Raw genomic sequence first — 55232 nt, 5'->3', positions numbered from 1 at the left:
CGTTCGTCGGCCTGGAGCCAGTTCGCGCACCGGATGCTGGAGGAGCAGCACCACGCCGCCTCTGTCCACCGGGCCAGCGCCACCAGCGACATGCTGGTTCCACTGCCATGAAGGCGCTCACCGTCTTGCCCTGTTCGCCGTTCCTGGCGTTGCCGGGCCTGGGCGCAGGGGTGCCGCTGACCGTCGCATCGAACTCCCAGGCTCGGGCCAACGCGGCGCTGTGCCGCTTCCTGATCGAGGCGGGCGCGGTGCGCGAAGGGGACTTGCCGGAGAGTGAGTCCGACCCGCTCAAGGCGTGCGAGCGCGCCATCGATGCCTGGGTCAAGCGGCAGGTCGGGCCGCTACAGTGCCTGGAGCCGCGTTTCGCGGTCGGTGTGCTGGATGAGCATGGCCACCGCCCGGCGATGCGCGGCGAGCGGCAGACCGCCTACGCCCAACTCGACGTGTACTGGTGCGAATACCGCGAGGCGGAGTGGGCCGTGGGCGAGGGCCTGGAGGCGCTCAATGCCGCCATGCCGCACCTGGGGGCCACGGTTCTGCAAGTGCTGCGCGACCAGAGTCGCCATGTGTACCCGCTGTTCACCCCCGACATCGCCTGCGACGTGGCGTCCTACGTGTACTGGCAGGGCGAAATGGACGAGGAAGCCGCCCTGGACATGATGTGCGAGGACTGCGACGAAGCCGAACGCGACGCCATGCGCGAGGAAATGGTCACGCGCGGTAAGCTGGATGCTTCCTACCCCGAGTGGGCGCGGAGCTGGCTCTCACTGCCCGGCAAGGGCGAGCGGCGGTTCAAGGGCAAGAAGGCGTGGAAACCGTGCAACCTGCGGCATGCGGCCAAGACGCTCACCGACCCGCGGATGCGCCAGATCGCCGCCGATGCGCTAGTACAACATCCCTGAAATACATTTATGTATTTCAGGATTCAAGATAGGACGCCAGGAGAGTGGCGACGAGCTCGGCGGTCTGCTTCAGGTCGGCAGCGGGGGCCGGCAAAGGCTCCCAGCGGCCGGTGTGGCTGCGAAACGCTGCCGTGTACTTGTTGCGAGCGACCTCGCTCAAGCGTGCCACGGTATCGACGTCGTCGTCGCGGTGCATCTGGATCAGCAGGTGCTTGCCATAGGGACGCACATGGGCCGCGGTGCGGCCGGTGAATTCGGCGAGATGGCGCTGCAGCTCAGCGGCGCTTGCTTGGGCGAGGGGTGTGGGCATGGCGGGTGAACCTCCTGGGTTCGCCAGTTTGCAGCTCGAAGCCGGCGAACGTCCACTTGAACGGCTTGGGCGAGACGTTGCGCTGTGCGATGAAGGCCTCGGTGCGCTGGCGCAGATGCTGGGTGGAGGTATGGCTGGCGTGGCGCAGGACGCGGCGCGAGTAGATGCCGAACAGCAGTTCGATCTGGTTGACCCAACTGGCATGCAGCGGCGTGAAGTGAAAGACGAAGCGCTCACCGTGCCGGCTGTTGAAATCAGCCCACACCGCCTGCGCGCGGTGCGTGTTCAGGTTGTCCCAGATGACGTGCACGGTGCCCTGGGGATAGGCGCATGCCACCTCCTCCATGAAGGCCACCAGATCGTCCTGGGTGCGTCTGTCGGTGCAGCGGCCCAGCACCCGGCCGGAATGCACGTCCAGCGCGGCCGTCAGCGCCTGCGTGCCATGCCGGATGTACTCGAATTCGCGGCGGCGTGCGCGCCCAGGCTGCGGGGCGCGGTCGGCATGCTTGCGCTCGATCGCCTGGATGCCGGTCTTCTCGTCGATGCTCAGCACCACCGAACCCAAGGGCTGCTGGCGGTACAACTCACAGATGGCGTTGACCTTCTCGCGAAACTGCGGGTCAGGACTGTGCAGCCACTGCCGCACGCGGTGCGGGCGCACATCGCCGGCTTGCAAGATGCGCTGCAGGTGACTGCGGCTGATGTGCGGCACGACCCCGCGCTGCACGGCGCGCTCGCACAACTCATTCAGCGTCGGCGTGGCCCGGCCAAGACCTTCGGCCGGCTCGCACGCCAGGGCCAGCAGTTGCAGCCGCTGCGCGTCAGCGATGCGCCGCGGTCGCCCGGGACGCTGGACCTCACGCAGCCCCGCCATGCCTTGGCTCGCCACGCGGCTGCGCCACTTCGACACGCTGGGCAGCGACAGGCCCAGCGACGCAGCGATCGCCGCCGTCGTCAGACCCTCGTCGGCCATCAGCGCGATCTTGGCTCGCACGACGTCGCGCTGGGCTGCCGTGCTCTGGCGCACCAACGCTTCGAGCGCCTCGCGCTCCTTCTTTGACAGCTTGACAACTTGTGCTCGACGGCCTCGCCTCATGAGGCGTCGAGCTTACATCAAAAACCCCTTATAGAAAACATATTTACGGGATGTTGTACTAGTGCTGTCGCGCCTGACGATCACCGACGAGTTCCGGCCCGACATGGACGGCGAGTACATCGGCTTCGGCGCGGTGCTGTCCTGGGACGAGGGCGATGTGACCACGCGCATCTACGACGACCTGCTCCAGATGGAGCATCAGGCTGAGTTCTGCGACCGCATGGGCGAGGCGCAGATTCCGATGAACGACCCCGGTGCGCTCGGGGCGTGGTTCCACCGCATGGGCCAGCGCTTCAAGGCGATCGGACTGATCGACCGCTTGATCCACGCGCTATCCGCTGGACACTGACAGCAGGTGGTCATCGAAGATGAGCGAAGCGGAGTTTTCTATCCACACACCCACGGACGACGTGCTGACGCTGGATCAGGCCGTGCTGCTGTACCACGGACGCTCGGGTGGCGCGCTTGCCACCGTGCATGAGGTTCTGACCGTGGACGGTGCGCCGGTCATCGGCGCGGGACGGGCCATGACCGCCCAGGCGGCGCGGGAACTGGCCTCGGCCTTGCTCCAGCGGGCCGCGCACGGCGGCTTTCTGCCGGAGACGGTGCTTTACGTGCATGGCGACGTGCTGGTGTGGTGGGCACCACCGGCGCGCAGGCATATCGCGTTCCGCGTGGGCACCGACCATGCTGAATCCTTCGGCGGTGGCGAGCGCGGTGAGGCGGTGCCGCTGCCGGGGTTGGTTTTCGGGGCCTCCAGCCGAGCGTGGCGGGTGTGGGCGGTCAAGGGCAGCCGCCGCCCGACGCTGGGCACGCCGCTGTTCCAGGCTCCGTTCTTCAACGTCAATGTCCACGGCCACATCTGCCAGGGCAACGTGCCGGTGCCCGAGGGAACGACCGTGGAGAAGATCGGTGCCTGGAACGATGCGTTCTTCCACTCCTACTTCACGCACCCCAACGTGGCGGGCAAGCTGCTGAACTACCGGGGCGGTTCCTATGCATTCTGGCGCGACATGCTGAACCAGCGCTTCAACCGCTTTCCCGAACGGGTGCTGGTCGATACCAAGACCACGCTGGGCCAACTGCTCGGCGAACCGGAGGCCCCATGATGCACACGATGGACCCCAGGGACCAGGCCCTGCTCGCCGCCTGTCCCGTGGTGGCTGCTCCGCGCTTCGGCGCGCTGCCGGACATGGCCAACGGCCAGCGCATCGTGGTCGCCCGCAATGGCTGGTTCGTGCAGACCCGGCTGGACTGGCTCGACAGCATCACCGCCTTGGGGCTGGAGCCCCCTGCGATGCGCCTGCCCTACGGGGAGGTGGAAGAGCGCTTGCGGTTCAGCTTCGGGCAATTGCCGATCAGGATGATCGAGGAATTCGTGGCCCATGCGCGGGAGCACCTGCCCGATGAGGTCGCCGGGGCGCTGATCTACTCGCGCAGCACCGGGCGGCTGCGCTTGGCGATCTGCGAGGCCGAACGTGCCTCGCCTGTGCGCATCGACTACCGCAGGCCGCCGATGGCCAGTGACGAGACGGTAGCGGTGGACTTGCACACGCATGGCCGCGGCCCGGCCTTCTGGTCGGCCGACGATGACCGGGACGACCAGGGCATCAAGGTGGCCGGGGTGTTCGGGCTGCTGGACCAGCCCGCGCCGGTGGCGTGCTTCCGGCTGGTGATCAACGGCCTCTACAAATCACTGCCGCACCATCCGTGGCAGGGGCCGCAGGCGCTGGCATCCATGTCGGATGAAGGGGAGCCCGGTGCAGGCCGCGATGGCTGGGCGCTGCGCTTGGTGCGACGCTGGCACCGCGCTTGAAAGCCATCCTCCCCGCGAGAAACTGACGGCAGGACATGGAACTGGAGACGCTGGTGGAACACCTGATTCATCCGAAGTTGCTGGAAAGCCGCGTTGCGGTGCATCTGGTCGGCGTGGGCGGCAACGGCGCGCAGATGGCGGCGTGCCTCGCGCGCCTGGACATTGCGATGCGCGCCCTGGGCCATCCCTACGGCCTGCACGTTACCGCCTTCGACGCCGACCGCGTCAGCGAAGCGAATGTCGGGCGGCAACTCTACAGCGCCGCCGACATCGGCAGGCACAAGGCGTTGGTCACCATCCACCGCCTGAATCAGTTCTACGGCCTGGACTGGGACGCCCTCCCGATGCGCTACGAGGAGCATGTGAATGGCCAGCGCTACTGGGCGGGCACGGACATGCTGATCAGTTGCGTGGACAGCCGCTCGGCGCGGGGTGCGCTGCACCGCATTGCTTGGAGGGACACCAGCCGCTACCGCTACTGGCTGGACCTGGGCAACACGGAAGCCACGGCGCAGGTGGTGCTCGGCCAGCCCGAAGGCGGGATGGCATTGGACCCGCGGGCAACGGGGCCGCGGCTGCCGTGCGTGACTGAACTGTTTCCAGAACTGCTTGACGACACGGCACCCGAGGACAACCAGCCGTCCTGCTCGGTTCGCATGTCGCTGGCATCCCAGGGGCTGTTCGTCAACGACGTGGCGGTGCGCTTCGCGGCGCAACTGCTCTACGAACTGTTTTCCAGGGGGCGGCTCGCGCAGCACGGGGTGGTGGTCAATCTCGACTCCAAGCGCGCAGGCCCATCGAAGTTGATCCGCGCACCTGGGCGCGCTTCGGGTTCTGCCATGAGGGCAGTGAATCTAACCAGTCCGAATCCAGGACTATCACGGAGGCAGAAGCCGAATGAGCATGCAGCAATGGAATGTGCGCGTTGTGCGCGACGGAGAGGCCGTCCATATCGGAAAGGTGGGCGAGTCCACCGAAGCACTGGCGCGCTGCGCAGCGTTGTCGCGCTTCGGCCTGTCCGAGGACGAAGTGGAAGCGGGCGGAATACGCCCGCGCGGCGCGGCGATCTATCCCGACGAGGACTTCGACGTATCGCCGTCACTGTGATTGACTGGCCGGATGGACTCCCAAACCGAGCCGGATGCATACTTCTATAGACTCGCAGTGCGGTTGGGTCACCATGCCTTGCCCCGCATGACCGCGCAATTCCGCGCACTCAATATCCAGAGACTGCTATGGTTCGCAAACGGACGGCTCTAGAAATCGACGCAGAGATTGCCAAGCTGCAAAGGGAGCGGGAGGAAACCCGCGTTGCAGAGAAGGCAGGGGTGGTTGCCCGCATGAAAGAGGCTATCGCCTATTACGGCATCACGGCCGCCGACTTGGGATTGGGCGGTGCCTCGCGCAAGGCGTCCGGTAGTGCCAAGAAGCCCAGTCCCGAAGCTGGTCGCGTCAAGTTCAAGGACGATGCGGGCCACACATGGTCAGGCTTCGGCCCCAAGCCCCGATGGTTCGCCGAGGCGCTGGCTAGCGGCAAGACCGAGGCCGATCTGCGCGTCGCCTGACACGGGTTTTTCAAAGGAGGGCAGTTGGGCCTCGGCTGCCCATGGGTTGCTTCGGCAGTACCGCCCCTATATAGGCCCCGGAAGCCCTGGCCCTTGAATGGCCGGCCCGCTCGGACACGGCCAGCCGTGCCGCACGGTCCACATGGACGGCCACGGTTCCGCCCCCGCGCACGGGCGACGGCACGCCTGCAATGCTTTCGTACAGATCGTTCACATTGCCATGGCGCAGTCCATGCCCCGTGGTGCCCGCCAGACGTTTCGTGATTCCGAATTTCTCCAGAGCGTAGTCGAGTCGGCGCAGATTGCGCTTCAGGTCGAGCGCTGGGTGGCCCAGGTGGGCGTCGCGGCTGGTGACCAGCGCGCGCGCCAGTGCCACCGATGCCCGCTGCTGCTCCGTTTCCAGCGCAATCCACCGCACGCGCCCACCCTTGCCCTTGATCCATACGTACTCATCCGCCTTGCGGCGCTCGGCAGGCAGGCCCGTGTCCTCGAAGGGCGCGACGTGCTCGAAGGGGCGGAACATCACCGATTCCTTGCGCCGCAGCGCCAGCGTGTGCATCAGCCGCATCGAGGCCGCGATCCGTGCGTCGTACTGCGTGACCTGGGCGAGGATGGCTTCCACATCGATGCCGTGCGCGCTCCAGCTTTTGTCGTGCTGGGCGTACTCATGGCGCTGGTATTCCTCCAGGCACAAGCCATAGCGCACCGGAAGTAGCACGAGGCCGGGCTTGTTCATCCAGGATGCCAATCCGCGCAGGAAAGACAGGTAGGTCTGAATTGTCGCGGGTGCCAGATGCTCGCGCTGCCACACCTGCACCATCGCGTGCAGATGCTTCTGCCCCAGGTTGCGCGGATCCGGCATGGTGTGGAAGCCAGCTTTCAGCTTGAGGTCGAGGAAGAAACGCCGCAGGAAGCGGGCGCGCTCGGCGCGGGTCTTGTGCGAGACGGTTTTCTCGCGCGCCGTGTGCCGGGTGTTGAACAGCTCGATCAGTGTCTCCAGCACGCGCATGGGATCGGCATGGCCGGGCCGCAGTCGGGCGAGGATTTCCTGGGGTGTTTTGTCTATCCAGGCTTGCCGGCGCGGCCGATCTGTGCCGGGTATGCGCCTCGCGCTGATGGGATTGGTTGACTGAGTGGAAGGGTTCGTCATGGTGCTTTCCAAATCAAAGGGGACAACACGCCGCCCGAACGGCGCACTGGCAGGAATCCGGGAAGGTCGGCACCAGCGACGGATTCCGTCAGCCGCTGGTGCGGGAGGTCGATTCATCACGGCGGCGCACGCGACCACGGCATGCGCCACCGACCCAGGGGTTGCGCCAGCCACATGCGCGTGCAGGGCCAGCTCGGTCGGTCTTAAAAATGAAAACGTGTGATCCGGCTCCGCATATGCATTTCTGCAACGGCGGAGGCTGGTGACGCACTGCTGCCTCGAGGGCAAACAGTCGCATCGGCGCCGAGATCAGGTCTCGCGCTATCTGGTGGATCAATCCTGGAATTCGCAGCGCCATCCGCGCGCATGGGTCCGCCCCTGAGCGAAAGTCCAGGGCGGTGTCGAGCGTTTGAGCGGGGACAAGCGGGGAGCCCCTTCGGGGGCAAGCACAACCGCTTGCGGCGTGAAACACGCGTGCTCAGTAATGGCGGGATCGGGAGCCGGCATCGGGTGCCAAGTCGGGAGATCGATGGCCTTGACGCGCTTCTGGGAGCGCCCAGCCACAGGGCTGGCGAAGGTCATAGGCAGATGCACTACGAAAGAGAACCTCGGGGCGGTCGCCTCGGGGGCGACGGCCACCCCGGTTCAGGACCGGGGCTTGAAGGGCAGGTAACGACTGCGACGCCTTCTGCTCCTTGATGGAGCGGGCCAAGGTTGGCCCTCGGGAACCTGTAGTGGATGACGAAAGGGGCTTGCAGGTCAATGCAGGCGTGGCAATGCGACGGCATGAAACCTGGGTTGCCGGTGGCGCTTGCGCCGACGCGACGGCCTGATAGGGGCCATTTAGTGTCCCGCAGGGCGGCAGAGCGAGGCTGCATGCGGGCTTGACAGGCGAACCGCCTGCCTCTGGTCCAACACGGGGCGCTCAAGGCGGGTGTGGGACAAGCACCGCTGAATGGGGCAGTGGCTTGCGTTCGGGGTTGACGAGTGCCAAAGCAGTGAGACCGTGGTGACACACGGGCAAGTCTTGAAGGAAGAGGCCAGCGACAGGTGTCAGTGCATCGTCGCTGTCGTTCCACCCGGATGACGGCACAGAGAGCCTGATGCCGAAATGCGGGGCATTCCGAGCGGATTGCGCGTGGCGTGGAGGCATCGGCGTGCCGATGCTGATCGACATGGTTCTTTACTTGGAGCACTCACATGGAATTGATCGTCCGAGCGGTGGATGTCGGGTCCGGCAACACCAAATTCGTCACTGGCGTCGTGGGAAACGAAATCCGCTGCGCCAGCTTTCCGTCCGTCGCCTATCCGTCTAGCGGAGAGACGCCTCACTGGCCAGCCAGCGAACGGCGCAAAACCGTCTGCATTCCGGTCGGGCCGCTGTTCTACGAGGTCGGACCCGACGTCGGCCTGGCGGCCGACACCTTCCGTGCCAAACAGCTGCACGACGAGTACACCGAGTCACCGGAATACATGGCCCTGCTGCGCGGCGCGCTCAGCATGATGAAGGTGTCCCACATCGATCTGCTGATCGTCGGGTTACCGGTGGCGCTCTTCTCGCTGAAGAAATCGGCGCTGGAAAAGACCATGGCTGGAGAACATCAGATAGGCGGCGGGAAGACCGTCACCGTCGCTAAGGCGATGGCCGTTGCCCAACCGCAGGGTGCCTTGGTCCACTACGCGGCCGAGCACAAGAAGATGGCAACCATCGGAACCGAGCAGAGCCTGGTGATCGACCCTGGCTCTCGCACCTTCGATTGGTTGGTCACGCGTGGCATGCGCCTAGTGCAGAAGCAGTCGCATTCGATCAACCGTGGCATGTCGGACGTGCTGCGGCTGCTGGCAGCCGAGATCTCCAAGGATGTCGGCTCACCGTACCGCGACTACGACGCCATCGACCTGGCCTTGCGCTCCGGCAAGTCGCCTGTGATCTTCCAGAAACCCTACGACATGGGTCGGCACTTGCCTCTGGCCGAGAGCGTTGCGCAGCAAGCGGTGTCGACGATGCGCCAGTGGATCGAGACGCCGGAGAGCCTGCAGAACATCATTCTGGTGGGCGGTGGTGCCTTCTTGTTCAAGAAGGCGGTGAAGGCGGCATTCCCGAAGCACCGGATCCACGAGGTCAAGGAGCCGATGTTCGCCAATGTCCGCGGATTCCAGCTCGCCGGGCAGAACTATGCCGCCAGCGCGATAGCTCCCGGCCGCGACCGCGGGGCAGGGGAGATCGCATGAACGGGAACACACAACAGGATTCCAAGCCGGTTCGGCTGGTGTTCGAGCTGGCGCGTGCGGACAACCCGCGGCTGTATGACGAGCTGGTGCGATTTCCGAAAGGTGGCAAGCGGGTCAACCGGCTGCGCGTGCTGGCCTACGACGGCTTGCTGGTGCAGTACGGAATCTTTGCCGTCGATGGTGCTCGCCCTGTGCTGGCATCGGCGGGCCGCGAGGTGCTGGCTTCCGCAGGCGTGACCAACGATGTGTTCGGGCCGAGCCTGGCTGAGTGAGGTGCAAATGCCAAGACAAGGAATGGGGCGTCATGGCGAGGTGGCCGCGAAGGATTTGGCCGAGATGGGCTTCTGCGAGAAGCGAGTGCAGCTGGCCCATCTCCATGGGGAGCGGGCTACCCCGAAGCAGCGAAAGGCCATGGCCCGAGGGCAGGTGGCTCACCAGCGGTACTGGGAAGAGGGCGTGGCAGCGACGGCGGATCGCCGGTGTTTCGTGGCGACCTTCGTGTTTGGCCCGGATGCATCGGAGACGCAGGTGCTTCGCGCGTACCGCGATGCGGTGCTCTTGCGCCAGTGCTGGGGGAGAGCCCTGGTTGCGGCGTACTACCGGGTTGCACCAATGGGCTGCCGCATCATGGCGCGATCGCCTGGGATAGTGATCGGGGTGCGATGCGTACTGCGCATCGTGGTTGCCTGGTGTGCGAAGGCGATGGGCGACAGGGGGCTGCCATGACATGGTGTGCCATGTATGTGCTCGCCGGTTTCGTTGCGTTCGTCCTGTGGCTGGCGCGGCTATGGATGGGACGCCATAGGTCTGGCGAACGGGCCTCCCGACCGCGAGGGCTGGTCGGTGCCGAGCTGGCCTATATGGAGAGGCTCTTTCGCATGCGGCACCCCTTGCGGCTCGTTGCCAGGGTCGATCGTGTGTACCGTCGTGCCAATGGCATGTTGGTACTGGTCGAACTCAAGACGCGTCTGGCAGCTCGTGTTCATGAAACTGACCGAATCCAACTGTCGGTGCAGAAATTGGTGATCGAGGCACAGACCGGGGAGGTCGTCGAGCCACAAGCCTTCGTGAGCTTCGCAAGCCCGACGGGCAGGCACGCACGCAGTTCGCAGAGTGTGAAATTGCTGGGGGTCGAGGAAATTGTCGCCCTTGTGCGTCGCCGCGAAGCGATCCTGGAGGGACGTATTGAGCCGACTTATGCGCGTTCGCCAAATGCATGCAGTGGATGTGCCTTTCGGTCGGAGTGCGACCGGCTTTCTGTTCGCCGATAAGGCCTGATCGCGAAATGCTCGAAATTCGGGCAGGATTTTTCGTGGACTGGTGTGGGCATTGCCGGGGATATTGCTCTGGTCATCATCCACGCTGGCGCGAGCCATCCCGATCCATGAACCATGAGAGCATCAGCCAGATCTCCTTCGACGAGGTCTATGTCGTTCCGTCCCATCAAACCGCCCGCTCGTTGTTCACGCAGTTGCCGCATGGGCGTGGTTACGCTGAGACGCTCATTGAGTGCATCGCTACGGGGTATCTCGTGGCCGTCGTCGAATCTATCTGCATCAAGGAAATGCAGCGGCACGTTGACCACGAACGAGAGGTTGTCGTGGGCCGCAGCATTCACTTGGAACACCGTGGACCTATACCTCCTGGCGCAGAGATTCGTCTGTCGGGATGGGTTGAGCGATTGGGACCCCGAAGCGTGACATTCAATGTGCGCGCCCATGATTCTCATGAACTGGTGTGCGAGGGTCATGTGACGTTTGTGGCTGCCGATCGCAGCGCACTCGAGTCGAAGATCGCGCACAAGGTAAACGTTTCCGCCCGGTAATCCAATTCGCTTCAATCCAGAGCTCGTGCCGCTAGTCATCGGACAGATCCGGGTGCGCCAGCGCGATTTTGACCAAGCTGTCGTGAGTGGCATCCAGGAGAAAGAGCATGGTGAACTGGACGGGCATAAAGGCGGTTGGCGATGGAAAGGCGGCGGTATTGTGTCCTAGATCGCCTGCCGCTGGCGTTGCCTCGCCTGCGATGAGACGAAGCCGACCACGGCCCGCTGACCGCAGTGCAACTGCGCCAGTTCAGGAAGCCCTACAGTACCGAGCGGTTTTCCGTGGTCCAGGCTGGGTGTGCTGCATCCGTAGCTCATGCATGCTGCCCAGGCTGTTTTCAAGGCTGCCACCGGATGACTGCTGACGCCTGGCCCCCGTTCTGCGGGCCAGCCGGACGTGGATGAAGACAAAGAAACATACAGCAACCATGACCAGATATACCCCGGACTCTTCGTTGAACGATCAATCCTCATCTGTTCCTTCCACAGAAGGAACGCAGAAACCGACAGAAGAGGCTCCATTGAAGACTCCAGGCGGCTCATCCTCGCAAGAGGGCCGTCAATATCAAGCATCTGCCCAACTCTCGGGCAAACAGCTGGAGACCGCCACCAAGCCTGCTGAGGTCTGGTGGTTGGCGCGCCTGAAAGAGCATCCTTTCAAGGCTTTCAGCCTCGCGGTATCGGTCTATGGAGGACTGATCCTGCTGGCATTTTTCACGCATCTGGGTTCGATGCCCGACCTGGACTTGGCGGGAGCGACCGCCACAGTAGCAGCAGTTGCAGTGATAGGGTTGCTGGTGATTTTCACGCTGGGGGGCTCTACGATCGCCGCAGGGGTTGTAACGCGGTCTCTGGCATCGTATGTACCTCATTTGGCGAGCCTCCGGAGCCTAATGTTCCTGGCTGCGCCGGGCGGCATTTTTATTGCCGCGGTGGTGGTTTCTGTCATCTCTGAGAAAACTCTGTCGACCACCTGTTGGATTTGGTTCACGCTGGCTCTCTCTTTTTTCGTCCCCGCGTTGGGGTGCTGGTATCAGCAGCAGAACAAAAGTGTCTTTGAGGCAGAACCAGGAGTCGAAAGCGGAGCGCAATGCAAATCACCGTCAGAAGGCGGTGCGAAATCGATATTGGAGAATGGCAATGCTGCGGCGCGGCGCAAGGAGCCCGAGACCTGGGAAGAGTACGTCGCCTACCTTGCGAGCGGATTCATATGGCTTGTTTCGGCCATGATGGCATTTGTGACCTATGAAGCACTGACCCGGCAGAGTAACGTCGACAGCTTGAAGTTCGCCGCCGGGCTGGGTGGTTGGGGTGTCATCAGCATTCTCTTGAACATGGTGGTTGTGAGGATTCCCCAGAAAGCTCAAATCCCAGCATTTATCGCCTCGGGCGCCGCCGCGGTTTTGATTCTGACGATGCTGACTTCAGCATGGATGGCCATTCCCGTGGCAGTTGTGCGTACTCTGGGACTTGGGGAAATACCCGTTGGTGTGGTGTTGACGCCCGAAGGATGCGAGACCTTCAACAAGAGCGCACGTGGACAGCAGATATGTCAATTGGATGCTGACAAGAAGCTGGGTTGGGCATGCCCAGTCATTCTGAAGTCCCGTATTGGCGCTCCCATGGTGTTTGAGTTGGCATCATTTGGGGACGATGGGAGGTGGCCGATCTGGCCTGCCGAGATCGAGAAGGGCCGACTTGGCGGCAGTGTGGGCCATCTGCGCTACCAGCGCATCCAGGTGGCTAAATCCGAAGTCAGATCTTGGCCGTCCGTCACCCCATTTGTGCCGAGTGAGCCGAAAGAATCCGGTCAACAGCCTGCCCAGGATGCTGGTCCGGCCGAGGGAGGGGGAACCAGGGGAGAAGCGGGTGGTGATGTTGTCAGCAAGCAGGCAAACCTCAGTCCGCTTGTCAGCTATCTGAACCTGAAAGATGCAGGATTGAGCGATGCGCAAAGACAATGGCTTGCGAGGCAATGCGGGCCCGCTTTAAATTCGGAGGCTGCCACCCCACCGAAGGCTATACCGAATCGGACAGCGCCCATTGCGCGCAAAGCGAATACCGGCAAAGAACCTTGACTTTGCAGGCTGGGCTTTTGCTAGTCAAAATAGTGTCTGCACCCTTGAGCGCGGGCTGTGAGAAACGACTGCGCGCTGGAAGCAGCGTTGGCACCATATCTCCAGTTTGACGCGGATCCGCGCAAAAAACCTCCGCAAGCATACGCCGATGCCGCCGCTGACGAGGTATTGGACGATGATGGCGCGGAGGGCGAAAACTGAGCGTTGCGTCGTGTTGCGTTGCGTTGCGTTGCGGGCATGCGTAGACTGAAGCGCGCACAGTTCATTTATAAACTCGCTGCGTATTCCACCTATCCTGAACAGAGTCCTGGGATGTGAACACCTGAACGGCACGCCCACTCAACTGGCTTCAATCGGCCAACTGTCGCCATCCACGCGATGCGGGCCGACGTCTGGTTCAGGCTGGTTGCGGTCAGTCGGGTGCGCTGCTTGAGTGGCTGCTCTTGCCGGAACCGGTCGTTGAACCCTCGATCAGCATCGTGTTGCTTCGGAGTACGAGTCAGAAATCGTGTCGCCGTTAGCGGGGGCACTCAAGCTACGCAGCTTCTCGATCAGTTTTATGGCACGCCGTACTCGGGTCAGGTTCGCCATGGCGGTCTCCCGTTGGTTGGGTAGCTCAAGTGCAACTTTGCATTACTCGATTTCGAAGAAATGCCAGAAAATCGGACCACCTTTTGAAGCCCCAACCTGTAAAACGAATCCCCCTGAGAGGAGACTGGCATGCCGACTAGGAAACGCCTGTTCGTCAGCTTTGACTACGACAACGACGAGACCCTTAAGACATTCCTGATCGGGCAGTCGAAGCACGAGGACACGCCGTTCGAGGTAACGGATGCCTCGGTCAAGGAGCACCTGACCGGCGACTGGCAGGACAAGGTCAAGGGAAGGATCAGCCGCGCTGACGTGGTCTGTGTGCTGTGCGGCACCAAGACTCACACCGCAAAGGGTGTATCGATAGAGTATTTGATCGCCAAGCAGCTCGGCAAACCGCTGTTCCTGTTGAAAGGCTATAGGGATGCTGAGTGCACACGCCCGAGAGGCGCTGAGAACGAGAAAATGTATAACTGGACTTGGGAGAATCTCAAGACCTTGATCCATGGCGGTCGCTAATGCCACAGATTGATCTAGAAACGCTATGGAACGAAATCCCGATTAAGGATGGCGCCGAGTACCCGCACAACGAGAAATGGTACAGCCACCTGCTCGATCAGTACAAACTGTATGTGGAAATGGCTGATCGCATCAGCCAGCGAAGAACGACGGCGAATCAGTATTTCCTGGCAGTGAACACAGCAATCCTTGGTTTCGTCGGGTACCTCACAGTCAAGGACACGAATGAGCATCATTGGCTCATAGCGCTCGCAGGGGTCGCACTGACATACCTCTGGTACGTGATCATTACGTCGTACCGGAACCTGAACACCGCCAAATGGGCCGTGGTGCATGAGATTGAGAAGCGGCTGCCGATTCGCCCGTATGACGCCGAATGGAAGTATGTTGATCGTGGAACGAACCCGATACTCTATCGGCCGTTATCTCACGTCGAGTCACTGGTGCCTTGGATTTTCATGGTCCTGCACGCCATCGTGTTCTTGAAGTCGGTAAATTGGCCCGCAGTGCGAGCGGCCTTGTGCACGTGAGCATATGAAGCAGACGATATTCGTCAGCAGCACGTTCATCGATCTTGAGGTGCACCGGCGTCTTGTGCGCGATGCCATTGCCCGATTGGAGCTTACCTTCAAGGCGATGGAGTTCTTCGGGGCACTTCCTGACACGCCCAAGGCCGAGTGCCTCCGACTGGTCCGCGCCTCGAACATCTTCGTCGGCATCATTGGCATGCGGTACGGTTTCGTCGACCCTAACGATGGGAAGTCGATGACTCAGCTCGAATACGAGGAAGCGCAAGCCATTCGGCTGCCAACGCTGATGTACCTGATCGACGAGGAGCACCACCCTGTGCTTCCAAAATTTGTTGACACTGGCGCCGGCGCAGAGAAGTTACTCGCGTTCAAGGGGCAGCTCAAGACAGCACACGTGGTGAATTCTTTCTCGTCGCCAGAGGACCTCGCGGCGAAGGTCACTCAAGACGTTGTGCGATTTGTTGGTGCGATGGAGAAGGCGCCCGGAGCCCAAGTGCTGCCTCAACTTGCCACGACCGCGACGCGAATGCATCGGCTGACACCACCACGGTTCACGTTCCTGAAAGGCAAGGTCGCAGGGACCTGTGAACAGCCCCGGATTTCGAGGAGGCACCAACTCTTGAGAAGATGGAGCCATGAACAAGTCACCGAAGTTCTCCCCGGAAGTCCGCGAGCGCGCCGTTCGCATGGTGCAGGAGCACCGAGCCGACTACCCGTCGCTGTGGGCAGCCATTGAATCGATTGCGCCCAAGATTGGCTGCGTGCCGCAGACCTTGAATGACTGGGTCAAGAAGGCCGAGGTCGACAGCGGCCAGCGCCCCGGCACCACCACGGCAGACGCCCAGCGCATCAAGGAACTGGAGCGTGAGGTCAAAGAGCTGCGCCGGGCCAACGACATCCTGAAGACGGCCAGCGCGTTTTTCGCGCAGGCGGAGCTCGACCGCCGATTGAAGTCTTGAAGAACTACATCGACCGCCACCGTGATGACTACGGGGTCGAGCCCATCTGCCGGGTGCTGCAGATGGCCCCGTCGTGTTACTGGCGCCACGCAGCCCGGCAACGCAACCCGCAACTGCGCAGTCAACGCGTCCAGCGTGACGAGGGTTTGAAAGCCGACATCCAGCGCGTGTGGCACGCCAACTGGCAGGTCTACGGGGCCGATAAGGTCTGGCTGCAGATGAACCGCGAGGGCATCGCAGTGGCGCGCTGCACGGTCGAGCGCCTGATGCGTGCCATGGGCTTGCAAGGAGCACGCCGTGGCAAGACAGTGCGCACCACCACGCCGGACACATCGGCACCGTGCCCGCTGGACCACGTCAACCGGCAATTCAAGGCCAGCCGGCCCAACGAGCTGTGGGTGTCGGACTTCACCTACGTCTCCACCTGGCAGGGCTGGTTGTACGTGGCCTTCGTGGTGGACGTGTACGCCCGGCGCATCGTGGGCTGGCGGGTCAGCCGCAGCATGCAAACGGACTTCGTGCTGGATGCGCTGGAGCAGGCGCTGTATGACCGCCAGCCAGCAGCCCATGCCTTGACGCACCATTCCGACAGGGGCAGTCAATACGTTTCCATACGCTACACCGAACGCTTGGACCAGGCGGGTATCCAGCCATCAGTGGGCAGCCGGGGTGACAGCTACGACAACGCACTGGCCGAGACCATCAACGGGCTGTACAAGGCCGAGCTGATTCACCGCCGGGGACCCTGGAAGACCAGGGAATCCGTGGAGCTGGCCACCCTGCAGTGGGTGCACTGGTTCAATCACGTCCGACTGCTCACGCCGATTGGGGGCATCCCTCCGGCAGAAGCTGAGGCAAACTACTGGAGGCAACTCGCCGTCAGCGACACCTCGACAGAGGTGTCAACTTAAACCAATCGGCCTCCTTGAAAGCCGGGGCGGTTCAACTTGACGTCCTGGCCTTCGTCGATCTTTAGGCGCAAGCGGCGCATCGCCACTTCGATCACGTTGGTGTCGCTGTCGAAGTTCATGTCCCACACCTGGGAGGCAATCAGCGAGCGAGGAAGCACTTCTCCATGCCTGCGCAACAGCAACTCCAGCAAACCAAATTCTTTGGCTGTCAGGTCAATGCGGCGGCCACCCCGCGAGACCCGTCGGCGCAGCAGATCAAGTTCCAGGTCAGCCACGCGCAATGTGTTGGTTTCGGTGCCTCCTCGGCCCCGGCGCAAGATTGTCCGTACACGGGCCAGCAACTCGGCGAATGAAAAGGGCTTGACCAGGTAGTCATCAGCGCCCAATTCCAACCCTTTGACCCGATCTTCCACCTGGTCCCGGGCCGTCAGGTACAGCACAGGCATCTGCAAGCCACGATTGCGCAGGGACTGCAGCACCTGCCAGCCATCCAGTCCGGGCAGCATGACATCCAGGATCACCAGGTCGTACTCACCTTGGAGTGCCAGGTGCAGCCCATCGCTACCGTTTTGAGCCAGGTCGGCCACAAATCCGGCCTCGCTCAATCCCTGGCGAAGGTATTCACCGGTTTTAGGCTCATCTTCGACGATCAATATCTTCATGGTCACTCTCCGCTATCTGGCGTAGACGTGAGTTTGACGAGTTTCGGCGATCCCGACATGAAGATAACAAATTTGTAATCCGGCGCACAGTTTCCTGACAGGTTTGCTCTTCAGAATCTCTTTCATGAGATCGGTCATTCGTCGCGGCGAGTCCAGCAAGGTAACACTGGCCCAAAGGCGTCGTCAAAGTGGCCGAGAAACAACCCACTCTTTTTGCTCTCAGTCGTGAGGAAATCATGAACACCATCAAGAACATTCTTGCCATCTCCGCTCTTGCCATGGGCACATTCATGCCCATGGGCAGTTTCGCCCAGACCATGATGGACCACGGCAAGATGGATATGTCCCAAGCATCGGCATCCATGACCGACGGCGAGATCAAGAAGGTCGATCAGGCCACTGGCAAGGTCACCATCAAGCACGGAGAAATAAAGCACATGGACATGCCCGGCATGACTATGGTGTTCTCCGCAAAAGACAAGAGTCTGCTGGGCACGGTGAAGCCCGGCGACAAGGTCAAGTTCATGGTCGTCAACGAGGGCGGGAAGATGGTTGTCACTGACATTCAGCCCGCTCAGTAAGAACACGCTGCTCGGGCGTGCTGTGTCGTGGCGGTCAGGGGGTTTGAATGCTGACTGCGACGGTTTTTCACCGGAAGAAGGAGAGCACTATGTCAAAAATTCGCCATACCCTGGTTGGTATCTGTGTCGCGTCGCTCTCACTGAGCGTGGTGGCGCAAACCGCCGATGAGCACAAGGCCCATCACCCTGCAGGAAGCACATCGCCTGCACCCACCCAAATGAAGGCGGCCGCGAAGCCAACGGGTGCGGGACAGATGGCTGGAATGGCCAAGATGGACGAGCACATGAAAGCCATGCAAGCGATGCACGAAAAGATGATGGCGGCCAAAACGCCGGAAGAGCGGCAGACGCTCATGGACGAGCACATGAAGCTGATGCAGGACGGTATGGGAATGATGCAGCAGATGGGCGCAGGCATGCAGGGCATGGGTGGCATGCAAGGTGGCAAGGGCATGCCCACCAACATGGCCGAGCGTCAACAGATGATGGAAAAGCGCATGGAAATGATGGAGTCCATGATGCAGATGATGCTGGACCGTCTGCCTGCCTCGATGACCAAGTAACGCATCCACCGAATTGGAAGTCACCATGAACCATCAACACGACGGGCACGAGTCGCCCCCCAGCTTCTGGAGTTCTCGCTATGCCATCGGCCTCGTGGTGATAGGCGGCGTGGCGGCATATTTCCTGTTGACCGAACACCTCGCGCATGTCGTCGGGGCACTGCCTTTTCTCCTGCTCCTCGCCTGCCCGCTGATGCATATCTTCATGCACGGCGGACATGGCGGACATGGCGGACATGGCGGACATGGCCAGAGCAAGCCTGATGCCAAGAAAACTACCGAATCACGCAATGAAGGGGATTCACGATGAACCATACCGAATCCGCTTATGGCCTGTGGTCGCTGGTCATCATCAATTCAGCGATCTTCATCATGTTTGCGTTCAGCTTTTTCAAGCCAGCGACGGCACGTGACTGGAGGACGTTTGGCGCATTTGCAGCCTTCATCGTTGCCTTGTTCGTGGAGATGTATGGCTTCCCGTTGACGATTTATCTGCTGTCGGGCTGGCTGCAAACCAAGTTCCCTAATCTGGATCTGCTCTCTCACACATCGGGTCACCTGTGGTCTACCCTCTTGGGCGAAAAGGGCGACCCGCATTTTGGCGTGCTGCACATCGCCAGCTACGTTTTTCTGGGCTTTGGTTTCTACCTGCTGTCCACCGCGTGGAATGTGCTGTACCACGCTCAGCGTCACCAGTCGCTCGCTACGGCAGGCCCCTACGCACGCATTCGCCATCCGCAGTACGTGGCTTTCGTGATGATTCTGCTGGGCTTCCTGCTGCAGTGGCCCACGTTGCTGACCTTGGTCATGTTCCCTGTCTTGCTCTTGATGTACGGGCGTCTGGCCATCACCGAAGAGAACGAAATGCGCAGGCAATTCGGTGCTGCGTACGACACCTACGCCCAGCGAACACCCCGGTTTATCCCTCGCATTGGCAAGGCCCAGTCGACGACTGACTCGGTGTCAAAAAAATGATCTGGATTTTCCCGCCGGCGGTACACGTTTCATTTTTGGGAGTTTGAAATATGAAAACGATTGATCTGCAAGTTGAGGGCATGAGCTGTGGCTCATGCGTCAAGCACGTCACGCAGGCATTGCAGCCGCTGCCGGGGGTTCGCGGGGTAGAGGTCGATCTCCCGTCTGGCCGTGTCCGGGTGAGTGGGGAGCTGGCGCAGGGCAGCGCTCCTTTGCTGAGGGCCTTAACCGATGCGGGCTACCCCGCAAAGCTGGCCACAGATGCGGCCATTTCTACTGGAACCTCGCAGCCTAAAGCCTCGGGCTGCCACGGCGGCGGCACGGGAGGCTGTGGTTGCCGATAACGGCCACGGCATTTGATTTCGGATTGTCTGGCCGGGCGACTTCGAGCCCCGCACTTTTGTTGGCCACTCTGAAGGAGCAACGCCATGGATCAGCCTGACAACGACTCTCATTCGCCTTCGTTCTGGCGCCGCCCAGCCGGCATGGCGCTGGCTACGGCTGCCTTGATCGCCGGTTTTTACCTGCTGCGAGAGCACTGGGGTCATGTTTTGGGCTATTGGCCCTACCTGTTGCTCCTCGCCTGTCCGCTAATGCACCTGATGCACGGCCACGGCGGCCATGGTGGGCACGGCAACCATGCGCAGCCGCAACGGCGCACCAACAACAACAAGGAATAAGCAATGGACATGCATGCACACCACCATCACGGCAGTCACCCCCCTGCCGAGCCAGCCTCGCCAAAGGATCTAAAGGATCCGGTGTGCGGCATGACCGTTACGGAGCATTCTGAACACAAATTGACGCACGAAGGGCGGCCCTACTATTTCTGTAGCGCCAAGTGCCAAGGCAAGTTCGCAGCGAACCCACTGCAATACCTTGTATCTACTGCACCCGAGGACACCGCGCCAGAGCCGGCCGGCACCATCTACACCTGCCCTATGCACCCCGAGGTGCGGCAGGATCATCCTGGAATCTGTCCCAAGTGCGGCATGACATTGGAGCCAATCATTCCTCTGGACGAGGAAGACAACCATGAGTTAAAGGATTTTCAGCATCGCTTCTGGTGGACACTGCCATTCACAGTCATCGTTACTGTTCTTGCAATGTTCGGCCATCGTCTCGGGTGGTTTGACATGAACGTTCAAACCTGGGTCGAACTGGCGCTGTCCTTACCCGTCGTGTTGTGGACGGGTTGGCCCTTCTTCGTACGCGGTTGGCAGTCTCTTGTCCATCGCAGCCCCAACATGTGGACCTTGATCGCTCTGGGAACGGGCGCGGCCTTTCTCTACAGCCTCGTGGCTACCGTGGCGCCGGGCGTGTTCCCAGATTCATTCATTTCCATGGGTCGCGTGGCTGTTTACTATGAGGCGGCAGTGGTCATCATCTCGCTGACCATGCTGGGCCAGATCATCGAGTTGAAGGCCCGTTCGCAAACTTCTGCGGCGATCAAGGCGCTGCTCGGTTTGGCACCCAAGACCGCTCGCCGCATCAATGCGGATGGCAGCGAAGAGGACGTGCCGCTGAACCATGTTCACGTCGGGGATCTGCTGCGCATTCGTCCCGGCGAGAAAGTGCCGGTCGACGGCGTTGTGACCGAAGGCAGCAGTGCGGTCGATGAATCCATGCTTACTGGCGAGCCTGTGCCGGTGACCAAACGGCTTGGTGACAATGTGATTGGCGCCACGATGAACACCAGTGGCGCCTTGGTGATGCGCTCCGAAAAAGTCGGTGCGGCCACCATGCTGTCGCAGATTGTTCAGATGGTGGCCAATGCCCAGCGCTCGAAGGCGCCCATGCAGCGCATGGCGGATGTGGTGGCAGGCAAATTTGTGGTCGTGGTGGTGCTCATCGCCATTGCCACCTTCTTTGTCTGGGGTTGGTTCGGTCCGGAACCTAGCTGGGTGTTTGGCTTGATCAACGCAGTGGCCGTGCTGATCATCGCTTGCCCCTGTGCGCTGGGGCTGGCCACGCCGATGTCGGTGATGGTGGCCACAGGGCGTGCCGCGACACAGGGGGTGCTGTTCCGCGATGCTGGCGCCATCGAGAAAATGCGCGAGGTGGACACGCTGATAGTGGACAAGACAGGAACTTTGACCGAAGGTAAGCCCGCTTTCGACACCGCAGTTGCCGCACCCGGCTATACAGCGGACGAAGTACTGCGCCTTGCGGCCAGTTTGGACCAAGGCAGCGAGCATCCTTTGGCAGAGGCCATCGTCAGCGCAGCACGCGCCAAGGGCCTGGAACTGATCAAGCCGCTAGATTTCGAATCCGGCAGCGGCATTGGCGTGCGCGGCATCGTCGATGGGAAGCATCTGGTGCTGGGCAACACCGCATTGATGCAGCAGGAGGGCGTGGCCACTGATGCGCTCAAGGTAGATGGCGAGCGTCTGCGCAGTGAAGGCGCCAGCGTGATGCATCTGGCCGTGGACAGACAACTGGCTGGCATCCTGGCCGTGACCGATCCCATCAAGGCCACCACCTTGGAAGCCATTAAGACTTTGCACGCCAGCGGTTTGCGCATCGTGATGGCAACTGGCGATGGTCTGACCACCGCCAAGGCCGTGAGTGCAAAACTGGGCATCGACGAGGTGCATGGCGAAGTCAAGCCCGCAGACAAGCTGGCGCTCGTGGAACGGCTCCAGAAAGAGGGCCACATTGTCGCCATGGCCGGCGATGGCATCAACGATGCGCCTGCGTTGGCAAAGGCCGATGTCGGCGTGGCCATGGGCACGGGGACCGATGTGGCCATGAACAGCGGCCAGATCACGCTGGTCAAAGGCGATTTGCGCGGCATCACCGCCGCACGCGACATCTCTATCGACACCGTCCGAAACATGCGCCAGAACCTCCTGTTCGCATTCGTTTACAACGGCATTGGGGTGCCGATTGCGGCAGGCGTGCTGTACCCATTCACTGGGTGGTTGTTGTCCCCGCTGATCGCGGCGCTGGCCATGAGTCTGAGCTCGGCCTCGGTGATTTTCAATGCTCTGCGTTTACGGCGCGGAAAAAAATGACCCCGTAGTTCGGAGGAATGATGAAAATCCCCACGTCACCACAAAAGCCTCGGACCTCTCAACGCACCACGGCGGTGGGTAAGGAAGCAGCGGTGCAATGGACGCACCGCCAGACAAAGGATCTACCACCGACCGTCTTGGATCATTCCGAGGAGTTGTTGAAGCCTGCGCCACAGGATGCGTCTAGTGGCATGAAAAGAGCAGCTGAAGCACCTTCGGCGCAGGACTATTTCGATTACCAGCGCGACTTCTTCGAACGCACCATTCTGTTCTGGGACACGCTTCGCCAGCGCGCGAACAACATGCTGGAGCACGAGCGAGCCGGATTGCCGCCGCTTCTGGACTTCAAGTATGAAACGCTGTTGGACGCGCGCAGCTTCGAACGGTCCGTCAACTATGCACTGCTGCGCATCACGGAAATCGACGGGCATTGCTGGGAAGACTGCGTCGACTCTGACAAACCGCCGGTCATCATCGTCGATCCACGCGCCGGGCATGGCCCCGGCATTGGCGGCTTCAAGCGCGACTCCGAAGTCGGGATGGCCATGCGCGAAGGCCATCCGGTTTATTTCGTGATTTTCTTTCCAGAGCCGGCTTTGGGGCAGACCTTGGCAGACGTGTTGCATGTGCTGCGGCGTTTCGTCGAAGAGGTCGCATTACGCCATCCTGGCAATCCTCCTGTTCTTTATGGCAACTGCCAGGCCGGGTGGGCGGTGACGCTGCTGTCCGCAGACTGCGCCGGTCTGGTCGGACCGGTGGTGCTCAATGGCTCACCTTTGTCGTATTGGGCGGGCGAGTCCGGTGTCAATCCGATGCGTCTTTCCGGAGGTCTCCTTGGCGGCAGCTGGTTGGCGCATCTGACGGCCGACCTGGGCAATGGCCGGTTTGACGGGGCCTGGCTAGCGCAGAATTTCGAGAACCTCAAGCCCGAAAAGGCCATTTGGGAGAAGTACGCCCAACTCTTCACCAACGTTGACAGCGAGCAGGCGCGCTTTCTGGAGTTCGAACGCTGGTGGAACGGTTTTTATTTCCTGAGCCGAGAAGAGATTCTCGCGATCGTTGAGAATTTGTTCATCGGCAACCAGCTTGAGCAGGGTGTTTTCCAGATTTGCTTGGGTTGTACTGCTGACCTGAGGCGGATCAAGAATCCAATCGTCATCTTTGCATCTTACGGCGACAACATCACGCCACCGCACCAGGCGCTTGGGTGGATCCCCGCTGTCTATAGTGACACCGAGGATCTCAAGCGGGCAGGGCAGCGAATCGTTTACCTCACGAACCGGCATGTCGGCCATCTAGGCATTTTTGTCTCTGCTGGGGTGGCTCGTCTGGAGCACCGGGCGATCCTGGAGAGCCTGGCTGAGATTGAGGCGCTGGCACCGGGCCTCTATGAGATGAAGATCGACAACCCGTCCGGGAACCCGGACTGCCATAAGCCCACTTACAGCATTCGCTTTGAATCCCGTCAGGTTGAAGACCTGAAAACGGATTACCCGCAAGAAGCTTTTGAGCGCGTGAAACAGGTCTCGACATTCAACGAGGCGCTTTACCGCGCATTCGTCAGTCCCTGGGCGCAAGCGTTGTCCACGCCCTGGACCGCCGAAGTGCTCAAGTGGCTCCATCCAATGCGCAGCAGTAGGTATTTGTTTTCAGAAACACTTAATCCGTGGATGAAAGGGGTCAGTCTGTTGGCCGAACCCCTCGCCAGGAGCCGACAGCCGCTTGCGCAGCATCACCCATTGATCGAGCGTGAGCGTGAAGCTGCAGAACAAGTAACTCATGCGCTGGGACGACTGCGTGAAGGCCGCGACGCTGCGGTTGAGCAAGCGTTTCGTCTGATGTTTCAACGCCCTGACTAGTTTTATGCGTCCTGGACATGATGGAAAAAACGGTGACGGTAATACCGGACGCTCAAAGCGGACATAACCCTGTTCTCGGGGCCATTTCCCAACAAGGATTGATCATGATGATAAGAAAATGCAACTGGCTTTCGGCAGCGGTCCAGATCGGTCTGCTGGCCTGGTCTGGAACCACTTTGGCTGCCGACCAGGTATATGTGGCCAATGAAGGCGCTGACACGGTCAGCGTCCTTGATGCGGCATCGTTGAAAACGCTGACGAACGTGCGCGTCGGTAAGATGCCTCACAACGTGCAAGTGTCGCCCGACGGCAAGCTCGCATGGTTGACCAATAACGGCGAGCCTGACCAGGCAGCCGACGTTTCTGCGCACAAGGGCATGGCCCAAGGCGACCACGGTGCGATGGGAAAACCGGGCGCGATCTGGGCCATCGACACCGCGACCAACACGGTCGTCGCCAAGGTGCCGGTGGGTATGCACCCGGCCCATGTGGTGGTGTCACCAGACGGTCGCCTGGCCTATGTCACCAATGGGGGTGACAACACGGTCACTGTGATCGACACAGCAGCGCGGAGCCACGTGGCGACGATTCCAGTTGGTCAGTTTCCCCATGGTCTTCGGTTCAGTCCGGATGGCAAGGAGGTCTACGTCGCCAATCTCAAGGGTGGCACGGTATCGGTCATCGACACCGCCAGCCAGAAGGAGGTTGCGCAGGTGCCGACCGGCAAAGGTCCGGCCCAGACTGGCTTCACACCGGACGGTCGCTTGGCCTTTGCCTCGTTGTCCGGCGAAAACGCCATTGCCGTGATCGACCCTGCAACGCGCAAGGTGATTCGCAAGGTTGCGGTAGGAACGGTGCCGATCCAGTTGTACGCCACACCTGACTCGCGCACGCTCCTGGTGGCCAACCAGGGTACGCGCAAGATGCCGGGCAAGACCGTCAGCATGATTGACCTGGAGACTTTCAAGGTCGTCAAGACAGTCGTAACTGGCGCTGGTGCCCATGGCGTCGTCGTTGATCGTGAAGGGCGGTACGCCTATGTGACGAACATCTACGCCAATTCGGTTTCCATGCTTGACGTGAAAGATCGCAAGGTAACGAAAACCGTTCCTGTCGGTAAGGCACCCAACGGCATCAGCGTGACGCCTTGAGTGGGGCCCGTCGCCTACACCGGTACGTACGGTACACAAAAATGTAGAACCAGCCAGCGCCAGCCTTTTGTTGCCTTTACAGGTATTTCTGCAACACCGCAGCGCCGGCCCATGAAGCCATCAAACGCGCCAACCTTCATCGGTGGCCGGTATGCCACGCCCCCAAGAAGCGCATGACAGAAATGTAATTTTTGAAACATCTTTCCGTCAGCCTTGCGCTCGCAAAATACATAACACGCATTCACACAAGGTAGGCGGATGCCAACGCAAAGTACAACAACCTGAAATGCAGTGACCGAGGGTCTGATGCAACGTGAGGAATTTATGCTGAACGTGGATTGGCCCGAAGTGGTGGCGCTGTTCAATGTCGACTCGCGTGATACCTGTCCCGTGGTCGTTGCGCCCTTCATGCGCAAGATCGTGCCTGCGGCGACGCAGGCCGCCAACGGAGCGCATCGATGAACGGCTACGAACTCCCCCCGGGCGCTGCGGGCTTGGTTGCCGCGCTTGCTGTCGGTCTGGTGATTGGCCTGGAGCGCGGCTGGCACGACCGCGAATTGCCGGAGGGTGGACGTGTCGCAGGCCTGCGCACCTTTGCGCTGACCGGACTGCTCGGTGGCGTGCTTGGGCATCTGCAGCCAGAGTTCGGCGCGTGGCCTTTGCTGGGTGCGCTGCTCGGACTCGCCCTGCTGCTGACGGTGTCCTACGCCCGTAACGCCAAACTGTCGGGCAACCTGAGTGCCACTACCCCGGTGGCAATGCTGCTCACTATGGTCCTAGGTGCCTTTGCGGCACACGGCAACATCACCTTGGCGTTGTCGGCAGCAGTGGTTGGCGCTGTGTTGCTGGACCTCAAGCCGACCTTGCACGGTTGGTTGCGTTTGATCGATCACCGCGAATTGACTGCATCGCTGCAACTGCTGGTGTTGTCCATGGTCATCCTGCCTTATCTGCCCAATACGGGCCTCGGGCCCTATGCCGCGCTCAATCCGTACCAGCTGTGGTGGGCAGTCATCCTGATTGCGGGCCTGTCGTTGACGGGTCACTTTGCCATGCGGATCACCGGCGCGCAAAGGGGTGTGCTGTGGACCGGTATCCTGGGAGGACTGGCATCTTCCACCGCAACCACGTTGGCTTTGGCTCGCTACGCACGCGAGCAGCCTTCGCTGACAGGCGCGGCGGTAGCCGGCACGTTGGCATCCTGTGGCGTCATGTTTTTTCGCATGGTCGTTCTGCTGGGTGTCATCCAGCCGGCGCTGCTGTCCACCTTCGGCAGCGCCCTGGTGGTCACTGGCGTGGCACTGCTGTGTATTGCGCTATGGGGGTGGCGCAAGTTGGACCGCACTGTAGTGGGGGAGGGCGCTGTCGGCGCGATGGCGCCATTCGACCTTGGCACCGCGCTCGGTTTTGGTGTGCTGCTCGCTGTCATGAGCGTCCTGGTGCCCGCGGCAAAGCAGTGGCTGGACACCAGCGGCCTCTATGTGCTGTCGGCGGTTTCAGGCCTTGCCGACGTGGATGCGATCTTGATCTCGGTCGCTCGGCTGCATGGTGCCGGTGGATTGTCCACGGGCGCCACCGTCACGGCGCTCGGTCTCGCGACATTGGCAAACATGGTGGCAAAGGTCGGCATCGCCTGGACGACAGGCGGCGCGCAGGTCGGTAAATCGGTTGTTTTCGGCTACCTGGGTGCGATGGCGTCCGGAGCTGCCGTATTGGCGCTGAGCGTGACGTTTTCGTGAGCGTCCACTGGCCACGTCTTCAGAATTTTTTGTGTTTGAACAATAGGGATCACCGCTATGGAAAAGTCATTTCATCGATTCTCTGAACTGTTTGCCCAGCTCGGCCTGCGCATGGATGCAGCAGGCATTGGGGAGTTCTTGGAGGCCCACTCTCCACTGCCGGCCGATGTGCTGCTGGCCGATGCCCCATTCTGGACGCCAGCTCAGGCGACTCTGTTGCGCGAAGAGCTTCTGGAAGATGCGGACTGGGCCGAAGTAATTGACCGGTTGAATGCCGCCTTGCGTGCACCCAAGGGGCGGTCATGATGCCTATGAGGAATCGTCTGTCGTTGGGGGTAGTCGTGGTGTCTCTGGCGCTGAGCTCGATGGTTCACGCGCAGGAGGCCAAGCTGGGATCGAGTGTCGAAGGGTTGCTGCAAGCGGCCAGGGATAGAAACCCAGAAATCGCCAGCATGCGTTTTGATGCGGATGCGGCAGCAGAGCGCGTCGCGCCTGCGGGCGCCTTGCCGGATCCGAAAATTCGAACCGAATTGCGTGACATCACGCGCATGGGAGAACAAAACCCCACGCTATTGCCAGGGCGCGTCGGAAGCACCCGCTACGTGCTGATGCAGGATTTTCCCTGGATGGGCAAACGCGGTCTGAAGCGTGAGGTGGCTGAGTCACAAGCACAAGCTGCGAGAAGCCGTGCAGCAGGCGCCTGGGTTGAACTGGCTGCCAAGATCAAGACGACTTATGCCGAGCTCTATTATCTGGACCAGAACGAACGCTTGTCGCGGGAAATTCTCGACCTGATGGCGCGATTGGAAAAAGTCGCGCAGGTCCGCTATGCGGGCGGGCTTGCTGCGCAACAGGATGTGATCCGTGCGCAGGTGGAGCAGTCCACCATGCGCAACGAACTGATTGCACTGGACGCTGAGCGTCGCCAACTCCAGTCCAAGTTGAATGCGCTCGTGGGGCGTCCGACCTCGGAGATTTTGGCTGCACCCGAGCAGATCCGCGCCTTGCCGTCGCCGGAGCAAGTCAGCTTCGCAGCGCTGGAAGGGCGCGCCCGGATGAACAATCCGCTGCTGCGCACGGAAGAGTCCCAGATCAGGGCGGCCGAGAAGAACCGCGAGCTGACCTACAAGAACCGCTATCCCGACTTCAACGTCGGTATCTCTCCGATTCAGTACCGAGGCTCGATCAAAGAGTGGGAGCTGATGGTCGAGTTGAATATTCCCCTGCAGCAAGATTCGCGGCGCGCCCAGGAGCGGGAGTCCGAGGCCATGTTGGCCGCTGCACGCTCACGCCAGGAAGTCGTCACGAATCAAGTCCTGGCAGACCTTTACGCCAACGTGGCAGGTTTTGAGTCCGCCCGGCGCTCTCTGGCGTTAACGACCGAAAGTCTCTTGCCGCAGTCGGAGTTGACCTTCCGCTCTGCGCTGGCTGGGTACCAGACGGGCAAGGTGGATTTTGCGACCTTGCTGGACGCGCAGCGCCAGATTCGTCAGTCCAAACTGAATCAGATCAAAGCCGGCGTGGAAGCGCAGAAGCGGCTTACCGAAATTGAACGCATCGTGGGAGAAGAACAATGACAACAGGTTTCAAGGCCGGCGTATTCCTGGCTATCGTCGCCGCAGGGTTGGCGGCGGGTGGTGGCTATTGGATGGGACAGCGCCAATCAGAAGCCCGCAGTGGTGACCAGACTGCGTCGCAGGGCGCCTCTGCCGGTCCTACCAAGAAGGAGCGCAAGGTACTTTTTTACCGTAACCCGATGGGGCTGCCCGACACATCTCCCACACCGAAAAAAGATCCAATGGGGATGGACTACATCGCGGTCTACGAGGGCGAGCAGGAAGAAGCAGAAACCAACTCCAATCAAATTCGCATCAGCACCGAAAAGATTCAGAAACTCGGCGTTCGCACCGAGGCGGTGAGTCTGCGCTCTCTGGACAAGGTGGTGCGTGCCGCCGGACGCATCGAACCAGACGAGCGCCAGACCTTCACCATCGCTGCCAAATTCGAGGGCTATGTTGAGCGTCTGCATGCCAACGTCACCGGACAGGCGGTGAGCAAGGGGCAGCCTCTCTTCGAGGTCTATAGCCCCGAACTGGTGTCTGCCCAGCGCGAGTACGCCATCGCGGCACAGGGTGTCGATGCGTTGAAGGATGCCTCTGGTGAGACACAGCGTGGCATGCGTGAGCTGGCCGACTCCAGCCTGGCGCGGCTTCGCAATTGGGATATCTCGGACGAGCAGGTCAAGACCTTGGCCAAATCCGGCGACGCACGCCGCACGCTGACATTTCGCTCACCAGTGGCAGGGATCATCACCGACAAGAAGGCCATCCAAGGTATGCGATTCATGCCGGGCGAAATGCTCTACCAAGTCGCCAACCTGTCCTCGGTCTGGGTCATCGCCGATGTCTTCGAGCAAGACATCGGCTTGGTCAAGTCGGGGGGCAAGGCCAAGGTGCAAATCAATGCCTACCCAGACAAGGTGTTCCAGGGGACAGTCAGCTATGTGTATCCCACCCTGAAGCCTGAAACCCGAACGGTGCAGGTGCGCGTGGACTTGTCAAACACGGGTGGCTTGCTCAAGCCTGGCATGTTTGCCCAGGTGGAACTTCCGACCGCCAGCAAGGGGGCGGTTTTGACGGTGCCGACTTCGGCCGTGATTGACAGCGGCACGCGCCAGATCGTCCTGGTGCAGCTCAAGGAGGGACGATTCGAACCCCGCGATGTCAAAGTGGGCGCACGCAGCGACGACCGCATTGAAGTCACCGAGGGCGTTCGCGAGGGTGAGCAGGTGGTCATCGCTGCCAATTTCCTGATCGATGCAGAAGCCAACCTCAAGGCGGCCGTGGGCGGCTTTGGGCACTCCTCACATGGAGCTAAGTCGGAAGCACAAGGCACCCCTGATGCGAGCAAGCCCGCTGCCTCCGTCGGGCACCAAGGTGAGGGCAGGGTGGAGGAGTCTGATGCGAAGGCCGGCACGGTGACCATTGCCCATGGTCCCATACCCTCCCTCAAATGGCCTGCAATGTCCATGGAGTTCAAGGTCTCCAACAATGGGCTGATGGCGGGCTTGCAACCTGGCGCAGCGGTGGTCTTCGAGTTCGTTGAGCGTGGACAGGGTGAATGGGTGGTCACCTCCGTGAAACCCATGGGCAAAGCGGCGGCCACTCCGCACGCCGGCCATAACTGATCTTAAGGGAACAACATGCTCGCGAAGATCATTGACTGGTCAGGAAGAAACAGCTTCCTGGTGCTCCTGGCCACGCTGTTTGTCATTGTCGCAGGGGTATTCGCGGTGTTGCGAACGCCTTTGGACGCCCTGCCGGACTTGTCCGACGTGCAGGTCATCGTCTACACCGAATACCCTGGACAAGCGCCCCAGGTGGTTGAGGATCAGGTCACCTATCCCTTGACCACCGCCATGCTGTCGGTACCCAAGTCCAAGGTGGTGCGCGGCTTTTCGTTCTTTGGAGCGTCCTTCGTCTACATCATCTTTGAGGATGACACAGACATCTATTGGGCGCGTTCGCGCGTGCTGGAATACCTCAATTTCGCATCCAGTCGAATGCCCAAGGGGGTCACGCCCCAAATTGGCCCTGATGCCACCGGTGTGGGTTGGGTCTACCAGTACGCTTTGATCGCCAAGGACCGGACGCTGGCCGAGTTGAGAACTTTGCAGGATTGGTACCTGCGCTACCAGCTGACCAAGGCGCATGGCGTCGCTGAGGTGGCATCCGTCGGTGGCTTTGTCCAGACCTACCAGATCACCGTCGACCCGGTGAAGCTGCGGGCCTACGGCATTCCTTTGGCCAAAGTGTCACAGGTCGTGCGCGACTCCAATCGTGACGTCGGCGGCCGTGTGGTGGAGATGGCCGAGACAGAGTACATGGTGCGCGGAAAGGGCTATCTGCGCGGCGCGGCGGACATTGAGAACCTGGTCGTCAAGGCCGAAAAAGGCACACCAGTATTGATTCGAGACATCGCTCGCGTTGAACTCGCTCCCGATGAACGGCGCGGCCTGACCGAACTCAACGGGGAGGGGGAGGTGGTCTCGGGCATCGCCATGGCCCGCTATGGCCAAAACGCCCTGGAAGTCATCCATAACCTGAAGGAGAAAATTACCGAAGTTTCGGCAGGGCTGCCGCAGGGCGTCAGCATCCAGGCTGTTTACGACCGATCTGACCTGATTCATCGGGCCATCGATACGCTCAAGCGAACGCTGATTGAGGAGAGCCTGATCGTTGCCTTGGTCTGCATGGTCTTTCTCATGCACATCCGTTCAGCCCTCGTGGCTATCTTGATGTTGCCCGTAGGGGTGCTGATCTCATTCATCGCGATGCGCTTGCTGGGTATGAATTCCAACCTGATGAGTCTAGGCGGTATCGCCATTGCGATCGGTGCCATGGTGGATGCGGCCATCGTCATGATCGAGAACGCCCATAAACACCTGGAGCGGCTCCCACCCGAGCACAACAGCAAGCAGCGGGTCGAGGCCATGATCGCCGCCTGCAAAGAGGTTGGCCCGGCACTGTTCTTCTCGCTGCTGATCATCACCGTGTCGTTTCTGCCCGTGTTCACGCTCGAATCACAGGAGGGGCGCTTGTTCTCACCGCTGGCGTTCACTAAGACGTTTTCTATGGCAGGAGCGGCGCTGTTGTCGGTGACGCTGGTGCCGGTGCTCATGATGATTTTCATTCGCGGACGCATCATGCCGGAGTCCCGTAACCCGGTGAACCGGTTCCTGATCTGGGTCTACCGACCCATCATCGCTGGCGTGATGCGCTGGAAGAAGGTGACCATTGCCATTGCCCTGGTCGTGCTTGGGGTGTCGTTCTATCCGGCCAGCAAGCTGGGGTCCGAGTTCATGCCGACTCTCAATGAAGGCACTTTGCTCTACATGCCTGCTTCGCTGCCGGGCATGTCGATAACCAAGGCCGCCGAGTTGCTTCAGACGCAAAACAAGATCATCAAGAGTTTTCCGGAGGTTGAATCGGTCTACGGTAAGGCAGGACGGGCCAACACGGCCACCGACCCAGCACCGACCGAGATGTTCGAGACGGTCATCAACCTCAAGCCGGAGTCAGCGTGGCGATCTGGCATGACCATCGACAAATTGATCGCCGAGATGGACAAGGCGCTGCAGTTTCCTGGCGTCTCCAATGCCTGGACCATGCCCATCAAGGCGCGCATCGACATGCTGTCCACCGGTATCCGCACACCCATTGGTATCAAGGTCTTTGGCAAGGACTTGAACGAAATGGAACGCCTGGCGCGGGAGATCGAGACCGTAGTGAAATCCGTGCCCGGCACCGCCTCGGCATTCGCGGAGCGGATCACAGGCGGCTTCTACCTGAACATCGAGCCCGACCGCGCCCAACTGGCACGCTACGGTCTGGCGGTGGGTGATCTGCAGGAGGTCATTGGTACGGCGCTCGGCGGTGACATGGTGACCACCACGGTGGAAGGGCGAGAGCGTTTTGGCGTTACGGTTCGCTACCCACGCGAATTGCGGTCTGACCCGCAGCAGATCGCCCGCGAAGTGCTGGTGCCGACCATGGATGGAGCCATGATTCCGCTGGGCCAGGTTGCCCGCGTGGAGGTGGCCAAGGGCGCCCCTGGCATCCGTACCGAAAATGCGTTGCTATCTGCCTACATTTTTGTGGACATCCGTGAGCGTGACATCGGTGGCTACGTCGCCGAGGCGCGCAAAGCAGTGAATGACCAGGTCAAGTTCCCGCCCGGCTACTACGCCACATGGAGCGGTCAGTTTGAGTCTATGGAGCGTGCCATCGAGAAAATGAAACTCGTTGTGCCAGTAACGCTGTTGCTCATTTTCCTGCTGCTGTACCTGAACTTCAGGCGACTGACGGAGACTTTGATCGTCATGCTGTCGGTGCCGTTCGCGTTGGTTGGCGGCGTCTGGCTGATGTGGTGGCTTGGCTACAACCTCTCTGTCGCAGTTGCTGTGGGCTTCATTGCCCTGGCTGGTGTGGCCGCTGAAACCGGGGTTGTCATGCTGATCTACCTGGACCACGCCTGGGAAGAGATCAAGGAAAAACGCCGCTCTGAAGGGAAAGAGCCAGGAGTTGGTGACCTTTACGAGGCCGTCATGGAGGGCGCCGTCGAGCGGGTTCGTCCCAAAATGATGACAGTCGTTGCCATCATGGCGGGCCTGCTGCCCATCATGTGGGGGACCGGCACCGGCTCGGAAGTGATGAGTCGCATTGCCGCACCGATGGTCGGTGGCATGATTTCTTCGACCGTGCTCACGCTGGCTGTGATTCCGGCGCTCTACGCGCTGGTCAAACAGTTTGAACTTCGAAGGCAGCGTGCTTCGGGAACGGATTCGCATCCATCCGACCCAGTCTGGAGCCGTGAAGTTTGAGCCATGGACGCTGGCCCTTGGCGTCGACGCGGAGCGTGGGACAGGGTCTAAAAGGAGGCGCTTTACTTGTTTCACCAACTGCTCTGACCCCTCTCTCAATGCACAACACATCAAACTGCGAGTTGACCTCCTTTGAGCGGCTCAACCGCGACTGCTTCTGTCTGAGCCTGGATCCTGCGGCGCTGGCGGCTGCGCTCGATGCCGAGTTGGGCTCTCCGAGCTTGTCGCAGCTAGTGCGCGACCGATGCCCCTACCTGTTTGCTGCGCAGCCGGTCTTCGTGGCGCGGCCTCCTCTCGAACGAATGGCCCGCGTCGTGCAAGCCATCGAGGCAGTGGTGGCACTCCCGGCCTACCGGGAGCAGGTCTTGGCGGATGCCCCCGCCATTGCGCGGGACGGCACCGGTGGCTCCCAGGGCGTGTTCTTCGGCTATGACTTCCATCTGGACCAAGACCGTCTCGGTTTGATCGAAATCAACACGAACGCTGGTGGTGCGATGCTGAATGCGGTGCTGGCCCGTGCTCAGCGCAGCTGCTGTCAGGCTGTGCATGCAATGGTGCCCGGCCGAGCAGGCGTCACAACGTTCGAGCAGCGGCTGGTGGACATGTTCCGCCGTGAGTGGCGGCTGGCCGGTCACTCACGGCCGTTGGTCTCGATCGCTATCGTGGACGAAGCGCCGCAGCAGCAATACCTGTATCCAGAGTTCCTGCTGTTCCGGCAGCTGTTTGAGCGCCATGGACTGCAGGCCATCATTGTCGATCCCTCCGAGCTGGCGTGCCGTCACGGCAGGCTCTGGCACGGCGAACTCGCCATCGACGTGGTTTACAACCGTGTCACAGATTTTTATCTGGATCTGCCTGCCAACGCCGTGCTGCGACAGGCTTGGCTGGAACAGGCAGCGGTTCTCACGCCCCATCCGACGGCGCACGCGCTATACGCCGACAAGCGGCGACTGGCCTTGTTCAGTGACGATGGTGCGCTGCGGGAGCTGGGCGTTGCTGACGACGACAGGAAGGTGCTGCTGGCGAACGTGCCGCGCACCGAAGTGGTCGATGAGGCACATGGTGACCGGCTGTGGGCGGCTCGTCGTAGCCTGTTCTTCAAACCCGCGGCGGGCTTCGGTAGCCGCGCCGCGTACCGAGGTGACAAACTCACGCGCCGGGTCTGGCAGGAGATCATGACGGGAGCCTATGTAGCACAGGCCCTCGTGCCTCCGGGCGAACGCGTCATTGCGAATACGGAGGGACTGCAGTCCATGAAATTCGATTTGCGCGCCTACGCCTATGCCGGCGACGTTCAGTGGGTTGCTGCACGCGTGTATCAGGGACAAACCACGAACTTCCGCCAGCCGGGCAGTGGCTTTGCCCCCGTCTACACCACCGTGGATGGCTCCGGCCGCGGAATGTGCGACTCGGATGGTGAACACGCGTCCTATGTGTTCCTGCTCGACGAGGCGGGCGAGGTGCACGCGTTGCCGCATGTGCTGTATGTGGCGCTTGCCAGGGGCCAGGCCTTGGCACCGATATTTGCGGACCAAACTCTGCGCCTAGCGGACTGGTATGTACGGCTTCGGGCCGATGGGGTGCCGGGTGCTGTGGTCAACGAGACCTATGGGTTTGTTCGCTTCGACCGAGAGGGGCGGTTCAAATTGGAGGCTGCGCCAGGAGATGCAGCATGGCCTACTCCTGAGGAGCGCCGACGGATGCAGGAGCTGCTATTCTCCATAGACTTGGAGCCCAACGGCGCCTGATCATAGGAGCCGGTAGGAGGGTGGGCCGCCCAACGAAGTGAATCATTTGGGTTGCTGCAAGAATGGTCAGACGATGATGCGTGGCTTCTGGCCTGGCAAAATGCAGATGGTCACGTCGCATGGGCGAGGACCAACTCCCACCAGATGCACGCAGCGACCAATCCCATCTCAAAAGTTACGGGGCACAGGTTTCTTTGGCGGCTTTTGCGCCATCTTTGCAGGCCTTGACTTCGGCCTCATAACGCGCCTTGCGCAATTGGTTCAGGTATGGCGTCGTCTGTGCGCGCGGGCCATGGTCGAGCTGCAATACGAGTTTCTTGGGAGGGCAGACCTTTTCTTGGTCTGGAGCGGCACTGGCCGAGAGACTGAAGCCAAGGGTCGTGGCGCCAACGAGAGCGATGAGCAAGTATTTCATGATGAACTCCTTGGATAGGAAAACCGAACGTATGAATCAGCGAGGCACAGGGCTGCCGGCTGACTGCGCCAACAGCGGTACGCGAAGCGCAAGGGCACGCTTTTTTCTGTTTTTGACAGATCCCGGGGTTTCTGTGCCAACGTCGAAGGTTTTTTCCGCAGTTGCCACGCCGCCTGTTTAGATTCCTCGGCCTCCCCGGAAACCCGCTGCAACCCCAACTGGCAATCAACCCCGGTAGTAGAGACGCAGACGCGCGTCGCGTTCTTCAGGGGACTCGCTCCGCAATTCGTTGATTACTTGCTCACGCGTCTTGCCTGGACCTGCCGCATCAGGAGTGCGGATCGGGAAGTTGCTTTGGCCGTAAGAAAGTCGTCCTTGCTGCATAGCAGCCTTAGTTTCGGCGATGACTTGCTCTCGCGTCTTCTCGCTCTTGAAGTGTTCCGGGTGAACGATGACGCCCTTTTCGTTGTTGGCGGGATGCTCGTACGCTGCCGAAGCAATCCCTGGAAGGCCCAGGGTAACCACTGCGGCCGCGGCGGCAATCATGGAAGAAAGGGAGAGGCGTTTTTGGATCATGGTTGAAGCTCCTAGCGATGGTGAATAAAGCTTGCATCTCTCATGCCTTGCTTGGGCGTTGAGGAGATGTGTTCATCGTAGGGAGCGCACCCCAACAGAATCTAGACAGCCCGATGACATTTTTATCAGGGAGCGGCGCGAACTGGAGCGCAAGTTGGTGGACCTGCGCGGGGGGTAAACACGGAGGACGGAGAATCTACCTCAAGGATACGCGCCTATCACGGCAGCAGTCCGGGTGCCATTGGGCAGCCCCTGGCTTACGCGCACCCTCCAGCGATGTGGCTCCAGCGAGCTATCGCAAGCGATTGATAGGTGGTTGTGGGTCCGCAGGCGTGCCAACAAGTGCAGCGATGATGGGGCAGGGAAACGCCTGCCCCGTCTCCTCGCACCGCGCGAGCATGTCACGCAGTGCACCTCGCATGCGCTCCAGATCCCCGACCTTCTCATCGATTTGCTCAAGGCGTCGCTGCGTCACCGTCTGGATGGCCCGGCGATTCCGTCCGTCCTCCAGGTCTAGCAGCGATCCCACCTCATCCAACGAGAAGCCCAGGCTCTGCGCCCGCTTGATAAAGCCGATCCGCTGAACCATTGAAGCGGGGTAACGCCGGAAACTGCCTGCGGCTTTCGGGACCGGCAAAAGCCCGCGACCCTGGTAGTAGCGAATCGTCTCTACACCGACGCCAGCGACTTTGGCCAGTCTGCCGACCGTCATCCAATCGCCCGGGCCTTCGTTCATCGAGGGATCTACCGTTTTCTTCATAGCCATGGCAGGATAACGCTGTACCGCGTAGTTGACCCCTGTCTCCATTTGATTAAGATCAAGATCTAGCAGCTTGCCTAAGCATAGGATTGCTGTTATTGGCTATATAGGCCGCACATGCGCACACATCTCAACCCTCGTAGGATTCGTGCCATCGCGTGGATGGTGCTGGGGGTATGGTTGTTTGCGCTTGCGGCCGGGATGGCGAATGCCTGCCTGTTGGAGTCCCCGGAGCCGCACCACTATGCGTCAGGGTATGAACACGGCAATGGCCACTCCCATGGGGGTCATGAGGGCGCCCACGAAAAGCATGAAGAGGGGAGCCAGGACCCGTCGAAGGCACCTTGCCTGAAACTTTGCGGAGAGGTCAACCAGTCGGCAATTCAGAAGACGCCGACCTTTGCGTTCGACCTTATTGGGCTTCCGCCCCCTTCCTATACTGCCTGGGAACCGGCCCCGGCGCTGGCTCTGCGAGCCATCCTATTGAGGAGCCCCCAGCGGGCTCACCCACAGCCGCCTGCTTGGCTGCTGTTTGCACGTCTCGCGTTATAGCCCCTCCTGTGAGCGCTGTGCCGGCTATGTCCCGCACGCGTCTCGTACGCCTTGACTCTGTACCCGGCTACGGAGTTCTCATATGGGATTTGTCTTCTGGAAGCGCCACTTGGCTCGACCAGACGACAAAAGCCAGCGGCTAAAGGAGAAAGAAATGACATTCGTGCGCTCCATCGCGGTCGTCTTCGGCGCCGCCCTCGTCAGTTTGTTTTCATTCGCGCAAGACGACCATCAGGCCCATCATCCTGCGGGTTCGAGCGCCCCTGGGACTTCGGCTCTAGTGGCGCCGAGCTTCGAGGGCATGCCGGAGCACTCGCGGATCAATGCTGCCTGGAACGAGCAGGCGTAACGGAGAACCCCATGGCAAAGAACAAGAAGGCCGCGACAGGCGCGACGAAAAAGGCTCATGCGGACGTGACCGATGTCGCGCACAACCCGTCGCGCGACGAGGCAACGGAACGCTCGATCGGCCGCGAGGACTATGAGGCGCAGTTGCACATGCTGCAGATAGAACTCGTGAAGCTGCAGCGCCATTTCATCAAGTGCAGCGACCGGATCCTCATCCTCTTGGAGGGACGGGACAGTGCGGGCAAGGATGGCAGCATCAAGCGGCTCGTCGAACACCTGAGTCCGCGGGAAACCCGGGTCGTCGCGCTCGGCAAACCCTCCGATCGGGACCGCACCAGTTGGTACTTCCAGCGCTACGTGCCGCACCTACCGGTCGGCGAAGAACTCGTTGTGTTCAACCGTAGCTGGTACAACCGCGCCGGCGTGGAGCCGGTGATGGGTTTCTGCACGGCTGAGCAGCACGAGGAGTTCATGAACTCAGTGCCGAAGTTCGAGGAGATGCTGGTCAACTCCGGCATCAAGCTGCTGAAGTATTACCTCGACATCGGGAAGAAAGAGCAGACCCGCCGGCTCGGTGAACGCCGCCGAGACCCGCTCAAGCAATGGAAATCAAGTCCGGTCGACGCCGTGGCGCTGAAGCACTGGGACGGCTACACGCGTGCGCGCGACGAGATGTTCATACGCACGCACACCGCTGCCGCTCCCTGGTCCGTCGTGCTCGCCGACAACAAGCGAGTCGCCAGGCTCAACCTGATCAGGGACGTCCTCTCGCGGCTCCACTACGCGGGCAAGAAGCACAAGCTCATCGCGCCCGACCGGGAGATCGTCTTCGAGTTCTCGCAGGACTGCCTGGATTCCGGCCGACTCGCACGTTGACACATCGAACAGAACCAACAGTAAGAACCATCCATGAAGGCAATCAACGTTGAAGTCGGAGGGCTCATATCGAGCCTGAGCGCGGAGGGAGTACGTCGCAAGTTGCTGCAGCTTCCCGGCGTCCATCACGCGGATGTCAACTACGTTGCGGGAAGCGCAACGGTCCATCTCGACGAACGGCAGCTCAGTGTCGAGGATCTGCGCCGCCGGATCGTGGAGTGCGGCTATCACTGCAGTGGCGAGCAGACGCCTAAGCATGTGTGTGATCCCGCCACGGGCAGTACGGCGGGCCAGAGCCATGACGGACACGCCGATCACGCCGTGTCTGCGAAGCAGGAGGATCACGCGGTGCATTCGGGGCACGCCCATGCAGCCGGAGCGACTGCGACGACGGCCGCCTCGCCGGCCTCCCATGTCGGGCACCAGGGCCACGCAGGCGAGCCCGCCATGGCCGACATGATGCACGACATGGGGCACGGGTCTGGGTCGATGCAGGACATGGCCCGGGACATGCGCAATCGGTTCTTCGTGTCCCTGATCTTTTCGATTCCGGTGTTTCTCTATTCGCCGATGGGGAAGATGTTCGGCGACTTCCAGACGCCGTTCGGGCTGGACAACAAGCTCTTTCTTTTCATCTTTGCGAGCGCGGCAATCCTCTATCCCGGGTGGCCTTTCTGCATCGCTGCGTGGCGCGCTTTGCGCAACGGTGTCGCCAACATGGCCACGCTGGTCGTGCTGTCGGTGGGCGTGGGATACCTGTTCAGCGTCGGAGCGACCTTCTTCTACGAGGGTGAGGTGTTCTATGAAGCGGCGTCAGTGCTGCTGGTTTTCATCCTGCTGGGCCACTGGTTAGAGATGCGCGCCCGCGCGGGTGCGTCCGACGCGATTCGCGCGCTGATGGATCTCGCGCCACCGATGGCCACCGTCGTGCGCAACGGTGTCGAGACCAAGGTGCCAACCGCCGAGGTCGTGGCCGGTGAACTGGTGGTGATCAAGCCCGGCGACAAAATCCCGGTGGATGGCGAGATCGTCGAAGGAGCCTCGCAGGTAGACGAGTCGATGCTGACCGGCGAGTCGATGCCGGTCAAGAAGGTGGTAGGCAGCACCGTCGTGGGCGCCAGCATCAACAAGAGCGGGAGCTTCCGCTACAAGGCCACGAAGGTCGGTGCGGACACGGCATTGGCCCAGATCGTCAAGCTGGTCCAGGAGGCCCAGAACTCGAAGGCACCCGGCCAGCTGCTGGCCGACCAGGCGTCGCAGTGGCTGGTGCTGGCGGCGATCGTGATTGGCCTGTTGACCTTCAGCGTCTGGTACTGGGTGATGGGCCAGACGCTGCTATTCGCACTCACCTTGACCATCACGGTATTCGTGATCGCATGCCCTGATGCGCTGGGCCTGGCCACGCCGATGGCCATCATGGTCGGGACCGGCCTGGGTGCGATGAACGGCATCCTCTTCAAGAACGCGGCCGCGCTGGAGAACGCTACCAAGCTGACAGTGGTGGTGTTCGACAAAACCGGCACCTTGACACTCGGGCAGCCCGATGTCGTCGAGATCGTGGCCGCGCCCGGTGTCGAAGAGGCGCGGCTTCTGGCGACGGCCGCCGCGGTGGAGAAGTTCTCCGAGCACCCCCTTGCACTCGCAGTGCTCAAGCGTGCGGGGGACATGCCGACGGAGGTCACCGAGAACTTCACCAACATCGATGGGCAAGGTGCACGGGCCACCATCGGGGGCGAGAGGGTGCTGCTCGGGAACCGGCTGCTGATGCAGTCGGAGCAGGTAGACCTGACCGTCCTCGCCAGCGAGGCAACGCGGCTGCAAGGCGGCGGGCGCACGGTGGTCTATGTCGCGCGCGGCGGCCGGCTGATCGGCCTCATCGCAATCGCGGACGCCGTCCGGCCGACCTCGCGCGAGACGATCTCCAAGTTGCAGGCGCGGGGCGTGAAGGTCGCGATGCTGACCGGCGACAACCAGGCGACCGCCGAGCGCATCGGCAAGGAACTGGGCATCGACATCGTCCTTGCGGACGTGCTGCCCGGCCAGAAGGCATCCAAGATCAAGGAGTTGCAGCAGCAGGGCCACAAGGTGGGCATGGTCGGCGACGGCATCAACGACGCTCCAGCGCTGACCCAGGCCGACGTCGGTTTTGCGATCGGCGCCGGGACGGATGTCGCCATGGAAAGCGCCCAGGTGGTGTTGATGAAAAGCGACCCGTACGACGTCGTCGGGGCCATCGAGCTCTCTCGCGCAACGCTGCGCAAGATGCACCAGAACCTATGGTGGGCCGTGGGCTACAACGTGGTCGCCTTCCCGCTTGCGGCTGGGGTGTTGTACCCCTTCACGCTGTCGCCCGAGGTTGCCGCGTTGTCGATGTCTGGCAGTTCCGCGATCGTGGCCATCAATGCGCTGATGCTCAAACGCACGCGTCTACCGGGCATCAAGCGCGTCACGTCGCGCGCCTCCGCTCAAGCGGTCGCGTGAGCCCGTGCTGCGAGCCACCATGGTCGAGAGCCGCCCGATGAGATCGCCGCCGTCCAAAGCCAGGCTGGCCCGTCAGGACGATCTGGGCGTCGTTCAGCTGGGCTGGCTGGCGGCGGCCGTGTTCGTTGTCTCGGCCGGGTATGGCGCGTTGATGCCCTTGATTCCCGACTGGCTGCGCCCTCTGATGGGCGACGCGGATCCAACGGTGCTCGCGCGCCATGTCGGCTACCTCAGCGGCATCTACACGGCCGGGATACTTGTGGGGGCGCCACTGTGGGGCGTGCTGGCGGACAGGCTGGGACGCGCCCGCGTGCTGTTGGTCGGGCTGGTCGGCTATGTGGCGAGCCTGCTTCCGCTGCTGCGCCCCGAATCTGTGGGCGTGGTCGGCATCTATGCGCTGCGCGGCGCTGCGGGCTTCTTTGTCGCCGCAGTCGTGCCCGTGGTGCCGGCGCTCGTCGCGCAGTACACGCCGCAGGCGATACGCGCCAAGCGCTTCGCATGGTTGGGCGCGATGTCGCTGCTCGGGTTCCTGTTCGGACCCGGCCTCAACGCCGTCGCGGATCGCCTTGCCGGCTTGGGCGTCTTCGCCGCCCTCGTGCAGGGGTCATCGACCAAGCTCGTGATCGGACTCTCGGCCGCGCTGGGTGCGTTGATGATGCTGGGCCTGGCCGCCACGCTTCCCGCGCCGTCCAGCACTCTGGATGCGGGCCCGAGCGATGACGACGGCCCGCCCGAGAGCCGGTCCTTCACGCTCTGGCTGCTCAATGGCGTGGTCATGTTCGTGCTCGCCGGCTTTGAACTCGGCATCGTGCTGCAGGGCCAGCGTCATCCCGAACTCACGTCGCGCGAGGTGTCGTGGATGTTCGCCGCATGCAGCCTGGTGATGTTGGGCGTCAACGCGGTCCTGTTTTTCACCGGCTTGCTTGAGCGCGCTGATCCCCGTCGCATGTTGGCTGCCGGCATGGTCCTGGGTATCGCGGGACTCGCGGTGCTGGCTCGCCATGGCAGCGAGACCTGGATGTACGTTGGCGTCAGTTTCACAGCGGCGGGCACCGGTATCGTGCTGCCGACCGTTGCCTACCTCGCCGCAGGCTCCGCACGTCGGCGGCTCGGAACCGCGATGGGCGGCCTAGCGGCAGCAGCCGGCTTCGGGCAGACGCTTGGATCGGCAGTCGCCGGCTGGCTGTTCGGCACCGTCATGCAGAGCAGCTTCGCATGGCTCTCCATCCCGCTCGTGGCCACCCTCGCATTCTTGCTGATTCCCCGGCAGTGGTGGCCAGCGAACCCGGCCCTGCTGACAGCTTCACCTTCCTCCACGGAGACCGAACCATGAGACTTATCCTGACGACCCTGCTCGCAGCGCTTGCCCTGTCGCTGAGCGGATGCGGCTACAACGACTTCCAGCGGTTGGACGAACAGACCAAGTCTGCCTGGTCCGAGGTGCTGAACCAGTACCAGCGGCGCGCAGATCTGATACCGAACATCGTCGCGACGGTGAAAGGAGAGACCAACTTCGAACAAGAGACGCTGACCCGGGTCGTCGAAGCGCGCGCCAAGGCCACCTCGATTCAGGCTACTCCGGAACTCGTCAACAACCCCGAGGCGTTCCAGAAGTTCCAGGCGGTGCAGGGCGAGCTGTCCGGCGCGCTGAGCAGGCTGCTGGTCGTGAGCGAGAACTACCCGCAGCTCAAAGCCAACCAGGCCTTCCAGGAACTGCGCGCGCAGCTTGAAGGCACCGAGAACCGCATCACCGTGGCCCGCGGGCGCTATGTGAAGGTGGTGCAGGACTACAACGTCCTCACGCGCAGCTTCCCGACCAACATCACGGCCAAGGTGTTCAGCTACGACGTCAAGCCGAACTTCTCCGTCGCCGACGAGAAGGCGATGGCCACGCCGCCCCAGGTCAACTTCGGCGCCTCGGCACCGGCGGCGCGCCCCTGATATGAGCACGCTGAGAACAGCGGTGCCGTACCCGGCCGCCCACCTGCGCCTGGCCCGCATGTTGGTCTGGCTGTTGCTGAGCCTGTTCCTGGTGGTCGCGTCCGCGCAGGAGCTGGTCGCTATTCCGCCGCTGCAGGCGCGTGTCACCGACCTCACGGGGACGCTCGCCGCCGATCGGGTCGCCTCGCTGGATGCGCAGCTTCGTGCCTTCGAGGAACGCAAGGGCGTGCAGATCGCGGTGCTGATGGTCGGCTCCACGCGGCCTGAACCGGTCGAGCAGTACGCCATGCGGGTGGTCGAGCAGTGGAAGCTCGGCCGCCGCAAGGTGGACGATGGCGCACTGCTGCTGGTTGCCAAGGAAGATCGCGCCGTGCGCATCGAGGTTGGCTACGGCATCGAGGGCGCGCTGAGCGACCTGGTGGCGCGGCGCATCATCGACGAAGTAATCACGCCGCGCTTTCGCCAGGGCGATTTCGGCGGTGGCATCGCGGCAGGCGCCGAACAGATCATGCGCGTCGTCGACGGCGAAGCCCTGCCTGCGGCGGATCCACGGCGGCAAGGCCGGACCAACGACATCGGCCAGGCCTGGCCCTTCCTGTTCATCGTGGCTTTGATGCTGGGCGGATTGCTGCGCAACGCGCTCGGCCGGGTCCCTGGCGCCGTGGTCACAGCCGGGGTATTGGGTGCTGCGGCGTGGCTGGTGGTGGGCACCCTCGCGGTAGCCGCGATGGCCGGATTGGCGGGATTCTTCGTCACGCTGCTAGGCATCGGCATGGGCGGCCACAGCGGCATGCATGGGAGCCATCGGGGTGGTGGGGGGCCTGGTGGCGGATTCGGCGGCGGCGGAGGAGGATTCCGCGGCGGTGGCGGCGGCTTTGGTGGCGGTGGCGCCTCAGGACGGTGGTGAGATGAACATTCAACGACTTCTTCGCCACCTCGCCACCACCGGCCGCGCGGTACGCCGCGCCTTCCCGCCGCGCACTCTGGACGCCATCGAGCAAGCCATCCGTGCGGGAGAGTCCCAGCATGGCGGCCAGTTGCGCTTCGTGGTCGAGGGCGCGCTGGACGGATCGCCGCTGTGGCGAGACCAGTCGCCGCGCGAGCGAGCGCTGGATCTGTTCGCCCGTATGGGCGTATGGGACACGGCGCATAACAGCGGCGTGCTCATCTACGTGCTGCTGGCCGATCGGGCGGTGGAGGTCGTGGCCGATCGCGGCATCCATGCCTGTTGCGGTGCCGACATGTGGTCAGGTGTGTGCCAGCGCATGGAAGCCCAGTTCGCGCAGGGGCGCTTTGAGGCCGGTTCCATGGAAGGCATCGCCGCCGTCAGCCATCTGTTGATGCAGCACTTTCCGCGGGGCGCGGGCGACGGCAACGAGTTGCCCGATCGGCCAGTCATTTTTTGAACGACAACATCCTTGGAGACTTTCCATGCAACTTCAGTTTCTGGGTGCCACGGGCACCGTGACCGGTTCGAAATACCTCCTGCGCCATGGCGACGCGACCATCCTGGTGGACAGCGGCCTGTTCCAGGGCTTTAAGCAGCTGCGGCTGCGCAATTGGGAGCCGCTGCCGGTCGCGCCCAAGACGATCGATGCTGTCGTGCTCACCCACGCCCACATCGATCACAGCGGCTACCTGCCGCTGCTGGCGCGGCAGGGTTTTCGCGGGCGGGTCTATTGCACGTCCGCGACGCATGAGCTATGCAAGATCCTGCTCACCGACAGTGGTCATTTGCAGGAAGAAGAGGCGAAGTTCGCCAACCGCTACGGCTTCTCCAAGCATAAGCCCGCGCTGCCGCTGTACACGCGGGAGGATGCCGAGCGCTGCCTGAAGCTTTTCTCCCCGCGTCCGTTCGCCGAGGCCTTCGAGGCTCTGCCCGGACTCACAGCCCGGCTGGAGCCCTCGGGGCACATGCTCGGCTCCGCCTTCGTGCACCTCAGCGATGGGCAGCGCTCGGTGCTCTTCTCCGGCGACATCGGCCGCCCGAACGACCCGGTGCTGCGCCCGCCGGTGCAGGTCCCGGGCGCGGACTACCTGCTGGTGGAGTCCACCTACGGCAACCGCAAGCATGAAGAGACTGGCGCGCTGGAAAAACTGGAGACTGTGATCAATCGGACCGCCGCCCGCGGCGGCGTCGTGGTCATCCCCGCGTTCGCGGTAGGCCGCGCCCAAAGCCTGATGTATGGCATCTACCAGCTCAAGAAGCAGGGCCGCATCCACCACCTGCCGGTGTACCTGGACAGCCCGATGGCCATCGATGCCACGCGGCTGTACCACGCCCACCGTGACGAGCATCGACTCTCGCCCGAGGAGTGCGAGGGCATGTGCCACGCCGCGAAGATCGTCAACAAGGTCGAGGAGTCCAAGGCGCTCAGTGCCGGCCGCGGGCCGATGGTGATCATCTCCGCCAGCGGCATGGCCACGGGTGGCCGGGTGGTTCACCACCTGAAGTCCTTCGCACCCGATCGGCGCAACACGATCCTGTTTGCCGGTTACCAGGCGGGTGGAACCCGCGGTGCGGCGATCCTGCACGGTGCGTCCACCGTTCGCATCCATGGCGAAGACGTGCCGATTCGCGCCGAGGTGGCCTCGCTCGACAACCTCTCCGCCCATGCCGATGCCGACGAGATCATCACGTGGCTGCGCGGCTTCACGCAGACGCCGCGCCGCACGTTCGTGACGCACGGCGAGCCCGAAGCGGCCGATGCGCTGCGCTCGCGGATCGACCATGAACTCGGCTGGGCGGTCTCGGTGCCCGACTACCTGCAGACCGTGGAGCTTGCATGACAGCGCAAATGCATGAAGCCGGCCGCGCCAAGGAGGCCGGGAACAGGCTGCAGGCGTGGCGCACGGGCATCGACACCTATCAGGAGCCTGTGGTCTACATGCGGCGCGATTGCCCGGTCTGTCGATCGGAGGGCTTCACGACCCAGGCGCGCGTGCAATTGACGGCCGGCGGCCGAAGCATCGTGGCGACGCTCAGTGTCGTCGACGGTGATTGGCTGGCCGAGAACGTTGCCGGTCTGTCCGAGTCCGCATGGGCATCGCTGGGTGCGCAGCCGGGTGAGCCGGTAGCGGTCACCCATGCGCCACCGCTGGATTCGCTCAGCCATGTCCGGGCCAAGGTCTACGGCAACTCCCTTGGCGACGCCGAGTTCGGCGCGATCATCTCCGACGTCGCGGCGGGCCGTTACTCGGACCTGCACCTCGCCACCTTCATCACCGCCTGCGCGGGCGATCGCCTCGACCTGGCGGAGACGGTCTCGCTCACGAAAGCCATGATCGCCGTCGGCGACCGCATCGATTGGGGCCGTCCGCTGGTCGTGGACAAGCACTGCGTCGGCGGCCTGCCTGGGAATCGCACGACCCTGCTCGTGGTGCCCATCGTGACCGCCTGCGGCCTCATGATGCCCAAGACCTCCTCGCGCGCCATCACCTCACCGGCCGGGACGGCCGACACGATGGAGGTGCTGGCACCGGTCAACCTGGATGTGCCGAGCATGCGACGCGTGGTCGAGCGCACGGGCGGCTGCATCGTGTGGGGCGGCTCGGTCCGGCTCAGCCCCGCCGACGACATCCTTATCCGCGTCGAGCGGCCACTCGATCTCGACAGCGAAGGGCAGCTCGTGGCCTCGGTCCTGTCCAAGAAGGCCGCTGCGGGTTCGACCCATGTGCTGATCGATCTGCCCGTGGGCGCCACCGCGAAAGTGCGCAGCGCACACGCCGCGGCGTCGCTCGGCCGGCGCCTGCAGGAGGTGGGGGGCGCCATAGGCCTGCAGGTGTTCTTGCGCGTCACCGACGGCGAACAGCCGGTCGGCCGCGGGATCGGCCCCGCACTGGAAGCACGCGACGTGCTGGCCGTCCTGCAGGGTAAACCCGAGGCCCCGGCCGACCTGCGGGAGCGGGCGCTGCGGCTGGCGGCGGACATTCTCGAAATGGGCGGCGCGGCGCCGGCCGGCGGCGGCCTGAAGCTCGCCACCGAGGTGCTGGCCGATGGCCGGGCCTGGGCCAAGTTCCAGGCAATCTGCTCTGAGCAGGGCGGCCTTCGAAGCCTCCCGATGGCGGCGCATCTGCACACCGTCGAATCGCCGGCCACGGGCCGTGTCACCCGCATCGACAACCGCCTGCTCGCGCGGGCGGCCAAGCTCGCCGGTGCGCCGACCGCCCCGGCCGCCGGCATCGATGTGCACGCGCGCCTTGGCGATCGCGTCGAAGCCGGACAGCCGCTGTTCACGCTGCATGCCCAGGCACCAGGCGAACTGGCCTATGCCCTGGAGTTCGTCCGCGCGCGCCCACCGATCTTCCAGATTTCAGAGCACGCATGAAACCACTCATTTTTCACCTGCCAGGCGACGAGGCCTTCGCCGACGGCCTCGTCCGCGCGTTGCGTGCGGAGCGGGCCACCCTTCAATTACACCGGTTTCCGGACGGCGAGTCGCTGGTGCGGCTGGACGCCGACGTGACGGGCCGCACCGTCGTGCTCGTGGCCAGCCTGGCACAGCCCGACGCCAAGGCGCTGCCCCTGCTGTTCGCGGCAGACGCTGCACGCGACCTCGGTGCCACACGCGTACTGCTGGCAGCGCCCTACCTGGCGTACCTGCGCCAGGACCGGCGCTTCAACACGGGCGAAGCGATCACGTCCCGAACGTTCGCTGCGCTGGTATCGACGGTGTTCGATGGTGTCGTCACCGTCGACCCCCATCTGCACCGCTACCACTCGCTTGGCGAGATTTACCGGGTGCCCACGCGCGCCGTGCAGTCCGCGCCCGTCATCGCGGCCTGGGTCGCGGCGAACGTGGATCGCCCAGTGCTGATCGGCCCCGACGCCGAAAGCGAGCAATGGGTCCAGGAAGTCGCGCGGGGGGCCGATGCACCGTTTACCGTGCTGCAGAAGATTCGCCGGGGCGACAAGGACGTGGAGGTCAGCCTGCCCGACACCTCGGCCTTGGCAGGCCGCCAGCCCGTGCTCATCGACGACATCGTGTCCAGCGCGCGCACGATGATCCAGGCCATCGCGAGCGTGCGCCGCGTCGGATTGCCGCCGCCGGTGTGCATCGGTGTGCATGCGCTCTTTGCCGCCGATGCCTATGACGCGCTCCTCGCGGCGGGCCCCCTGCGGGTGCTGACCTGCGACACCGTGCCGCATGCCTCCAATGGCATCAGCGTGGTGGCACCGCTGGCGGCCGCGGTTCAGGACCTGATCGAGGCCAGCGCCACATGAGCGACGACCTTGTACGCCGCCCCTCCGCGCTGCGGCGGCTCTGGCTCCTGCTGGCCCAGGCAATCGCGATCGGCGCGGGGGTCATCATCGCCTGGCGGGCCTTCGGGCCGGCGCCTTTCCCTGTGACGCCCGACGTCGTGGCGGTACAGGAGGCGCCGCATGCGGGCGCCGCTACCGGCTCGGCGCCTACCACACCGAGCGCGACCACAGCCCGCCTGGAGGCGGGGTTTCGCGCCGCCGCCGCCAAGGCGTCCGCTTCGGTTGTGAACATCTACACCCGCAAGACACCTCCGCGCAGGATGCAGAACTGGTTGCGGCCCGATGGCGGCGATGAGGACGCCGCCCAAGGCGCGTCGAGTCTTGGGTCAGGCGTCATCGTCGCGGCCCAGGGCTATATCCTCACGAACAACCATGTCGTGGAGGGCGCCGACGAGATCGCCGTGATGCTGCCAGGCGAGAAGGTTGCCACGGCGCGCGTCGTCGGTATCGATCCGGAGTCGGACCTTGCCGTGCTGCGCGTCGAGGCCACGGGGCTGCAGCCCATCACCTTCGCTGATCCAGCATCGGTGCAGGTCGGCGACATCGTGTTGGCCGTCGGCGATCCGTTCGGGGTCGGCCAGACCGTCACGCAAGGCATTGTGAGTGCCACGGGGCGCAACCGCCTGGGCATCAACACCTTCGAGAACTTCATCCAGACCGACGCGGCGATCAACCCCGGCAATTCGGGCGGCGCGCTCGTCGATGGAAACGGCCATCTCGTCGGCATCAACACCGCCATCTACTCGCGCAGCGGCGGCTCCCAGGGGATCGGCTTCGCGATCCCGGTCAGCTTGGCACGGCAGGTGATGGAGCAGATCATTGCCACCGGCCGCGTGCGCCGGGGCTGGCTGGGGGTGAGCGCCCGCGACGTGATCCACGAGGCCACCGGTGCCACCGGGGGCGCCGCACTGGTGGCGGTGCAGCGCGGCGGGCCTGCCGATCGCGCCGGGCTGAGGCCCGGTGACACGGTGCTTGCGATCAACGGCAAGGAGATCCCGGACACCGCCGGCCTGATCGGCGAAACAGCCGCGGTCGCACCGGGCAGCAACGCCCAATTCAAGATCCTGCGCGGCCGCGAGACGGTGACCGTACAAGTCGAACTCGGGCAGCGGCCCGCGGTCCGCAAGCCCTGAGCGCCGATGACGATGCTGCACGAAACCGTCGAAACCGCCGAAACCGTCGAGACCGGCCTGCTGCGCGCGCTGACCCGCGGGGCGGAGACGCGTGCCTTTCCCCTCATCGTGGCGGCCGTGGCCATGGCCACCACGCTGTCGATGACGATTCCGTTCGGAACGTTGCTCGTCGCTGCCGTGCTACTCGCCCCGCGGCGCTGGCGGAGCATCGCCGCAACCTCCAGCATCGGCGCGGCCATCGGCGCACTGGTCCTCTATCTCGTGTTTCATCACTTGGGCTGGAACCGTTTCTTCGTCGCCTACCCCGACGTGGTGCGATCAACGGCCTGGCGTGACGCCACGTCCTGGCTCGGCGGGTACGGCGTGCCCGCGCTGCTGGTCATTGCAGCGCTCCCGGTACCGCTGACGCCTGCTCTCATGTTCGCGGCAATCTCCCGGCTGCCGGTGGCCGAGGTTCTTCTGGCGCTCTGGTTGGGCAAGCTGGTGAAGTACACGCTCTATGCGTGGCTTGCATCTGCTTTCCCATCGCCCTGGATCCGCAGGGTCCAGGACCGGACGGCGACCCTGCACGCCGCGCTGAGCCGCGCCCAGGCGCTCGATCCGGGTTCGCAGCATCGAGCCGCACCGGGAACATCTCCGCCAGGACCGACAGATCGGCCACAGCCATGAACGCCATGACACCCACATTCAAGAGGAAATGACAGCGATGTGTTTTTCTGCACCAGCCAGTTTCACGGCAGCCGCGGTACTTCTGGGGACGGGGATCGTCACCGTGCGCCGGGTCCGCGCGTGGCGCGAAGTGCCTTACGCGGCCATCCCGTTGCTCTTTGGGATTCAGCAGCTACTCGAAGGCATGTTGTGGCTGACATTCCCCGACCGCGCGCCCTTGCTGAAGGTGGTGCTGACGCATCTTTATTCGTTCTTCTCGCACGTCCTGTGGCCGATCTACGTGCCGCTGGCCGCCCTGGCGCTGGAGACCGTTCCGTGGCGCCGTCGGGTTCTCGCGGGCATCGCGCTCGCAGGCGCGCTCGTCGGGGTGTACCTTTTGGTGATGCTGGTGCGACTGCCCATCACCGCGCGCGTGGTCGGCCAGCACATCTTCTACGACTCCCCGCACTTCTACGTCCTGACCACGATGGCCTTGTACCTGATCGGCACCTGCGCAGGTCTAATGGTCTCCAGCCACCGGCGCGTAGCGGCTTTCGGAAATGCGGCCTTCGTGTCCGCGGTCGCCGCCTATTTTTTTTATGCGACCTGGTTCATCTCGGTGTGGTGCTTCTTCGCCGGCGTCCTCAGCATCATCGTGCTGTGGCAGTTCCGTGAACCCCGAGCGAGGCTCGCCGTGCAATGACGGATCGTCCGGCCGGCTTCAGGCCCGCACTTGCCCACCACGTGCTCACGCCTCTGTACGACCGGGTGGTGGTGCTGACCACGCGCGAGCAAGCGTTCAAGCCGGCCCTCGTGGCGCAGGCGTCGATCCAGCATGGCCACGACGTATCGGACGCCGGATGCGGAACGGGGACGCTCGCCCTCCTTGCGGCCACCGCATGCCCGCAGGCCCGTGTCACCGGGGTGGATGCCGACCCCGCCATCCTGTCGCTGGCCCGCCGGAAGGCGGCGAGCGTGGCGGCGCCGATCCGATTCGACGAAGGCCTGTCGACAGACCTGCCTTACGGCGATGGCTCGTTCGATCGGGTCGTGTCGAGCGTCTTCTTCCGTCACCTGGCGCACGCGGACAAACTGAAAACGGCCCGCCAGATGCATCGCGTTCTGCGCGTTGGCGTTCAACTGCACTTCGCGGACCGGGAGCGCTCGCGCCGACCGATCAGCCGTACGGCGTTCTTCGCCGTTCAACTGCTCGATGGCTTCGAGACCACGCGCGACGCGGTCGCCGGTCACTTGCCGTCGGTGCTCGCGCAAGCAGGGTTTGCGCAGGTTGCCGAGACACGGCAATTCGTTGCCATCTTCCACATCCTGTCCCTGTACAGCGCCATCAAGGTTGCGCCATGACCGAGGACCATCGTCTCACCGTTCTGTTCACCGACTTCGCACCAACGGACCAAGCGGCGATGCAGCAACGGCTTCCGGCCCACTGGCACGCGCACTTCGTCCAGCGCGAGCACCTGGTGGCGTCCGACACCGAAGATGGGGCGATCGAGGTCCTTTGCGTGTTCGTGCGCACGCGGGTGGACGAATCGGTGCTTCGCATGCTGCCGCGCTTGCGGCTCGTCGCCACCCGCTCCGCGGGCTTCGACCACATTGACCTGGAGGCGTGTCGAAAACGAGGCATTGCCGTCTGCCATGTGCCGGACTACGGGTCGGCCAGCGTCGCAGAGCATGCCTTTGCACTGTTGCTGGGCGTGACACGCCATCTGACGCAGGCCCACGAGCGGGCGCGCCAGGGCTCGTTCGCCTACCGCGGACTCACCGGCTTCGAGCTGGAAGGCAGGACGCTGGGCATCGTCGGCCTGGGCCGCATCGGACGCCACGTGGCGCGTATCGCCGTGGGGTTCGGCATGGACGTTCTCGCCTACGACCCCGCCTTCGCTGCTTCGGCTGCGCGCCCAGCTGGCGTGTCCCTCGTGACATGGGAGCAGGTCCTGCAAGGCAGCGACATCCTGAGCCTGCATGTTCCGGCCACCGAGGCCACGCGCCACCTCATCGACGCCCGGGCCTTCGCGCGCATGAAGCCTGGCGTGGTAGTGATCAATACGGCACGTGGAGCGCTGATCGACGAGGCCGCCTTGCTGCGCGCGCTGGACGACGGCAGTGTCGCAGCCGCCGGCCTGGACGTGCTGGAGCAAGAAGGCGCGCTGTCTCCCGAGGTGCCCACGGGCTGCGGGGGGCTCGGTTGCGATACCGGCTGGATGGCGTCCAGCCCGCTGCTGACCCATCCGCGCGTGCTCGTGACTCCCCACGTCGGTTTCAACACGACAGAGGCGATCGCGCGCATCTTCGACGAGACCATCTCGAACATCGCAGCCTGGCATGCGGGCCGGCTGCGCAACAGGGTGGATGAGCCGTGATGCGCCCTGACCGCTCCGTTTCTGCCGCGCGCCTTCCGGACCGTCCACCGCAACGCTCGGCGCTGCGCCGGGCGACGCAGATCGCAATGGCGCTGACCGGGTTCCTGCTCTGGGTGGCCTGGCACCGGGGACTCATGCGCTGCGACACGCACCGGGCGGCCGAGCGCTTTGCCCAAGTGCTGCAGCGATTGGGAACGACCTTCGTGAAGCTGGGCCAGCACCTCAGCCTGCGCGCGGACGTCCTGCCTCCCGATGCGCAACGGGCCCTGGCCAGCCTGCAGGCGCATGTGGCCCCGTTTTCTTCGGAACAGGCTGTCCAGGAGGTCGAGGCGGCCCTGGGCCGCCCTTGGCAAGAGGTCTTCGCACGCTTCGACATGCAGGCGCTGGCCGCGGCCTCGATCGCGCAGATCCATCGTGCGGCGCTACCCGACGGGACGGAGGTCGTGGTGAAGATCCGCCGCCCTGGTGCGGCCGAGCAAGCCGAGACCGACATGCGCATCCTGCGCCGGCTGGTCCTGACCATCCAGTGGTTCGTCCCCTCGCTGCGCCGCTGGGGTCTGGCGGCCATCGTGGACGAGGTTGCGGCGAACTTCCGCTACGAAATGGACCTGTCCCGGGAGGCGAGTTCCGTGCGACGTTTCGCCGACGCCTGGCGAGATTCTCCCGACATCGTGCTGCCCGACGTGGTGGACGGGCTGTGCACATCGACGGTGATGGTCCAGCAGTTCAGCCGCGGGGCCCACCTGCACGGTCTGCCGCCTGCCATGGGCGCGGCCGCTGCGGGCAAGCTCGTGGACAGCTACATCGTGCAGATCTTCCGCGATGGCTTCTTCCATGGCGATCCACACCCCGGCAACGTCTTCGTGATGGACGATGGCCGCATTTGCCTGCACGATTTCGGCATCGTGGGCCGGGTCGACCGCAGCATGCGGCGCGCTTTGGTGGCGTTCGCGCTGGCCTTCGTCGAGCAGGATGCCGACTGGGTGGTCGACGCCTGGCTGGACTTGGGACTGGTCGGCGAGGGCACGGATAGGGCCGTCTTCGTGCCCGTGGTGCGCACGCTGGTCGCGGACTGCGCAGAGCACCCGCTGAAAGACTGGTCGCTTTCCGATGCGCTCGCGCAGCTCGTGGCGGCCGGCCGGACCCAGGATGTCCGGCTTCCCAGAGACCTGCTGGTACTCACCCGCACACTGCTGCTGCTCGAAGGGACGGTACGCCTGCTCGCGCCGGACTTCTCCATCATCGAGGCCATCTCGCGCCACACGGCAACCGGCATATTCGATGAGCGCAAATCCGCGGCGTCACAACGTCTGCCCTACGAGCTGGGAAATGCAGCCAACGCGCTGCCCACGCTGCTGGCGCGGCGCCTGCACAGCGTACTGCGGCAGCGTGAGTTGCTGCAACTGTCGATCAAGCCCGACGTCCGGATGCTGAGCGGTATCGACCGCCTCGGCCGCCGCATCGCCCTCGCGCTCGTGACGCTGGGCCTGTACATCGCGTCAAGCTTGCTGATGCAGCACGCCGTAGGCCCTCGCTGGGGTGACATGCCGGTGCTCGCGCTGCTGGGCTATGCGCTGGCGATCCGGCTCACGTTTTTCATTGCGCGCAGCCGTGGCTGACGCGTCTCATCAAGTCAGGAGCAAGGAATGAACAAGGTCAGAGTGGCGGTGAACGGGTACGGTGTGATCGGCAAGCGGGTGGCAGACGCGGTCGCGCTCCAGGAGGACATGGCACTTGCCGGCGTCGCAGACGTGGTGCACGACTATCGACTACAGGTCGCCGCGCAGCGCGGCTTCGCCATCCACGCGGCAACCTTTGAAGCTGAAGGAGCGATGCGCGCCGCAGGTCTTGCTTTGGCGGGCAATCTGGCAGAACTGCTCGCGAAGGCCGATGTCGTGGTCGACTGCACGCCCAAGAAAGTCGCTGCGGTCAACAAAGAGGTGTACGCCGCGGCCGGCGTGAAGTCGATCTTCCACGGTGGTGAGTCTCATGCGCTGACGGGGCACTCATTCGTCGCGCAAGCGAACTATGCGTCGGCCATCGGCCGCGAGTCCACTCGCGTGGTCTCCTGCAACACCACGTCCATCGTGCGAACGCTGGGGGCGCTGCGGACGGCCGGCCTGCTCAAGCGTGCACGCGGCACGCTCATCCGCCGCGCATCCGACCCCTGGGAAGCGCATGCTGAGGGCATCATTAACACCCTCGTGCCGGAGAAGGCGATCCCCAGCCACCAGGGACCGGACGCGAGGACCGTGATCCCGGACCTGGATGTGGTAACGATCGCGGTCAAGGCGTCCCACAACAGCAGTCACCTGCACACCTGGTGGGTCGAACTGACGAGGCCGGCAACGCGCGACGAGGTGCTGGCGGCCTTCCGTGCGGCACCACGGATCGCGTTCGTGCGTTCCTCGGATGGCCTCGTGGCACTCAACAGTACGGTGGAGCTGATGTCCGATCTTGGCCGCCCGCGCGGCGACATGTGGGAGGTCGCCCTGTGGGAGGACGTCCTCGCGGTAGATGGCGACCAAGCGTACTACACCTACCAGGTCTTCAACCAGGCGATCGTGATTCCCGAAACCATCGATGCGATCCGCGCGCTGAGCGGCATCGAGTCCGATCCGTCAGCGTCAATCGCTCGGACGGATGCCGCACTCGGCTTGCGGCACGACTTCATCCACGACCGCGACTAGGCGTCGATTC

Annotated in this window: 57 protein-coding genes and 1 other annotated feature (1 of these 58 running past the window's edge); of the genes, 50 read left to right on the top strand and 7 right to left on the bottom strand. The window is 62.8% G+C overall.

Translation table 11 applies throughout. The features are described 5' to 3' along the window. Together ALIDE2_RS13775 and ALIDE2_RS13770 are read left to right on the top strand one after the other, a co-directional pair. Nucleotides 1-111, top strand: the end of a protein-coding gene (locus ALIDE2_RS13775; protein WP_013722324.1) for a PRTRC system protein C. 348 nt of this gene lie to the left of the window's left edge; only the last 111 of its 459 coding nucleotides appear in the window; the start codon falls outside the window, past its left edge; its stop codon occupies nt 109-111. Then, complete coding sequence (locus tag ALIDE2_RS13770; RefSeq protein WP_081471088.1) at nt 108-902, top strand: PRTRC system protein F; 795 nt, start codon at nt 108-110, stop codon at nt 900-902. The genes ALIDE2_RS13775 and ALIDE2_RS13770 overlap by 4 nt, the downstream gene beginning before the upstream one ends. Nucleotides 903-918: 16 nt before the next feature. Here ALIDE2_RS13770 and ALIDE2_RS13765 read toward each other — a convergent pair whose 3' ends face one another. Then, nucleotides 919-1212 (bottom strand): hypothetical protein, encoded by a 294-nt coding sequence (locus ALIDE2_RS13765; RefSeq protein WP_013721274.1) that lies wholly within the window; start codon nt 1210-1212, stop codon nt 919-921. Beyond that, on the bottom strand, nt 1178-2308 hold the full coding sequence (locus ALIDE2_RS13760; RefSeq protein WP_013721273.1) for an IS630 family transposase: 1131 nt from the start codon (nt 2306-2308) through the stop codon (nt 1178-1180). Before ALIDE2_RS13760 ends, ALIDE2_RS13765 begins: the two co-directional genes overlap by 35 nt. 61 nt (nt 2309-2369) lie before the next feature. Between ALIDE2_RS13760 and ALIDE2_RS13755 the strand changes: the two genes are divergently transcribed. The 5 genes from ALIDE2_RS13755 (at nt 2370) to ALIDE2_RS13735 (ending at nt 5689) form a co-directional block, all read left to right on the top strand. Further along, nucleotides 2370-2657, top strand: coding sequence for a PRTRC system protein F (locus ALIDE2_RS13755; RefSeq protein ID WP_041700940.1), 288 nt, complete (start codon nt 2370-2372; stop codon nt 2655-2657). A 19-nt stretch (nt 2658-2676) separates the two neighbouring features. After that, nucleotides 2677-3417, top strand: coding sequence for a PRTRC system protein B (locus tag ALIDE2_RS13750; protein WP_013722323.1), 741 nt, complete (start codon nt 2677-2679; stop codon nt 3415-3417). Then, nucleotides 3417-4124 (top strand): PRTRC system protein A, encoded by a 708-nt coding sequence (locus ALIDE2_RS13745; RefSeq protein WP_041701524.1) that lies wholly within the window; start codon nt 3417-3419, stop codon nt 4122-4124. The genes ALIDE2_RS13750 and ALIDE2_RS13745 overlap by 1 nt, the downstream gene beginning before the upstream one ends. A gap of 35 nt (nt 4125-4159) precedes the next feature. Further along, complete coding sequence (locus ALIDE2_RS24510; RefSeq protein WP_238530018.1) at nt 4160-5281, top strand: PRTRC system ThiF family protein; 1122 nt, start codon at nt 4160-4162, stop codon at nt 5279-5281. A 78-nt stretch (nt 5282-5359) separates the two neighbouring features. Then, on the top strand, nt 5360-5689 hold the full coding sequence (locus tag ALIDE2_RS13735) for an H-NS histone family protein (protein WP_013722320.1): 330 nt from the start codon (nt 5360-5362) through the stop codon (nt 5687-5689). 10 nt (nt 5690-5699) lie between these two features. Here the strand turns inward: ALIDE2_RS13735 and ALIDE2_RS13730 are convergent, their stop codons facing one another. Next, on the bottom strand, nt 5700-6839 hold the full coding sequence (locus ALIDE2_RS13730; protein ID WP_013722319.1) for a phage integrase N-terminal domain-containing protein: 1140 nt from the start codon (nt 6837-6839) through the stop codon (nt 5700-5702). Between the two features lie 1200 nt (nt 6840-8039). Here ALIDE2_RS13730 and ALIDE2_RS13725 point away from each other — a divergent pair. The 10 genes from ALIDE2_RS13725 to ALIDE2_RS13680 all read left to right on the top strand — a co-directional run bounded on the left by ALIDE2_RS13725 (nt 8040) and on the right by ALIDE2_RS13680 (nt 16484). Beyond that, a complete protein-coding gene (locus ALIDE2_RS13725) occupies nt 8040-9071 on the top strand; it encodes a PRTRC system protein D (RefSeq protein ID WP_013722318.1) in 1032 nt (343 codons plus the stop codon). Next, complete coding sequence (locus ALIDE2_RS13720; RefSeq protein WP_013722317.1) at nt 9068-9343, top strand: hypothetical protein; 276 nt, start codon at nt 9068-9070, stop codon at nt 9341-9343. Before ALIDE2_RS13725 ends, ALIDE2_RS13720 begins: the two co-directional genes overlap by 4 nt. Further along, nucleotides 9315-9797: a CFI-box-CTERM domain-containing protein gene (locus ALIDE2_RS25705; protein ID WP_337999167.1), complete on the top strand. Its 483-nt coding sequence runs from the start codon at nt 9315-9317 to the stop codon at nt 9795-9797. The genes ALIDE2_RS13720 and ALIDE2_RS25705 overlap by 29 nt, the downstream gene beginning before the upstream one ends. Nucleotides 9798-9808: 11 nt before the next feature. Next, a complete protein-coding gene (locus tag ALIDE2_RS24505) occupies nt 9809-10342 on the top strand; it encodes a PD-(D/E)XK nuclease family protein (protein ID WP_238530016.1) in 534 nt (177 codons plus the stop codon). A 113-nt stretch (nt 10343-10455) separates the two neighbouring features. Continuing rightward, complete coding sequence (locus ALIDE2_RS13705; RefSeq protein ID WP_013722314.1) at nt 10456-10896, top strand: thioesterase family protein; 441 nt, start codon at nt 10456-10458, stop codon at nt 10894-10896. A 401-nt stretch (nt 10897-11297) separates the two neighbouring features. Further along, nucleotides 11298-12974: a hypothetical protein gene (locus tag ALIDE2_RS25010; protein ID WP_148262970.1), complete on the top strand. Its 1677-nt coding sequence runs from the start codon at nt 11298-11300 to the stop codon at nt 12972-12974. Nucleotides 12975-13694: 720 nt separating this feature from the next. Next, nucleotides 13695-14084 carry a TIR domain-containing protein gene (locus tag ALIDE2_RS13700; protein ID WP_005793675.1) on the top strand — a complete coding sequence of 130 codons (390 nt, stop codon included), beginning with the start codon at nt 13695-13697 and terminating at the stop codon, nt 14082-14084. After that, nucleotides 14084-14614, top strand: a complete 531-nt coding sequence (locus tag ALIDE2_RS13695; protein ID WP_005793677.1) for a RipA family octameric membrane protein — start codon at nt 14084-14086, stop codon at nt 14612-14614. The genes ALIDE2_RS13700 and ALIDE2_RS13695 overlap by 1 nt, the downstream gene beginning before the upstream one ends. A gap of 4 nt (nt 14615-14618) precedes the next feature. Further along, nucleotides 14619-15350 carry a DUF4062 domain-containing protein gene (locus ALIDE2_RS13690; RefSeq protein ID WP_238530015.1) on the top strand — a complete coding sequence of 244 codons (732 nt, stop codon included), beginning with the start codon at nt 14619-14621 and terminating at the stop codon, nt 15348-15350. Further along, nucleotides 15250-16484 (top strand): IS3 family transposase gene (locus ALIDE2_RS13680; RefSeq protein WP_085945337.1). Its coding sequence is split into 2 segments (ribosomal slippage): nt 15250-15538 and nt 15538-16484, totalling 1236 coding nucleotides; the frame shifts between segments, so codons are not numbered across the junction. Before ALIDE2_RS13690 ends, ALIDE2_RS13680 begins: the two co-directional genes overlap by 101 nt. Then, nucleotides 15528-15644: a sequence feature (AL1L pseudoknot), on the top strand. It overlaps the preceding gene by 117 nt. Here ALIDE2_RS13680 and ALIDE2_RS13675 read toward each other — a convergent pair. Further along, complete coding sequence (locus tag ALIDE2_RS13675; protein WP_013722312.1) at nt 16481-17146, bottom strand: heavy metal response regulator transcription factor; 666 nt, start codon at nt 17144-17146, stop codon at nt 16481-16483. The genes ALIDE2_RS13680 and ALIDE2_RS13675 overlap by 4 nt on opposite strands. Before the next feature lie 236 nt (nt 17147-17382). Here ALIDE2_RS13675 and ALIDE2_RS13670 point away from each other — a divergent pair, with 236 nt between their 5' ends. The 16 genes from ALIDE2_RS13670 (at nt 17383) to ALIDE2_RS13610 (ending at nt 35161) form a co-directional block, all read left to right on the top strand. After that, the gene (locus ALIDE2_RS13670; RefSeq protein WP_013722311.1) at nt 17383-17727 is read left to right on the top strand and encodes a copper-binding protein; all 345 of its coding nucleotides are present in this window, start codon (nt 17383-17385) and stop codon (nt 17725-17727) included. Nucleotides 17728-17816: 89 nt separating this feature from the next. Beyond that, nucleotides 17817-18290, top strand: coding sequence for a hypothetical protein (locus ALIDE2_RS13665; protein ID WP_013722310.1), 474 nt, complete (start codon nt 17817-17819; stop codon nt 18288-18290). A 25-nt stretch (nt 18291-18315) separates the two neighbouring features. After that, entirely contained in the window at nt 18316-18600 is a 285-nt protein-coding gene (locus ALIDE2_RS24500; protein WP_011804758.1) for a DUF2933 domain-containing protein, read from the top strand. Further along, a complete protein-coding gene (locus tag ALIDE2_RS13660; protein WP_013722309.1) occupies nt 18597-19265 on the top strand; it encodes a methyltransferase family protein in 669 nt (222 codons plus the stop codon). Before ALIDE2_RS24500 ends, ALIDE2_RS13660 begins: the two co-directional genes overlap by 4 nt. Nucleotides 19266-19315: 50 nt before the next feature. After that, nucleotides 19316-19609: a heavy-metal-associated domain-containing protein gene (locus ALIDE2_RS24495; protein WP_013722308.1), complete on the top strand. Its 294-nt coding sequence runs from the start codon at nt 19316-19318 to the stop codon at nt 19607-19609. A gap of 84 nt (nt 19610-19693) precedes the next feature. Further along, nucleotides 19694-19945 carry a DUF2933 domain-containing protein gene (locus ALIDE2_RS13655; protein WP_013722307.1) on the top strand — a complete coding sequence of 84 codons (252 nt, stop codon included), beginning with the start codon at nt 19694-19696 and terminating at the stop codon, nt 19943-19945. A gap of 3 nt (nt 19946-19948) precedes the next feature. After that, on the top strand, nt 19949-22282 hold the full coding sequence (locus tag ALIDE2_RS13650) for a heavy metal translocating P-type ATPase (RefSeq protein WP_013722306.1): 2334 nt from the start codon (nt 19949-19951) through the stop codon (nt 22280-22282). A 20-nt stretch (nt 22283-22302) separates the two neighbouring features. Further along, a complete protein-coding gene (locus ALIDE2_RS13645; protein WP_013722305.1) occupies nt 22303-24141 on the top strand; it encodes a DUF3141 domain-containing protein in 1839 nt (612 codons plus the stop codon). A 104-nt stretch (nt 24142-24245) separates the two neighbouring features. After that, nucleotides 24246-25292: a YVTN family beta-propeller repeat protein gene (locus ALIDE2_RS13640; protein WP_013722304.1), complete on the top strand. Its 1047-nt coding sequence runs from the start codon at nt 24246-24248 to the stop codon at nt 25290-25292. A gap of 306 nt (nt 25293-25598) precedes the next feature. Further along, nucleotides 25599-25754, top strand: a complete 156-nt coding sequence (locus ALIDE2_RS25295) for a hypothetical protein (protein ID WP_013722303.1) — start codon at nt 25599-25601, stop codon at nt 25752-25754. Continuing rightward, nucleotides 25751-27031: an MgtC/SapB family protein gene (locus tag ALIDE2_RS13635; RefSeq protein WP_013722302.1), complete on the top strand. Its 1281-nt coding sequence runs from the start codon at nt 25751-25753 to the stop codon at nt 27029-27031. Before ALIDE2_RS25295 ends, ALIDE2_RS13635 begins: the two co-directional genes overlap by 4 nt. Before the next feature lie 57 nt (nt 27032-27088). Next, the gene (locus tag ALIDE2_RS13630) at nt 27089-27337 is read left to right on the top strand and encodes a DUF2789 domain-containing protein (protein WP_011804768.1); all 249 of its coding nucleotides are present in this window, start codon (nt 27089-27091) and stop codon (nt 27335-27337) included. Then, nucleotides 27334-28608 (top strand): TolC family protein, encoded by a 1275-nt coding sequence (locus tag ALIDE2_RS13625; RefSeq protein ID WP_011804769.1) that lies wholly within the window; start codon nt 27334-27336, stop codon nt 28606-28608. The genes ALIDE2_RS13630 and ALIDE2_RS13625 overlap by 4 nt, the downstream gene beginning before the upstream one ends. Further along, complete coding sequence (locus tag ALIDE2_RS13620; RefSeq protein ID WP_013722301.1) at nt 28605-30218, top strand: efflux RND transporter periplasmic adaptor subunit; 1614 nt, start codon at nt 28605-28607, stop codon at nt 30216-30218. Before ALIDE2_RS13625 ends, ALIDE2_RS13620 begins: the two co-directional genes overlap by 4 nt. Before the next feature lie 15 nt (nt 30219-30233). Further along, nucleotides 30234-33413 carry an efflux RND transporter permease subunit gene (locus ALIDE2_RS13615; RefSeq protein WP_013722300.1) on the top strand — a complete coding sequence of 1060 codons (3180 nt, stop codon included), beginning with the start codon at nt 30234-30236 and terminating at the stop codon, nt 33411-33413. 98 nt (nt 33414-33511) lie between these two features. After that, nucleotides 33512-35161 carry a hypothetical protein gene (locus ALIDE2_RS13610; RefSeq protein WP_005795302.1) on the top strand — a complete coding sequence of 550 codons (1650 nt, stop codon included), beginning with the start codon at nt 33512-33514 and terminating at the stop codon, nt 35159-35161. A gap of 175 nt (nt 35162-35336) precedes the next feature. On the opposite strand, the gene ALIDE2_RS24490 is transcribed toward ALIDE2_RS13610, so the two are convergent. The 3 genes from ALIDE2_RS24490 to ALIDE2_RS13605 form a co-directional block, all read right to left on the bottom strand. Continuing rightward, nucleotides 35337-35576 (bottom strand): hypothetical protein, encoded by a 240-nt coding sequence (locus tag ALIDE2_RS24490; RefSeq protein ID WP_005795304.1) that lies wholly within the window; start codon nt 35574-35576, stop codon nt 35337-35339. A 225-nt stretch (nt 35577-35801) separates the two neighbouring features. After that, a complete protein-coding gene (locus ALIDE2_RS24485) occupies nt 35802-36152 on the bottom strand; it encodes a DUF4148 domain-containing protein (RefSeq protein ID WP_005795305.1) in 351 nt (116 codons plus the stop codon). A 292-nt stretch (nt 36153-36444) separates the two neighbouring features. Continuing rightward, nucleotides 36445-36960 (bottom strand): MerR family transcriptional regulator, encoded by a 516-nt coding sequence (locus ALIDE2_RS13605; protein ID WP_005795307.1) that lies wholly within the window; start codon nt 36958-36960, stop codon nt 36445-36447. A 658-nt stretch (nt 36961-37618) separates the two neighbouring features. Here ALIDE2_RS13605 and ALIDE2_RS13600 point away from each other — a divergent pair. From ALIDE2_RS13600 to ALIDE2_RS13520, 17 genes are all read left to right on the top strand, one after another. Next, nucleotides 37619-37813, top strand: a complete 195-nt coding sequence (locus ALIDE2_RS13600) for a hypothetical protein (protein WP_005795311.1) — start codon at nt 37619-37621, stop codon at nt 37811-37813. Between the two features lie 11 nt (nt 37814-37824). Further along, nucleotides 37825-38688 carry a polyphosphate kinase 2 gene (ppk2, locus tag ALIDE2_RS13595; RefSeq protein ID WP_005795313.1) on the top strand — a complete coding sequence of 288 codons (864 nt, stop codon included), beginning with the start codon at nt 37825-37827 and terminating at the stop codon, nt 38686-38688. Nucleotides 38689-38721: 33 nt separating this feature from the next. Next, on the top strand, nt 38722-41169 hold the full coding sequence (locus tag ALIDE2_RS13590) for a heavy metal translocating P-type ATPase (protein ID WP_013722298.1): 2448 nt from the start codon (nt 38722-38724) through the stop codon (nt 41167-41169). A gap of 19 nt (nt 41170-41188) precedes the next feature. Next, nucleotides 41189-42502 (top strand): MFS transporter, encoded by a 1314-nt coding sequence (locus tag ALIDE2_RS13585; RefSeq protein WP_013722297.1) that lies wholly within the window; start codon nt 41189-41191, stop codon nt 42500-42502. Beyond that, complete coding sequence (locus ALIDE2_RS13580; RefSeq protein ID WP_013722296.1) at nt 42499-43110, top strand: LemA family protein; 612 nt, start codon at nt 42499-42501, stop codon at nt 43108-43110. The genes ALIDE2_RS13585 and ALIDE2_RS13580 overlap by 4 nt, the downstream gene beginning before the upstream one ends. 1 nt (nt 43111) lies before the next feature. Continuing rightward, entirely contained in the window at nt 43112-44017 is a 906-nt protein-coding gene (locus ALIDE2_RS13575; protein WP_041700923.1) for a TPM domain-containing protein, read from the top strand. A gap of 1 nt (nt 44018) precedes the next feature. Continuing rightward, a complete protein-coding gene (locus ALIDE2_RS13570; RefSeq protein ID WP_013722294.1) occupies nt 44019-44516 on the top strand; it encodes a TPM domain-containing protein in 498 nt (165 codons plus the stop codon). A gap of 25 nt (nt 44517-44541) precedes the next feature. Further along, nucleotides 44542-45900, top strand: a complete 1359-nt coding sequence (locus ALIDE2_RS13565; protein WP_013722293.1) for an MBL fold metallo-hydrolase — start codon at nt 44542-44544, stop codon at nt 45898-45900. Further along, complete coding sequence (locus ALIDE2_RS13560; protein ID WP_013722292.1) at nt 45897-47438, top strand: thymidine phosphorylase family protein; 1542 nt, start codon at nt 45897-45899, stop codon at nt 47436-47438. The genes ALIDE2_RS13565 and ALIDE2_RS13560 overlap by 4 nt, the downstream gene beginning before the upstream one ends. Continuing rightward, the gene (locus ALIDE2_RS13555; protein ID WP_013722291.1) at nt 47435-48334 is read left to right on the top strand and encodes a ribose-phosphate pyrophosphokinase; all 900 of its coding nucleotides are present in this window, start codon (nt 47435-47437) and stop codon (nt 48332-48334) included. Before ALIDE2_RS13560 ends, ALIDE2_RS13555 begins: the two co-directional genes overlap by 4 nt. After that, nucleotides 48331-49506, top strand: a complete 1176-nt coding sequence (locus tag ALIDE2_RS13550) for a S1C family serine protease (protein WP_013722290.1) — start codon at nt 48331-48333, stop codon at nt 49504-49506. The genes ALIDE2_RS13555 and ALIDE2_RS13550 overlap by 4 nt, the downstream gene beginning before the upstream one ends. A 6-nt stretch (nt 49507-49512) precedes the next feature. Next, nucleotides 49513-50175 carry a YqaA family protein gene (locus ALIDE2_RS13545; protein ID WP_013722289.1) on the top strand — a complete coding sequence of 221 codons (663 nt, stop codon included), beginning with the start codon at nt 49513-49515 and terminating at the stop codon, nt 50173-50175. A gap of 37 nt (nt 50176-50212) precedes the next feature. Then, nucleotides 50213-50857, top strand: a complete 645-nt coding sequence (locus ALIDE2_RS13540) for a DUF6629 family protein (RefSeq protein ID WP_005794588.1) — start codon at nt 50213-50215, stop codon at nt 50855-50857. Then, on the top strand, nt 50854-51516 hold the full coding sequence (locus ALIDE2_RS13535; RefSeq protein ID WP_013722288.1) for a class I SAM-dependent methyltransferase: 663 nt from the start codon (nt 50854-50856) through the stop codon (nt 51514-51516). The genes ALIDE2_RS13540 and ALIDE2_RS13535 overlap by 4 nt, the downstream gene beginning before the upstream one ends. Next, nucleotides 51513-52532: a hydroxyacid dehydrogenase gene (locus ALIDE2_RS13530; RefSeq protein WP_011805854.1), complete on the top strand. Its 1020-nt coding sequence runs from the start codon at nt 51513-51515 to the stop codon at nt 52530-52532. Before ALIDE2_RS13535 ends, ALIDE2_RS13530 begins: the two co-directional genes overlap by 4 nt. 86 nt (nt 52533-52618) lie before the next feature. Beyond that, nucleotides 52619-54151 carry an ABC1 kinase family protein gene (locus tag ALIDE2_RS13525; RefSeq protein WP_193353145.1) on the top strand — a complete coding sequence of 511 codons (1533 nt, stop codon included), beginning with the start codon at nt 52619-52621 and terminating at the stop codon, nt 54149-54151. 27 nt (nt 54152-54178) lie between these two features. Then, nucleotides 54179-55222, top strand: a complete 1044-nt coding sequence (locus tag ALIDE2_RS13520; protein ID WP_005794597.1) for a type II glyceraldehyde-3-phosphate dehydrogenase — start codon at nt 54179-54181, stop codon at nt 55220-55222. Nucleotides 55223-55232 lie beyond the last annotated feature (10 nt).

Origin of the sequence: Alicycliphilus denitrificans K601, assembly GCF_000204645.1 — a bacterium.
In the GTDB taxonomy this organism is placed as follows: Bacteria; Pseudomonadota; Gammaproteobacteria; order Burkholderiales; family Burkholderiaceae_C; genus Alicycliphilus; species Alicycliphilus denitrificans.
This window is presented reverse-complemented; position numbering and strand designations above follow the sequence as displayed.

What these genes read in the sequence shown, in the direction of transcription:
- ALIDE2_RS13770 (WP_081471088.1), top strand. Translation starts at nt 108, where the DNA reads ATGAAGGCGCTCACCGTCTTGCCCTGTTCGCCGTTCCTGGCGTTGCCG.
- ALIDE2_RS13765 (WP_013721274.1), bottom strand. Translation starts at nt 1,212, where the DNA reads ATGCCCACACCCCTCGCCCAAGCAAGCGCCGCTGAGCTGCAGCGCCAT.
- ALIDE2_RS13760 (WP_013721273.1), bottom strand. Translation starts at nt 2,308, where the DNA reads ATGAGGCGAGGCCGTCGAGCACAAGTTGTCAAGCTGTCAAAGAAGGAG.
- ALIDE2_RS13750 (WP_013722323.1), top strand. Translation starts at nt 2,677, where the DNA reads ATGAGCGAAGCGGAGTTTTCTATCCACACACCCACGGACGACGTGCTG.
- ALIDE2_RS13745 (WP_041701524.1), top strand. Translation starts at nt 3,417, where the DNA reads ATGCACACGATGGACCCCAGGGACCAGGCCCTGCTCGCCGCCTGTCCC.
- ALIDE2_RS24510 (WP_238530018.1), top strand. Translation starts at nt 4,160, where the DNA reads ATGGAACTGGAGACGCTGGTGGAACACCTGATTCATCCGAAGTTGCTG.
- ALIDE2_RS13735 (WP_013722320.1), top strand. Translation starts at nt 5,360, where the DNA reads ATGGTTCGCAAACGGACGGCTCTAGAAATCGACGCAGAGATTGCCAAG.
- ALIDE2_RS13730 (WP_013722319.1), bottom strand. Translation starts at nt 6,839, where the DNA reads ATGACGAACCCTTCCACTCAGTCAACCAATCCCATCAGCGCGAGGCGC.
- ALIDE2_RS13725 (WP_013722318.1), top strand. Translation starts at nt 8,040, where the DNA reads ATGGAATTGATCGTCCGAGCGGTGGATGTCGGGTCCGGCAACACCAAA.
- ALIDE2_RS13720 (WP_013722317.1), top strand. Translation starts at nt 9,068, where the DNA reads ATGAACGGGAACACACAACAGGATTCCAAGCCGGTTCGGCTGGTGTTC.
- ALIDE2_RS25705 (WP_337999167.1), top strand. Translation starts at nt 9,315, where the DNA reads ATGTGTTCGGGCCGAGCCTGGCTGAGTGAGGTGCAAATGCCAAGACAA.
- ALIDE2_RS24505 (WP_238530016.1), top strand. Translation starts at nt 9,809, where the DNA reads ATGTATGTGCTCGCCGGTTTCGTTGCGTTCGTCCTGTGGCTGGCGCGG.
- ALIDE2_RS13705 (WP_013722314.1), top strand. Translation starts at nt 10,456, where the DNA reads ATGAACCATGAGAGCATCAGCCAGATCTCCTTCGACGAGGTCTATGTC.
- ALIDE2_RS25010 (WP_148262970.1), top strand. Translation starts at nt 11,298, where the DNA reads ATGAAGACAAAGAAACATACAGCAACCATGACCAGATATACCCCGGAC.
- ALIDE2_RS13700 (WP_005793675.1), top strand. Translation starts at nt 13,695, where the DNA reads ATGCCGACTAGGAAACGCCTGTTCGTCAGCTTTGACTACGACAACGAC.
- ALIDE2_RS13695 (WP_005793677.1), top strand. Translation starts at nt 14,084, where the DNA reads ATGCCACAGATTGATCTAGAAACGCTATGGAACGAAATCCCGATTAAG.
- ALIDE2_RS13690 (WP_238530015.1), top strand. Translation starts at nt 14,619, where the DNA reads ATGAAGCAGACGATATTCGTCAGCAGCACGTTCATCGATCTTGAGGTG.
- ALIDE2_RS13675 (WP_013722312.1), bottom strand. Translation starts at nt 17,146, where the DNA reads ATGAAGATATTGATCGTCGAAGATGAGCCTAAAACCGGTGAATACCTT.
- ALIDE2_RS13670 (WP_013722311.1), top strand. Translation starts at nt 17,383, where the DNA reads ATGAACACCATCAAGAACATTCTTGCCATCTCCGCTCTTGCCATGGGC.
- ALIDE2_RS13665 (WP_013722310.1), top strand. Translation starts at nt 17,817, where the DNA reads ATGTCAAAAATTCGCCATACCCTGGTTGGTATCTGTGTCGCGTCGCTC.
- ALIDE2_RS24500 (WP_011804758.1), top strand. Translation starts at nt 18,316, where the DNA reads ATGAACCATCAACACGACGGGCACGAGTCGCCCCCCAGCTTCTGGAGT.
- ALIDE2_RS13660 (WP_013722309.1), top strand. Translation starts at nt 18,597, where the DNA reads ATGAACCATACCGAATCCGCTTATGGCCTGTGGTCGCTGGTCATCATC.
- ALIDE2_RS24495 (WP_013722308.1), top strand. Translation starts at nt 19,316, where the DNA reads ATGAAAACGATTGATCTGCAAGTTGAGGGCATGAGCTGTGGCTCATGC.
- ALIDE2_RS13655 (WP_013722307.1), top strand. Translation starts at nt 19,694, where the DNA reads ATGGATCAGCCTGACAACGACTCTCATTCGCCTTCGTTCTGGCGCCGC.
- ALIDE2_RS13650 (WP_013722306.1), top strand. Translation starts at nt 19,949, where the DNA reads ATGGACATGCATGCACACCACCATCACGGCAGTCACCCCCCTGCCGAG.
- ALIDE2_RS13645 (WP_013722305.1), top strand. Translation starts at nt 22,303, where the DNA reads ATGAAAATCCCCACGTCACCACAAAAGCCTCGGACCTCTCAACGCACC.
- ALIDE2_RS13640 (WP_013722304.1), top strand. Translation starts at nt 24,246, where the DNA reads ATGATGATAAGAAAATGCAACTGGCTTTCGGCAGCGGTCCAGATCGGT.
- ALIDE2_RS25295 (WP_013722303.1), top strand. Translation starts at nt 25,599, where the DNA reads ATGCAACGTGAGGAATTTATGCTGAACGTGGATTGGCCCGAAGTGGTG.
- ALIDE2_RS13635 (WP_013722302.1), top strand. Translation starts at nt 25,751, where the DNA reads ATGAACGGCTACGAACTCCCCCCGGGCGCTGCGGGCTTGGTTGCCGCG.
- ALIDE2_RS13630 (WP_011804768.1), top strand. Translation starts at nt 27,089, where the DNA reads ATGGAAAAGTCATTTCATCGATTCTCTGAACTGTTTGCCCAGCTCGGC.
- ALIDE2_RS13625 (WP_011804769.1), top strand. Translation starts at nt 27,334, where the DNA reads ATGATGCCTATGAGGAATCGTCTGTCGTTGGGGGTAGTCGTGGTGTCT.
- ALIDE2_RS13620 (WP_013722301.1), top strand. Translation starts at nt 28,605, where the DNA reads ATGACAACAGGTTTCAAGGCCGGCGTATTCCTGGCTATCGTCGCCGCA.
- ALIDE2_RS13615 (WP_013722300.1), top strand. Translation starts at nt 30,234, where the DNA reads ATGCTCGCGAAGATCATTGACTGGTCAGGAAGAAACAGCTTCCTGGTG.
- ALIDE2_RS13610 (WP_005795302.1), top strand. Translation starts at nt 33,512, where the DNA reads ATGCACAACACATCAAACTGCGAGTTGACCTCCTTTGAGCGGCTCAAC.
- ALIDE2_RS24490 (WP_005795304.1), bottom strand. Translation starts at nt 35,576, where the DNA reads ATGAAATACTTGCTCATCGCTCTCGTTGGCGCCACGACCCTTGGCTTC.
- ALIDE2_RS24485 (WP_005795305.1), bottom strand. Translation starts at nt 36,152, where the DNA reads ATGATCCAAAAACGCCTCTCCCTTTCTTCCATGATTGCCGCCGCGGCC.
- ALIDE2_RS13605 (WP_005795307.1), bottom strand. Translation starts at nt 36,960, where the DNA reads ATGGAGACAGGGGTCAACTACGCGGTACAGCGTTATCCTGCCATGGCT.
- ALIDE2_RS13600 (WP_005795311.1), top strand. Translation starts at nt 37,619, where the DNA reads ATGACATTCGTGCGCTCCATCGCGGTCGTCTTCGGCGCCGCCCTCGTC.
- ppk2 (WP_005795313.1), top strand. Translation starts at nt 37,825, where the DNA reads ATGGCAAAGAACAAGAAGGCCGCGACAGGCGCGACGAAAAAGGCTCAT.
- ALIDE2_RS13590 (WP_013722298.1), top strand. Translation starts at nt 38,722, where the DNA reads ATGAAGGCAATCAACGTTGAAGTCGGAGGGCTCATATCGAGCCTGAGC.
- ALIDE2_RS13585 (WP_013722297.1), top strand. Translation starts at nt 41,189, where the DNA reads ATGGTCGAGAGCCGCCCGATGAGATCGCCGCCGTCCAAAGCCAGGCTG.
- ALIDE2_RS13580 (WP_013722296.1), top strand. Translation starts at nt 42,499, where the DNA reads ATGAGACTTATCCTGACGACCCTGCTCGCAGCGCTTGCCCTGTCGCTG.
- ALIDE2_RS13575 (WP_041700923.1), top strand. Translation starts at nt 43,112, where the DNA reads ATGAGCACGCTGAGAACAGCGGTGCCGTACCCGGCCGCCCACCTGCGC.
- ALIDE2_RS13570 (WP_013722294.1), top strand. Translation starts at nt 44,019, where the DNA reads ATGAACATTCAACGACTTCTTCGCCACCTCGCCACCACCGGCCGCGCG.
- ALIDE2_RS13565 (WP_013722293.1), top strand. Translation starts at nt 44,542, where the DNA reads ATGCAACTTCAGTTTCTGGGTGCCACGGGCACCGTGACCGGTTCGAAA.
- ALIDE2_RS13560 (WP_013722292.1), top strand. Translation starts at nt 45,897, where the DNA reads ATGACAGCGCAAATGCATGAAGCCGGCCGCGCCAAGGAGGCCGGGAAC.
- ALIDE2_RS13555 (WP_013722291.1), top strand. Translation starts at nt 47,435, where the DNA reads ATGAAACCACTCATTTTTCACCTGCCAGGCGACGAGGCCTTCGCCGAC.
- ALIDE2_RS13550 (WP_013722290.1), top strand. Translation starts at nt 48,331, where the DNA reads ATGAGCGACGACCTTGTACGCCGCCCCTCCGCGCTGCGGCGGCTCTGG.
- ALIDE2_RS13545 (WP_013722289.1), top strand. Translation starts at nt 49,513, where the DNA reads ATGACGATGCTGCACGAAACCGTCGAAACCGCCGAAACCGTCGAGACC.
- ALIDE2_RS13540 (WP_005794588.1), top strand. Translation starts at nt 50,213, where the DNA reads ATGTGTTTTTCTGCACCAGCCAGTTTCACGGCAGCCGCGGTACTTCTG.
- ALIDE2_RS13535 (WP_013722288.1), top strand. Translation starts at nt 50,854, where the DNA reads ATGACGGATCGTCCGGCCGGCTTCAGGCCCGCACTTGCCCACCACGTG.
- ALIDE2_RS13530 (WP_011805854.1), top strand. Translation starts at nt 51,513, where the DNA reads ATGACCGAGGACCATCGTCTCACCGTTCTGTTCACCGACTTCGCACCA.
- ALIDE2_RS13525 (WP_193353145.1), top strand. Translation starts at nt 52,619, where the DNA reads ATGGCGCTGACCGGGTTCCTGCTCTGGGTGGCCTGGCACCGGGGACTC.
- ALIDE2_RS13520 (WP_005794597.1), top strand. Translation starts at nt 54,179, where the DNA reads ATGAACAAGGTCAGAGTGGCGGTGAACGGGTACGGTGTGATCGGCAAG.